The organism is Endozoicomonas sp. 4G, assembly GCF_023822025.1.
Classification (GTDB): domain Bacteria; phylum Pseudomonadota; class Gammaproteobacteria; order Pseudomonadales; family Endozoicomonadaceae; genus Endozoicomonas_A.
The window spans coordinates 1,345,344-1,403,014 of sequence record NZ_CP082909.1 but is presented as its reverse complement, the minus strand read 5'-3'; the positions used below and the strand labels follow the sequence as shown (position 1 = coordinate 1,403,014).

The window sequence follows — 57,671 nt, the reverse complement described above, 5'->3', positions numbered from 1 at the left end:
GATAGATCCGAAAAAAGAGAGACTGCTTTGACTGGGTTTCATGCGAGTGGCTTGAATAATAGAATAGCATTAAAGTATATCCCTTTTGAAATAGACGAAACCGTTTTTAATTGTATCAATGGTAATGAAAGAGATTATGAGCTAGCAAGGAAGTTGATTGACATTACTGACTGGCCAGAAAAGACTTTCACTTTTAACATTAAGACAGAAGATGGCGATCACGACTATCAACCTTCACAACTATGGCAAGAACGATTCTTAAGATGTATAAACTTGGGATTGCAGACTTGTTTCGATGACTGCCCCCCAGATAGATTAGTTCCTTTGTTAGAAAATAAGACTGTTTCTGAAATTTACAAAGGTGAGAAAATCCCAACAACTTGCACTCAATTTGTCTTCTTCATTGAATTTAATTCAAATTCATTTAATGATAACTTCCGTATCGAACTTAAAATATTAAAAGATTTAGATATAAAAGATCAATTTATTCCTATTGCAATTTTAAAAAACAACTATATCGTGCACATGTTTATTCACATTGGAGATAATGTTTGCATCGGTAAAATGGGAGGTGGCAATATTTTTTTTCACACGGTTGAAGACATATTGAGTCATTATCAGACGTCTTTTGAAACTCCTTTGAGTTTGGCGATTGCAAATATTCAACCTTTACAGTAGTTGTGTGGCACCTAACGCTTGGGTTAGCCACATCTCACTGTTAAATTGGCTGACCATTATGTTATGAACTTTATATAGGGTAGTGACTCTGAACAATATCAATAAATAAAAGAATAAGGAGTTACATCATGACGACACCGGTCAACAGTAGTTCAAATAAAACATTTCTCTCAACAAGCGATATAGCTTCAACACAAAAACCGTGCAATTCACAAACATCTGGAGCAACGTGTTATAACAGATCTGTGGAATGCGCAAAGCCATCATTATCTATAAAAATTGATGAATCCAAAAAAAGTGAGACTGATTTCACCAAGCTTCATGAGAATGGCTTGAAGGATAGAGTGGTATTAAAGTATTTCCCTTTTGAAATAGACGGCACTGTGTTTAATTGTATCGATGGTAATGAAAGAGATAATGAGCTGGCAAAAAAAATGATTAACATTTGTGATGACTGGCCAAACAGCGCCTTCTCTTTTAACATTAAAACAGAAGATGGCGATCACGACTATCAACCTTCACATTCATGGCAAGAACGACTCTTAAGATGTATAAATGTAGGATTGCAATCTTTGTTCGACGAGTGCCCCCCAGAGACAGTTCCTGTATTAGGAAAAAAAACTATGGGTGAGATCTATAAAGGTAGAAAAATCCAACCAACTTGCTTTCAATTTGTAAACTTTATGGAATGTAATTCAAGTTCATATCATGACAACTTCCAAGTTAAATTTACAACCTTAAAAGAATTAGATAAAAACCATCAATTCACACCTCTTGCGATTTTGAAAGATAACGACATCATTCATATATTTATTCACATTGGAGATAATGTTTGTATAGGTAAAATGGAAAGTAGGAATATTTATTTCCATACTACTGAAGACATATTGAGTCATTATCAGGCGATTTTTGAAACTCCTCTGAGTTTAGTGGTTGCAAAGATTCAACCTTTACAGTAGTTGTAAGGCTCAGAACCCCACACTCACTGGCAAAGCATTCAAGAAGAAATGTCAAAAGCTGACATGCCCAAGGATACAGGTGACCAGGTTACGCTTGTTAGGGGCTTTCTCAGGTGCCAAAATCCGACTAAAGTGTAATTTTATGCGAATTTGGCTAAAAAAAGCCTCTATCACTGATAAGGATCGGTCTTATGATCGTTGATTTTACAATAGAGAATTTTCGTTCCATTAAGGACGAGCAAGTATTTAGCCTGTATGCTGATAGAAAACCCAAGCATCATCCAGGCAATATTTCATACGTTGACGGTAAAATTGGCCTACTGAAAACCACAGCCATCTATGGTGCAAATGCGTCCGGAAAAACCAACCTTATTTTAGCTCTGGATGCCCTAAAAAAGTTAGTCATCGAGAGTGGAAGCTGGAAGGATGGTGAAGAAATAGAAGCCTATGAGCCTTACAGGCTTTCAAAAGATACTTTTGGCTCCCCAACCAACTTTGAAATTGAATTTTATGTTAATAAAAACAGATATCGGTATCAAATAAAGTTTGATGCATTTGATATTATTTATGAAAGTCTGGATCTGTATAAAACTACAAAGCCATCAAATATATTTACACGCAATTCCCCTACAGACTGGAAAGGTGTGAAATTTGGTGACAGCTATAAGGGAGGGAAAAGGCAGTTTGCATTTTTCTCAAACAATAGCTATCTGTCAAAAGCTGGAAATAGCCCAGACTCACCGTCTTTTTTACGTGATATCTATAATTATTTCAGAAAAAACATTCTGATAATGCTCACTGATCACTCATTCTCTATGCTGGATTGGGCGAATAAATCAGGATATAAAAAAGTTGTTAACTCATTTCTAAGTAAAGCTGACTTGGGTATTAGTAAGTTTGATTTTGTAAAGCAAGAGCTTCCTGAAAACTTATCGCTTCCAGAGCATTTTCCAGAAGAAGTAAAAGGTAAATTTATTAAAGAATTCTCCAGGCGAGAAGTTTTCTATCATAAGTCAGACTTTGGAGATCTTGTGGAATTTGACAAAGGTTTAGAATCAAAAGGTACAATTAAGCTTTTTCGTTTGGTTCCATTTTTTGCAATGGTTTTAAGTAAGGGTGCATCATTATTTATTGATGAAATTGAGTCCAGCTTGCATCCACATATTGCTGAGTTAATTATCAAGCTGTTTAATGATCCAACCGTAAATGTAAACAATGCACAGCTGGTTTTTACAACTCATGATATATCTCTGATGTCTCAAGATATTTTACGAAAAGATCAGGTTTATTTGAGTGGAAAAAACCATGGTTCTGGGACAGAATATTTATGCATTGAACAGTTTGATAATTCGCTTAAGGACTCAAGCCCATTTTCCAAATGGTATAATGAAGGCCGGTTAGGCGGTATTCCTGAGTTTAATTATAAGGAGATTTCTGACTCTCTTAAAGAGGTTATTCGTCGTGCCTAAGCCAAAAAGAGGTAAGCAGTTAAGTGTTAAGCCTGTATCCATCTAGTTCCTCAAGCCATACAGAATTCTGATCGGCTGATGAGCCAGGCGATTAAGGATGCCGAGCCAGGGAAATCTCAACCCTATTATTTAAATCCCTACGTTGATATTCATCAGATGTTTCAAGATATGCAGAATTTTATCGATGGCAAGCCAAGTGTTCGAGATTGAGAACACTCAAACCTATCATTTGATCGTTCATATATTTATTGATGAAATTTCATCCCGAAACAACGACCCCGACAAAGTCGGACTGTTACCTTTGCTAACTATTATGTTATGAACTTTAGGCATAGCATTGACTCTGAATAGCAGTTAAATAAAAAAGAGTATTTCACCATGGCGACACCGATCAACAATATTTCAAATACAGGATTGCTCTCAACAACAGATGTAGCCACAAAACAGGACACTTGCGACTCACATAAAGCTGAAGCAACGTGTTTTAACAAGTCCGTGGAAAGTGTAAAACCACCGGTATCTATAAAAATTGATAAATCCAAAAAAAGACACGTGATTAGAAACCCACCTAATCAGGTCGACCTGCAGAATAGGTCGGTATTAAAGTATTTTCCTTTTGAAATAGACGGTACCGTTTTTAATTGTATCAATGGTAATGAAAGAGACAATGAGCTGGCAGCAAAATTGATTGACATGAGTGACGACTGTCCAAAAAAATCCATCTCGTTTAGCATTAAAACACAAGACGGTGAACACGAATTTAAACCTCCACGTTTATGGCAAGAGCGACTTTTAAGATGTATTAACGAAGGATTACAGAATATATTCGATGACTGCCCCCCAGAGTTTGTTCCTGTATCTGAAAATAACACTATGGATGAGTTTCGCAAAGACAAAAAAATACCAACAACTTGCCTTCAATTTGTTAACTTTATGGAATTCAATTCACATTCATTTAATGATAGGGTCCGTCTTGATCGTGCCCCCTTAAATGAATCAGATATAAAGAATCAATTCACTCCGATGTCAATTTCAACTTCAAAAAACAACAAGCTGGTTCATGTATTTATTCACATTGGCGACAATGTTTGCATAGGTAAAATGGGACATAATGAGATTTGTTTTCATGCCCCTGAAGACGTATTGAATTTTTACCAAGCATATTCTGAAACTCCTATGATTTTAGAGGTTGTAAATAAAATTTTGACTTCACCGAAGTTGCACAGCACATAAAAACGCCGCGCTCACCGGCAAAGTAAAGCGCAGCGCACAGCCCCGATTGCTTAAGATCCTGCCTTACGAATCAGGTAGATATACTGTTTCTCCACCTGCTCATGAGACAACAGCTCATGATCCAGAAAATTACAGAACTTAGGGATATCACGCTGGGTAGAAGGATCCGTTGCTATCACCCTGACCATTTCTCCGGGCTTCATGTCTCTCACTTTGTTATGCAACATCATGACCGGCTCCGGACAAAGCAGACCTGAAGTATCCAGCTCATGATTGATTTCTATACTCTCCGACACATTCACTCCCGTTCTCGCTAACCCAGGATCCGGACTGACACAAGGATCGATAAACCATAGCCAGTCCCGCACTGCGGGCCAGCATAAAGGCACTGTAAGCCAGCCACAAGCCGTGATTGCCCATATCACGAGTGATATACCAGACCGGCAGGAACACCATAAATGTCGCTATCAACATGGTGTTTTGCATCATATCCGTACGTACAGCACCAATAAACACACCATCCAGCCAATAGCACCAGACGGCAAATAAAGGCATAGCGGCCAGCCAGGGCAGATAACTGTTTGCCGTTTCGGCGACAGCAGGAATATCCGTCAGTAGACCAATAATATTCTGCCCCATCAGCGAGAAGGCGAAGAAAAACAGAACCGCACAAATAAGCGAGCAATAGCCCGTTACTCTGACAATCTGTTTAAAACGATCTTCTTTTCGCTGCCCCAGGGCTTCACCGGTCAGGGCCTCGGCAGCATGGGCAAAGCCATCCAGCCCATTAGAAATCAGCAGCAACATATTCAGTAACAGGGCATTGGCTGCCAGGATATGGCTGCCACTCTGGGCACCCTGTGCTGTAAAGAAAGCCTGGGTTCCAAGCAAGCAGAGCGTGCGCACAAACAGATGTCGATTCAACAACAATAGACGACGCATAGAACCCAGATTCAGAATCATTGCGCGAACAAAGGTGCCAGACTTCCCTCTCAAGGTTTGCCTCACTATCCAGATCCCCAGTAAAAGACTGGTGTAGTCAGCGATCACTGTCGCCAATGCTGCGCCCTGGGTAGCCATCCCTAAACCCAGAACAAAGAACAGATCCAGAATAATATTGACCCCATTGGCCAGCACCAGAATAAACAAAGGTCCCTTGGGGCGATGCATTCCGATCAGCCAGCCAACGATCCCGTAGTTAATCAACACCGCAGGGGCTGAAAATATGCGGGTAGTAAAATAGATTCGGGCCTGTTCAGCCACTTCGGGGGCCGCATTAAATAAAGGCAGGGCAATATCCAGAAGAGGACGGTGTAAAAGAATCAGGAACAAGCCAATGACGACCGCCAGCAGAATCGACTGGGCCAGCCATTGCCGGGTTTCCTGATGGTCATCTTTTCCCAGTGCCTGGGCCACCAGACCGGTGGTTCCCATTCGAAGGAAACCAAAAGCCCAGAACACCAGTGTAAACAAGGTACTGCCAATGGCGACACCGGCCAGGTAAATATCACTGGAGAGATGTCCCAGGACCCCGGAATCAACCAGCCCCAGCAGGGGAACCGAAATGTTGGAAAGAATGGCAGGCCAGGCAAACATCCAGACCCGCCGATACAATGCTGCAGTCGACATCAACGCCAGCCCTCACAATTGCCTGACAAAACTCAGACTATTGTAAGGAACTTTAGTTCACACCAGTATACGTACAGACTGATCGAAGGATTAATTAATAAAAGCTGAGACTTTTTCTGCGGCTTCGATCAGGTGCTGCTCATGGGTAAAACCCGATTTAACTCTGGGTTTCAGATCATGATTACCGTCTTCCAGCCAATGAAGCTCAATATTACCCGACAGCTCATAGCCCTGAACGGTGGCGTAATCACCCATGGCGTCCCGGGTGCCCTGAACCACCAACATAGGTAATGGGAAATCGGCAAGGTGCCCTGTTCTGGGTTTGTCCTGTTTGCCCGGTGCGTGAAAAGGATACCCTAAACAGACAACGCCGTTCACTGAAAGATCAGACACCTCAGACACCAGCAGGCTGGCCATTCTCCCGCCCATGGACTTACCGCCAATAAACAAAGGGCCACTGTACTCGTTGCTGACCTGTTCGATCACTGCCAGCCAACGTTGCAATAATTTTGGCTGCCTGTCAGGAGGTCTTTTTTTACCGGTCTCCCTTCGCTCCTGCATATAAGGAAATTCAAAACGTACGACACTGACACCTTTAGCCATCAGTCTGTCAGCCATTTGATTCATGAAATCACTGTCCATGGCCGCACCGGCACCGTGAGCCAGTATCAATAATGGAGACCCGGTTTCAGCCCGATTCCAGATAAGATCCATGGGAAACTGTCCATCTTGGATAAAACACTTTATTGTAAAGCCATTCATCCCACCCGTCTTCATAAACCCCTTCATGCTATGCACAGAAACCTGACAGCGAAAAGACAGGTTGCCATAGTTTCGAAAACTGACGTTAGGAGTCTGCAATGAGCACACCACAATCAGGAATTACTCCAGAAGCCAATACCGATGCCTGCTTTCTGGTTTTAACGATCAGGCGGGATGCGGACAATGCGGACAGTCTTGAACGGGTTGACAGTCTTGAACGGGTAAAAAAAACCTGTGCACTGATTCCCCAACTGACCGAGGATCTCAGCAAGCAGTATCCCGATGCCAAATTGTCCTCCACAATCAGTATTGGCAGCCAGGCTTGGGACAAGTTATACAACGCCGGTAAACCCGCCCTTCTTGCGCCTTTCAAAGCCGTGACAGAAGGCGACCGGGTTGCCCCTGCCACTCCCGGTGACCTGCTGCTCCATATCCGTTCCAATCGCCGGGATATCAATTTTCTCCTGTTGCACAAAGCCATGGATCATTTTGGGCAGGCTGTTGAGATTCAGGAAGACGAAACCGGTTTCCGCTACCTGGACAACCGTGACCTGACCGGGTTTGTGGATGGCACCGAAAATCCCAAAGGCGACAATAGAGCCAGCGTCGCTCTGGTAGGCGACGAAGATCTCTCGTTTGCCGGTGGCTGCTATATCCACACCCAGAAATGGGTTCACTCATTCAAAAAGTGGGACAAGCTGGCAGTGCCTGAGCAGGAGAAAGTCATCGGTCGCACCAAGGAAGACGACATTGAATTTACTGGCGAAGAAAAAGCGCCTACGGCTCACGTAAAGCGTTCCAACGTCAAGAACAGCGAAGGCAAAAGTATGGAAATACTGCGCCATAGTATGCCCTACGGCAATGCCAGTGAAGGCGGGCTGTACTTTGTCTCCTACTGTCGTACACCGGATCATTTTGACAAGATGCTGGAGTCTATGATCAAGGCCGACAGCCAGGGTCACTACGATCACCTGATGGACTATTCCCAGGCCGTCACGGGCTGTGCATTTTTTGCACCCTCTGTAGAGTTCCTGATGACATCAGGCTCTTAACCGGGACTCTACACAACAAAGCCGGGTTATCTGGTTTTTTATCAGGTAACCTTTTCATTTTGTGACTACATTTGTTGGATGTTTGTCGTCACAAAACACGCCTTCACTCCATGAACAGATTGATAAAACGTCATTTGACGTTAATTGGAACAGCCACGCTGACACTGCTGCTTTCCGGCTGTTTCTCTGCCGATACTCATCAGGCGCTGGGAACCCTCGAGCGAGACAGAATTGCTCTGACCGCCACCGCATCGGAGCTGATCACCGACATTCTTATCACCGAGGGTAATCCGGTAAAAACCGGTCAACTGATCCTGAAACTGGATGACCGCAAGCAACAGGCAGCCGTTGCTGTGGCACTGGCCGAAACAGAACGGGCACGAGCTTATCTGAGCGAAATAGTCAACGGTGCCAGAATCGAGGACATCGCGGCAGCAAGGGCCAATGTCAGGCAAATAGAAGCCCGACTGGTGGATGCCAATAAAACTTTCCAGAGAAACAAAGTACTACTGGAACGCAAACTGATCAGCCCAGCCAAACTGGATCAGGCAAGGGCAGACCGTGACGCTCTTGAGGCCGAAACAGCCAAAGCCAGAGAAAAACTCCTGAGCCTGCTCAATGGCAACCGTCCTGAAACCATAGAACAGGCTGAGGCTGCTATGAAAAAGGCATTAGCCAGTCAGTTTCTGGAACAGAGAAAGCTGGAGGATCTATCCATTTATGCCACCAGAGACAGCTGGCTGGACAGTTTGCCCAGACACCAGGGAGAAAGAGTTTCAGCAGGCAGCACACTGGCCGTGCTGCTGGCCGATGCCGCCCCTTATGCCCGCATTTACATTCCTGAGCCCCATAAGGTGGCTGTTCATGTAGGCGACCATGTAACGGTACATGTTGATGGTGTAAAAGAAGCCATTCCTGGCAAAATCCGCTGGCTGTCCATGGATCCGGCCTTCACTCCCCACTATGCCCTGAATGAAAAAGAACGCTCCCGACTGGTTTACATGGCCGAAGTACAGCTTCCGGAAACGGCTTCCGATTTACCCTCAGGCGTGCCTGTACAAGTGGACCTGCCCCTGTGAGTCGGGAGGCTATCTCAGCCAGAGGGCTGACCCGCTGTTTTGGTGACTTCACGGCCGTGGATCGTCTCGACCTGAATATTGAAGAAAACACTATTTTTGGCTTTCTGGGACCCAATGGCAGTGGCAAGTCGACGACGCTGAGAATGTTAACCGGTTTGCTAACGCCCAGTCAGGGTGACATTCGTGTACTGGGGCTGAACATACCTGAACAGTCAGAAGCCCTGCGACGGCGCCTGGGCTACATGACTCAGAAGTTCTCTTTGTACGACGATCTGTGTGTAGAAGAAAATCTGAAATTCATGGCACAAGTTTTCAACCTGCCGGGCAAAGAGGTTAATAAACGCATTGATAGCCAACTGACGATCTACGATCTGGATCAGCGCCGCAGGCAAATGACAGGCAGTCTCAGCGGTGGCCAGCGCCAGCGGCTCGCACTGGCGGCAGCCACATTGCACAAACCGGAATTATTATTACTGGACGAACCAACTTCGGCGGTGGATCCTGAGAATCGCCGTGATTTCTGGGAAACGCTGTTTGACCTCTGTGATCAGGGAGTCACTATCCTGGTGTCCACTCACTACATGGATGAAGCGGAACGCTGCCATAACCTGGCCATTCTGGAGGGGGGCATCAAGCAGGCCGAAGGCCCTCCCAAGCAACTCATGGACGATATGCAGGCCACGGTTCTCGAAGTCGGCGGCACTCACCTTCGACAGGTCAGGGAAACCCTGACAGCCCGCCCGGAAATTTTATCCGCAGCCCAGCAGGGAACCCGCCTACGGGTTCTGATCACCAACAGGATCAGTGAACCTGAAGTCTGGTTACGAAGTCAGTGGCCGGAAGCAATGAAAGGCAGAACCATTGAAAGAGTACGTCCCAGTCTTGAAGATGTATTTGTTCAATGCACCGGCCAGCGGCGACAGTAATGGCAAAACCTTCCGGCCTCAAAGGCATAACCAACAGCCTGCAAAGAATCTTCTCTATCCTGATGAAGGAATTTCGGCAGCTGTCACGTGATCACGCCACCTTTGCCATGATCGTCATTATCCCCCTGGTTGAATTGCTGCTATTTGGCTTCGCTATCAATACCGATGTCAGAGAGATACCGGTCGGTATTGTCGATAACAGCCAAACTTACTTCAGCCGGGCGCTTGTGGATGCAGTGAGGGCGACCCAGGTGATCAGAATTGTTCGTCATGATGCGCTCCCGCAGGAGGCAGAAGAGGCACTGCAAGACGGAAAAATCAGTGCTGCCCTGGTTATTCCATCTGACTTCAACCAGCGGCTAGTGGATGGCAGAGTACCCGCACAGTGGCTGGTGGACGGTTCAGACCCCACGATCAGCGCAGCCATTATCAAGCTCCAGAGAATGCCTTTTTCAGCCGTCACAGGCATTCAGCCGAAGTCCTCGAGAGAGCTTTTCAGAGTGGCTCTTTATTACAACCCGGAGCAACGATCTGCCGTTAATACGGTTCCTGGTCTGGTGGGCGTTATTCTCACCATGACGATGATTATGTTCACTGCTGCCGCGTTGGTACGCGAACGGGAAAGGGGGAACCTGGAACTGCTGATCGCGACACCGGTCCACCCAATAGAGCTGATGATTGGCAAGATCGTTCCCTATATTTTTGCAGGTTTTATTCAGACCGGCATTATTATGTCACTGGGTCACCTGATTTTTAATGTACCCTTTGTCGGCAGTATTTTCGAGATGTTGCTGGCTACGATGCTGTTTATTGTAGCCAGTCTGACCGTGGGACTGATTATCTCCACCTGTGCACAAACGCAATTGCAGGCTTCACAAATGACCATTTTCATTCTGCTGCCTTCCATTCTGTTGTCAGGGTTTATGTTTCCTTATGAAGGCATGCCAAGAGCGGCTCAATGGTTGTCCGAACTCTTGCCTGCAACCCACTATATGCGGTTGATGAGGGGTATTGTTTTAAGAGGTGCAGAGTTACGCGATATGACGACAGATGTAGCTTACCTGAGTATTTTTACTATCGTTGGATTAGTGGTTGCAGCAAAACGATTTAAGAAAAGTCTGGATTAGATCAGATCTCACCTTACAAACCTTTTATCGCCTATGTCATGTCCGCAAGAATGTTGGTATAAGCTTTTTAATCCTTCTGGTAATATCGAAAGCACATCTTTTGAATCAACATGATTGTCCATCAAAACAACCAAAGAATGAATAAATAGGACAGGAAATAACCAAACAATGGCAGTAAGTTCGGAAGTATCCCTGGGAGCTTTAAAAGTAGTGCGATCTAACAACTCACCCCAATAATAATAAAAATACACGACTAAATGCAGCCACCTTTGGTCAGCTGACGCATGAGTAACCTCCCATTCATTGTCAGCATAAGGATCTGCACCAAAACTGAGTAATGCAACAATTTCATATATCGTTATAGCGTCGCTTAAAACATGATTGACCGCCATATTATAGGTATTTGTATGGACAATTGAGTTCGGGTCAGCGCCATGATTCAGGATATAAAGCAGCATTTCCAATGATCTGGATTGAAGGGCATCTGATACGGCTTCAGAGTCTTTTTGAAGATTATGACCACGATCGAGTAGCACTTTTACCGCTGTAAAATTTTTTTCCATAATAGCCTTACTAAATGCTCCGGCAGTAGAAAACTGCGCGAAAAAGACAAACATAAAAAAAATCAGTCTAAAAAGTGCTCTCGTAGCATAACTTCTACTCATAAGTGAGCTACCTACTCAGAAGTGTGCGGAACAACGACACCACTCCAGTCAATCCAGTCAATTTCGGACGGTTGTGTGGTAGCATCCTGTGAAGTTGTATTCTCACCGAGGGTGTGTGGAACAACGACACTAATCCGGTCAGCTTCCGACGATTGTCTGGTGGCATCCTGTGAAGTTGTATTCTCACGGAGGGTGTGTGGAACAACGACACCACTCCAGTCAAGTTCGGACGATTGTGTGGTGTCATCCTGTGAAGTTGTACTCCCAGGAAAAGTGAGTCGAGCAAGGAGACTACTCCAGTCAATTTCAGACGATTGTGGGGTGACAGCCTGTGAAGTTGTACGCCCACGAGTGGATTCAGTGGCCGTCAATGAACCACCGGGCATTATCAACAACCAATGGTTATTAGCATGAAGTAATATCATACAATGACGATTTTCATGAATCGCAGCAACCACTTCGTTTTGATTCTGAAAGGCAACATCAACACCATCTGCCCTTATCAAGCTAACATGGAAAGGGCATCCTGAAGTGGGCGTATTAGACGCCATATCAAATATCAAAATATTTTGATTAATAAACGGGGCAACCAGAAAACGAAGGTGATTATCATCAAGCCACATTCTATCCGGATTAGACCCATTCATTTCATTCGCCATTGATTGTATAAATTCACGATCATCTTCCTTAATAAGTTCTTGAGCCCTGTCAGCAAAATATTCAAATACGCTCTGTGCCGTTAAATCACCTGGGTTGTCAGTCATTTCAGATAAAAGCTCAGGTCTATTATTACAGATCCAATGCAGAATGGCGTGCCAGCCGCAGTAACCATCTGCTGGCATATTATGAACCTCAAAGCCTAGCTCTTTCAAATATTCAGCAGTATTTACCAGTGTGTCATGGCCGTTTGAGTTGTCGCCTTTGAATCTATTGAAAATCCCCGTCAAAGCAACGTATAAGCCTTTAAAGAGACTTAACGTTTCTGGCGATGCTTCAGCGAACTTTCTGCACACTTCATAGATATTTGTGCCTGTAGCACCGGTACTGGCGCTCTCTTCAACAAAAGTTTCCAGCTGGCGGCAGGTTCTGGGAAATGTCCATACACAGGCATTATTTTGACCAATCATTGCGAAAGCACAATAGTCTCCCTGATTCTGTATGTCGCTCACAGTCAATGATTGACTGGGATTCTTTTGGCATACTGTTGATGGAAAAAAAATCATAGAGCTTTTATCTGTCTCTCCCTTCCTTCGTATACCCGACTTTTCAATATCAAGGCGAACGTTGGCGTCTAGCTGAAAAGTTTGGAAATTATTATTATTTTCATTGCCAAGAGTAATAATAACTCTAATATACCTGCAATTTTCTTGTTTTGAATCTACAAATTTAAAGTTCCAACCAAACTCCTCAAGGCCTTCTAATAAATAACTTTCACAATTATTTCTCACATCTTCGTTACCAAAGCATTTAAAAAACAACACAACTTCTAAATCAGCGTTTTTATTAAAAAGCGACTCAGCAAATTTTGCTTCACTTTCTCGCTGCTCGAAACTCGATGAATAAAAAAGCTGATACCATAAGGACTTTAAAATAACATATTGATTAAAGCGTGGCCCATCATTTTCAATACAACTGACACTCAGAGGAAATTCATAATCATCAGAACCCTCAGCGAAAACGCCAAACTCACGAGAAGGAACTACAAAACAAGAAATTGGATTTTTCAAATGTTTAAAAAATACTATTGTTCTTTTATGATTTCCTTTATCGCCAGCATCAACATCTATTACAGAGTAAGTAAACTCTGAATTAAGTTCATAACATCCATCCATCAAGAATTTCAAATTAGAAGGTTTGATGACGAAAAAAATCCGTAAATCTTCGACTGCCCTTATATCTTGTAGATAAAATACTAATAACAACAAAAACAACTGCTTATACATTATAAGATTCCTTAATTGTCGTATAAGAGTCCTTTCAATATACCGTCTGACCGCTGGACTCTAGCAATAGGCTAGATTATTTTTGTCAACATTTTGAACGTTTTCGAAATAATATGGACTAACGATATAATGAATTGGATTTATAAAGGACTATCTCCCATGCATTTGTCATCAATCCACACACAAGCACAAGCCATCAGAACAGATACACCCCGCCAGGAAGATCTGAGCCCGGAAAAAAAGCGTTTGCACACAGATGACTCTCTTCACGATGAGGGAAAGAGCCTCCATCACAGAAAAACAAGAAAAATCGCAACGCTAGAAAAGCCAGAAGGCTATTTCACTGTTGGCAAACAATACAAAATATCCTTAATGAAGGATTACCTGAATGGCAACACACAACATTTCAGTGACGATGACTGGCTGTATCTGATCATAAAAATGGGTAAGAGGGCAATTAGTGAAAAAAACTTGAAAGCACTCCAACAAGAATTCAGTACCACAGATGAGGTGGAATTATTCAGTAAAATAGCAAGATTACAAGCATTGAGATACAAAATTGAAGATATCGTTCAATATTCGCGTTTCGATAGCCGTAATAGACTGTATAAAATAGCAAAAAAAGATGAATATTTATTCCCCGCTGGAAGTCTGGAAGAAATAATTGAATCAGCAAAAAACAATAACCCTTTGCAATCCTGTGCTGCACCAGAGCTTTTATACGCTACAGCCAGCCTGAACCATGGCCCACATAATCCTTTTTTCTCTGAACTGATCATTACCTGTTACAGAAACAGTCGTTTTTCGCCCCCAGACATTGAAACGGGTCACAAAATCGAACATGAAATAAAAAACCAAATTCCAAAAATGAATACAAGTCAGGAGAATCTGGAAATAGAGTCAATGCTTTTAGATAAAGCCACAACAAAAAAAGTTTGTGGCGGGAGAACAATCCAGCTCACCCTTCCTGACGGCCAAGTGCTGTACCTTAAATTTCAACGAAAAGATGAACCATGGGATCAATTCACCCGAGAACTTAAAATGCACAATGCCTTGCACGATTTGTTTTCAAAACAGGATTTTGCCAGCGAAATCCCTGTAAGCAAAGGTTTATTTTCTATTCCTGGAGATAAGATTAATAAAATATTCGAAGATGAGCTCGAAATTTCTGAAGGTCGTCTATATGGTTATTGCTTCGCAGCATCCAGTGATTATGTCAATTATGCGTGCCAACCAGATCCATCAAACCCAAAAAAACCATACTTAAGATCCGAAGAAGGATTAAAAAAAGCGGCTATTGATATAGGGAGGTATGCAAGATATGGCCTGACATTCGATAGCCTTATTAAAACTCAGCACTTGAAAATTAAAAGTATTTTAGATGAGTGGCTTGGACTACCCAAGTGGATGACTTTAGGGCATCTGGCTGCACACAATTGTGGCAATAGGGACTTTTTCCCTGGGGCAATTTGTGATTGGGTAGAAGACACTGAACGCTCAGATTTATCCTGGTCCGGATTGAGAGATCTTGGTGACAGCCAAATATTTGAAACAGCATTCCACAGTCTACCCCCTAAAAATCCTTTAGGCATTAACTTCTTTCCAAAAATTAGTAACCTGTTAGCTTTTTTTAATGCTCTTATGGATAATATCATTGCCATTGTTGTTGTTTATGCTCGTGGAAAGCGATTAAACCATGAGTTTCATTACCAAAACCCTGCCGCTGTTGAGGATGTAAAAAAATTCATTAGAGATATTCTGGAGCATTTTGTTCGAGGGTATTACTCAACCCATTCAATAACCTTGCAGCAAGCTCTCAGGTTGGATAATACAACCTTTGAACTGTGGCTAAATAGAACCTCATTAGAAATAATCTATTGGTCAGCTGTTCAGATCTATGAAATGACAGGAGATTTTTTTATTTCAAACCATGATCACGATAACCAGAACTATTTCACACATATAAAGAAGAATAAAAGGCCCGACCCTGAAATAATGAAAACTTCAAGGCCAATACTAGTAGATGCTATACGTGATAACTGTTTTGGTAGTGGCCACAATCTTGGACTTGGACATATCAATGGCTTTCCCTTTCAAGCTCTTATAAAAGGGCTGTGCCAATTATCTATAAATATGCTGGAACAAGCATCACCAACAGATCAAAATTTTGAACTTTTTCGGTAAAACATAAACTAATTGAATTATGGATTGGAATTATAAAGGATTATTGCAATGCATCTACCATCAACCTCTTCACAGCCGCAGCCCGTGATGGCAGATGCAACCTACCAGAAAGATTTAAGCTCAAAAAGAAAGCGTTTGCACACAGATGACTCTCCTCAGGGTGAGGGAAAGAGCCTCTATCACAGAAAAACAACAACGCTAGAAAAACCAGAAGGCTATTACAGGGCTGGTAAAAAACACACAATATCATTAATGAAAAATTACCTGCGTGGCAACACCCAGCATTTCAGTGACAATGACTGGCTCTATCTGATCATAAAAATGGGCAGGAGGGTAATTAATAGCGACAAACTGGCAACGCTCCAAAAGGAATTTAATACAACAAAAAAAGAGATTTTGCTTGATGGAATAGCCAAATTACAGAGATTGAGATACAAGCTTGAGAATGCAGTTCATGATTCTCACTTGGATAGGCGTTGCCATTTGTATGAAGCGGCAAAAGAAGATAAACAGCTATTCTCAACCGGAATTCTGGAAGAAGTTATTGAGTTGGCAAAAAACAATACTCCCTTGCCACCCTGTGCTGCACCAGAACGCTTATATGCGACAGCAACTTTGGATAAGCAATCACAGAATCCATTTTTCGCTGATCTTATTATCGCCTGTTACAAAAACAGCGATTTTTTACCCCCCGATCTTGAAACAGGCCACAAAATCGAAAGTGAAATAAAAAAACAGAATCCTGAAGAGAACACAAGCCAGGGCAATCTTGAAATCGAATCCATGTTGTCAGATAAAACCATAGCCAAAACAGTCTGCGGTGGAAGAACAATCCAGCTCAGCCTTCCTGACAACCAAACACTGTACCTAAAATTTCAACGCAAAGATGAATCATGGGATGAGTTCACCCGTGAACTTAAAATGCACAACACCTTGCACGACTTATTTTCAGCTCAGGATTTTGCTAGCGAAATACCTTTAAGTAAAGGCTTATTTTCTATTCCTGCGGATAAAATTAATACAACATTATTGGAAGATAAATTGGAAGATAAGCTGGAAATTTCTGAAGGAAGGCTGCGTGGTTATTGTTTCGAAGCATCAAGAGATTATGTTAATTATGCCTGCCAGTTAGACCCATCAAATCCCAAAAACCCACATTTAAAATCCGAAGAAGGATTAAAAAAAGCCGCTATGGATCTAGGAAAGTACGCAAGATATGGGCTGACATTCGACAGTCTTATTAAGTCGCAACATTCCAACATATATGATCCATGGGAAGGGCCACTAAAGTGGATGACTTTAGGGGATCTAAGCGCTATTGGTCTAGACAATCCGGAGAGTTTTCCCGGATCAATTTATAATTGGGTAGAAGACACTGAGCGTTCAGATTTATCATGGTCTGGCCTGAGAGATCTTGGTGACAGCCACATATTTGAAACTCTATTACAAAGCCTGCCCCATAGGAATGCTCTTAATACTAAATTCTTTCCAAAAGTTGGAAAGCTGTTAGCTTTTTTTAATGCTTTTATGGATAACATGGTTGCCATGGTTGTTGTTTATGCCCGTGGTAAACGCTTAACTCATGAATTTCATTACCAAAACCCTATAGCTATTGAAGAGGTAAAAAAATTCATCAGTGATATTCTGGAGCATTTTTTAAGGGGCTACTATTCTGTCAATGCAATAAGTTTGCAGCAAGCGCTTGGACTGAATCATACCGACTTTGAACAATGGATCCATAGAACTGCATTAGAAATAGTCTATTGGTCAGCTATGCAGCCTTATGAAATGACGGTTGATTTTTTAAATTCGAAGCATGACCATAATTACCAGAACTACTTCATGCATATGACGCAAAATGAAGGGCCTGATTCCGAAATAATGAAAAATTCAGAGAAAATCTCTGGTGATTTCTTTCTGTCTCATGGCAAAAACCATGATTTCGGACTGCCACATATCCAAGGCTTTCCCCTACAAGCCCTTATAAAAGGACTGTGCAAATTATCCATAAACATGCTGGAACAAGATCCATCCATAATGACTCAAATCCCACAGATACACTTAGCTGAAACACCCCTACGGCCTGACGAAATCCTAACAGAAGAATCCGAAGATAACGCTCAACCGGGTTTTACAAACTGCTCTATCCAATAACAATCATTACGGGTTCCCGCACTCCCCGCGAGTGTGCATACAGCCCAGACCCCACGGTAATCCTGACACGCCCTATACACAGCAGGCCATCACAAAAATTTTTACCTCACATCAATTATTCATACCCAAAAAGCATTAGCAGGCCTGATGATATTTCTGTATGATTGCCGCGGGTTTGGCAGTATTAGACAACATTGCCAACCGATAAGGACCGGATAATAACCAGAAGTGTGCAAGACCAGGAGTACAGCCCCAGGGTCAAGACACTCGGAGTCTGAAGGTTTCCGACTCAAGACGCTGACCGCCTACTTTATTAATAAGTGAATTAAATGCAGTCAGTACGGCCTTACCGACAAACCCGGGGGAGCTAGCCAGTAGCTGAGACTATTTGGCCTGAAATCCAGTAGAACAGTATCACCTTATCTTTTCGAAAGCCTTTGGCAGCCGAACCGGTTTTGTTTGGCCTGAAAAGCAGTGCACAGGGTTTCACAATCAGTGCAGGGTCATAATGTGTTACTGGATTTCCGGTCGAAGATGCAATGCCTCAGGTTATCTCCACGTCGTAACCATTATTAGTAGAACCCGAAGGTAACACGGAGCATGAGCACTGCAACGTTACAGTCAACCTATAACTATAAGGTTGTCAGGCAGTTTGCCATCATGGCGGTGGTGTGGGCCATCGTTGGGATGGGGATGGGACTGTTCATCGCTACCCAGATGGTATTCCCTGAACTGAATTTTGATCTACCCTGGACCAGTTTTGGCAGACTGAGACCCTTACACACAAACGCCGTTATTTTTGCATTTGGGGGTTGTGTCCTTTTCGCCACCTCTTACTACGTCGTTCAAAGAACCTGTCAGACCACGCTGGCCATGTCCAGACTGGCATCTTTCACATTCTGGGGCTGGCAGCTGGTGATTGTACTGGCCGCTATTACCCTGCCACTGGGCCTGACTTCTTCCAAAGAATACGCTGAGCTGGAATGGCCGATCGACATCCTGATTGCCATTGTCTGGGTCAGTTACGCACTGGTGTTCTTTGGCACCATTATGAAGCGTAAGACTAAACACATTTATGTGGCTAACTGGTTCTTTGGTGCCTTCATCATCACCGTTGCCGTTCTGCATATTGTCAACAGTGCCGCATTGCCTGTGACCCTGACCAAGTCTTACTCTGCCTACGCGGGTGCCATGGACGCCATGATCCAGTGGTGGTACGGCCATAATGCGGTTGGCTTCTTCCTGACCGCTGGCTTCCTGGGAATGATGTACTACTTCGTACCCAAGCAGGCTGAGCGTCCGGTTTACTCTTACCGTCTGTCCATCGTGCACTTCTGGGCACTGATTGCTATCTATATCTGGGCGGGTCCACACCATCTGCACTACACCGCCCTGCCCGACTGGGCCCAGAGCCTGGGCATGGTGATGTCCCTGATTCTGCTGGCACCTTCCTGGGGCGGCATGATTAACGGCATCATGACCCTGTCCGGCGCATGGCACAAACTGCGCACCGATCCAATCCTGCGCTTTTTGGTGGTCTCCCTGTCCTTCTATGGCATGTCGACCTTTGAAGGTCCGATGATGGCGATCAAGACCGTTAATGCTTTGTCTCACTACACCGACTGGACCATTGGTCACGTCCACTCCGGCGCACTGGGCTGGGTTGCCATGGTGTCCTTCGGTTCCCTGTACCACCTGATCCCAAAAGTCTGTGGTCGTGAAAAAATGTACAGTGTTGGCCTGATCAACGCTCACTTCTGGCTGGCTACCATCGGCACCGTTCTGTACGTTGTCGCCATGTGGGTCAACGGTATCATGCAGGGTCTGATGTGGAGAGCCGTAAACAACGACGGCACACTGACCTACAGCTTTATCGAGTCGGTCACCGCCAGTCACTTTGGCTACGTTGTCCGAGCTATCGGTGGCGCCTTCTTCTTGGCAGGTGTGCTGATCATGGCTTACAACTTATACCGCACTGTTAAACAGGGCAGCAAAAACCAGCAGGAAGGTGAAGTTCAGGCGTCACCTGCACAAACGGCCTGATCGAGGGAGTTCACCATGAAAAGACATGATTTAGTCGAAAAAAATCTTGGTTTGATGGTGGGACTGATCGTAGCCGCCATCAGCTTTGGCGGCCTGGTTGAGATCGTGCCCCTGTTTTTCCAGAAAACCACCACTGAGCCGGTGGCAGGCCTCAAGCCTTACACCGCTCTTCAGCTGGAAGGTCGTGACATTTACATTCGCGAAGGCTGTGTAGGCTGTCACTCACAAATGGTTCGTCCTCTGCGTGCTGAAGTAGAGCGTTATGGTCACTATTCAGTGGCCGGTGAGTCGGTCTACGACTATCCGTTCCTGTGGGGCTCCAAGCGAACAGGTCCGGACCTGGCCCGGGTTGGTGGCCGTTACTCTGACGAGTGGCACCGTGCCCACCTGAATAACCCAAGAGATGTTGTACCTGAGTCCATCATGCCATCTTACCCATGGCTGAACACCACTGCTCTGGACGGTAAAACGATCGCCAGTAGAATGGAAACACTCAGAACCCTGGGCGTACCTTACACCGATGATGACATCGAGGGTGCAGCAGCAGCGGTTAAAGGTCGTACTGAAATGGATGCCGTAGTTGCTTATCTGCAGTCACTAGGCACCACCATCCAGAACAAACGGTGATACTCATGGATATTAATGACCTGAGAGGACTGTCCACTGTTTTTGCCATGATCGCCTTTTTGGGGGTTTGCTTCTGGGCTTACAGTGGCCGTAACAAGCAACAGTTTAATGAAGCGGCATCACTGCCATTTGCAGACGACGCAGCTCATATAAATACACGAGACGCCAGTAACACAAAAGAGCGTGGCGTAGCCAACAATGAGCACGCAGACAAGGACAAAGGGGCCATATAATGATGAGTAGTTTCTGGAGTGGATGGGTCATCTTCCTTACTCTGGTCTGCCTGACATTTGTAGTCTATGTGCTGGTGACTTCCTGGAAGCAGCAGCGCAAAGAGACGACAACTGAAACCACCGGGCACGCCTACGATGGTATCGAAGAGCTGGATAATCCTATGCCTAAATGGTGGCTGATGCTGTTTGTCGCCACCATTATCTTTACTGCCGCTTACCTGGCCCTGTATCCGGGTATGGGTAACTGGAAGGGCTTCCTGGGCTGGACTTCTTCCGGCGAACTGGAACGTCACCAGCAAAAACACGATCGTCGTTATCAGCCGCTGTTTGCCCAGTACGCTAATACTCCGATCGAAGAGCTGGTGAACAACCCTAAAGCGGTTAAGATGGGTGAGCGTATCTTCCTGAACAACTGCGCCATGTGTCACGGCAGTGATGCCGCTGGTGCCTTTGGCTTCCCGAACCTGACCGACGATGACTGGCTGTACGGCGGCACCGCTGACGCTATCACGACCTCCATCACGGCGGGCCGCAACGGGCAGATGCCAGCCTGGGGGGCAGTGATTGGTGAGAAAGGCGTTCGTGACGTCGCCACCTTCATCCGCGCTAACGCCGGTCTGAGCGACCAGGTTGACCCGACCACAATGGCGGCAGGCAAGAAGATTTATGACACCACTTGTGCGGTCTGTCATAACGCCAATGCTAAAGGTAATCAGCTGCTGGGAGCACCAGATCTGACCGATGATACCTGGCTGTACGGCTCCGGCCAGGCTCAGGTGGAATACACCATTCGTAACGGTCGTAACGGCGTGATGCCCGCCTGGAAAGACGTTCTGGGCACGGAAAAAGTCCACCTGGTCTCTACCTACGTATACAGCCTGGACGAAGACAACAAGGACAACAAAAAAGAGCAGGATTAACCCCTCTGATTAAAACCGCAGCCATCTGGCTGCGGTTTTTTTAATCAGTAACGACCATCAGGGCAGTGAAGTGATATGCCAGAGTCAGACCAACAAAGCCAAAACAATCAAAGCCAAAGCAATCAAAGCCAAAGCAATCAAAGCCAAAGCAATCAAAGCCGAACCAATGAACCGGAATTAATTGACCTGTATCAAAAGCCGGACAAAATCTACACACGCAGTTTTCAGGGATATTTTCGTAATCTCAGGCGGATCGGGGGAGCACTGCTGTTCCTTCTGTTTTTTGGCACGGCCTGGTTAAACTGGGAGGGTCGACAGGCGGTTCTGTTCGATCTGCCTGAGCGTAAGTTTCATATTTTTTCCGCTACTTTCTGGCCGCAGGACTTTATTCTGCTGTCCTGGCTGTTGATTATCTGCGCCTTTGGGCTGTTTGCCATAACGGTGCTGGCCGGTCGGATCTGGTGTGGCTATACCTGTCCCCAGAGTGTCTTCACCTGGGTATTTATGTGGGCAGAAAACATCACAGAAGGTGACCGCAACCAACGAATACGCAGGGACAAAGGCCCGATGTCGGCAGAAAAAGTGCTGCGCAAACTGGCCAAGCACAGCATCTGGCTGGGCGTCTCTGTGGCCACCGCGGTCACCTTTGTTGGTTACTTTACTCCGATCCGGGAGCTGGTTCCGGATCTGCTGTCCCTGGCCGTCAACCCCTGGGCGCTGTTCTGGATGGGCTTTTTTACCTTAGCGACCTATGCCAATGCAGGTTATATGAGGGAGATGGTCTGCTTGCACATGTGCCCTTATGCACGTTTCCAGAGCGTTATGTTTGACCGCGATACTCTGGTGGTGGCCTACGATCATAAACGCGGTGAAAACCGGGGTTCACGCAAAAAAGGGATTGACCCCAAAAGCCAGGGACTGGGTGACTGTATTGATTGCAGCGTCTGCGTACAGGTCTGCCCCACCGGCATTGATATCAGGAACGGGCTGCAGATCGGTTGCATTGGTTGTGCGGCCTGTGTCGATGCCTGCGACAGCATCATGGATAAGATGGGCTATGAAAAAGGCCTGATCCGCTACACCACAGACAACCAGCTTTCGGGTAAGAAAACGCACTTCCTGCGCCCCAGGCTGATAGGCTACACCGCCGCTCTGCTGGCCATGATCGGACTGTTTGTCGTCACCCTGAACAGTCGCTCGGCACTGGAGCTGGAGGTTCTCAGGGACCGTAACCAGCTTTATCGCACCACCGCTGATGGCGGTATTGAAAACACCTACATCCTCAAACTAGCCAACAAGGATCAGCAGCCGCTGACCATGACGGTCAGTATCAAGGACGTGGGTAATCTGAGTAGCAAAGGTGATATGAGCTTTACGGTTAATGCCGGAGAAGTGACACAACACGTCGTTCGACTGGTACTTCCTGCGGGTTCTATCGATTCCGGCAGCCGGGATATTGAATTTATAATCAGCACCGATCAGCCGGATATTCCGCCTGTCACTGCCGAAAGTCGATTCATTGCTCCACAAATTTGAAGACAGGTAAAACGATTATGAGCCTTTCGAAGAATGAACCCTTCACCCGCTGGTACCAGGAACCCTGGGTGTGGGCAATTCTGGGAGTACTGGCTGTCACCTTCGCCTGGGGTAGTTACCGAATCTACTTTGCGTTCCAGATTCAGGACAGCGTGGTGGTCGATGACTACTACAAGACCGGCAAACTGATTAACGAAGATTTTACCCGTGACAACAACGCCAGAGACCTTGGTATTCGCGCCAAGCTGCTGATCGACGACCTCACCGGTGAAGTCCGAATCACCCTGAAAGGCAACACTAATGACTGGCCCAAACAATTAAAGCTCAGCCTGCTTTCTCCGGTATTCGCCGACCAAGACAAGGTCATCACGGTCAACCGCTCCATCTCCGCTGACGAATCCACCCAGATTTATGTAGGCCAGGTGGATGAAGCGGTTGAGGGAAAAACCTACGTTCAGCTGGAAACACTGGATGAACACGTCCCCGAAGTCGGTTACCAAACAGGCTGGCGCCTGAATCAGCCCCTGATGCTGAAAGCCGGTGTTGCCAGTGAGCTGCTGCCCCGTGGCAGTGCTCAACCCTGAAACATTTCGGACTGACTGGATGAGTAAACATTCTGAAAGCTGCCACTGTTTTCACTGCCACCTGCCGATCGAGGGGACACCCCCTTATACGGCAATGGTTGAAGATATAGAGCAGCCTATGTGCTGCCCCGGCTGCAAGATGGTGACCGAAGCGATCATTGCCGGTGGTCTGGACAACTATTATCAGCACCGCACCGACCCGGGCCAGCAGGCCAATACGCTCAGTCAGCGACTGGAAGAAGAACTCAGGCTTTATGACCGGGATGATATTCAGCAGGACTTTGTGATCCGCAATCGCAATGATGCGTCTGAACGACAGGCCAGCCTGCTGATTGAAGGCATCACTTGTGCCGCCTGCATCTGGCTGTTGGAAAATCATATTGGTCGGATCGACGGCGTGGCAAAAGTCAGTGTTAACCTGAGCACTCACGAAGCCCAGATCAGCTGGAATAATGGCCAGGTGCCACTCAGCAACATTCTGATCGCCATCCATCAGATTGGTTATAAAGCCTACCCCTGGCGGGCTGATCGCCAGGAAGCCATGCTCAAGGAAGAAAACCGGGTATTTATACGACGCCTGGCTATTGCCGGTATTGGCACCATGCAGGTCATGATGTATGCCATCGCGCTTTACTCCGGAGCCATCAGTAATGATATGGCGGCTCCTTATCGGGACCTGATCCGCTATGTCAGTGCCCTGATCGCCACCCCGGTTATATTCTACTCGGCAGCGCCTTTTTTCAAAGCGGCCCTGCGAGATGTCCGAACCCGTCATCTGAGCATGGATGTGCCGGTTTCCATTGCCATTGGCGGGGCTTATGTTGCCAGCCTCTGGGCAACCGTTAACGGCGGTGGCGAAGTCTATTTTGATTCGGTGTCCATGTTTACCTTCTTCTTGCTGGCCGGTCGATATCTGGAACTTCGCGCCAGACACTCCACCTCACGGGCGGCCCGGGCCCTGAGCAATCTGCTGCCCTCCAGCTGCCTGAAAAAAGAAGGTGATGAGTACGTTCGAGTGCCTCTTATCGACCTGAAACCCAACGACCAGGTTCGGGTATTGCCCGGTGATGCCATTCCGGCTGACGCCGTAATATTGCAGGGCAACAGCAGTATCGACGAGTCCATGCTGACCGGTGAATATCTACCCATAGCCCGCGGCAAAGGTGAGTCAGTGATGGGGGGCAGCCTTAATGTCGACAACGCCATTGAGGTTGAAATCACCCATGTGGGTGAAGAAACCCGGATGTCTGCGATTCTCAAACTGCTGAAACATGCCCAGCAGGATAAACCGGCCATTGCCCGACTGGCCGATCGTGTTGCCGGTTATTTTGTGGCTTGCGTGCTATTAACGGCATCTCTCGTTTATTGGTACTGGTCCGGTGTCGTGGCAGAAGATGCATTCTGGATCACCCTGTCGGTACTGGTGGTGACCTGCCCCTGCGCACTCTCCCTGGCAACGCCAACGGCTCTGACGGCAGCCACAGGCTGTCTGCATAAACTGGGATTCCTGGTGACCCAGGGCCATGTACTCGAGGGTCTGGGCAAAATCAGCCACGTTGTTTTTGATAAAACCGGCACCTTGACCCAGGGTCGTTTAACACTGGAAGGCATTTATCCCGTTGCGGGCTGCCATCATTCAGAAGATACACTGCTCGCCATTGCCTCAGCCATTGAAGCTCATTCGGAACACCCTATTGCCAGAGCTTTTGCAGTAGTCACTGACCTCAAGGCTAAAGAAGTTGTCAGTCACACCGGGCAAGGCATCGCCGCGAGAGTAGGTGCAAACTATTACAAACTTGGCCGTCCCGATTTCTGTTGTCAGGAGAATATCCCGGCACGCCCGGAGCAGGAAGGGCAATGGTTGCTGATGTCCGAAAACCACTTGCCACTGTGCTGGTTCAAAGTGACCGACAGTCTCAGGCCAGAAGCTGCCCGTGTCATTGGTCAGTTAAAAGACTCTGGTCTCAGGGTGACACTGCTCAGTGGCGACCAGGAACCGGTGGTAGCCGCCGTCTCACAACAACTGGCTATTGAGCAATGGCACTCCCAGGCCAGCCCGGATGACAAACTGGCGTTTATTCGCCAGTGCCAGGCTGACGGAGAGCATGTCCTGATGGTGGGGGATGGCATTAACGACGTTCCGGTTCTGGCCGGTGCCGATATCTCTTTGGCTATGGGCACGGCGTCAGATCTGGCCAAGACCAACGCCGATGCCGTTCTTCTATCCAACGACCTTGGTCGTCTGATAGAAGCCTTTGAGCTGGTCAGGAAAACCCGCAGGATCATTCGCCAGAACCTGGCCTGGGCATTCGCTTACAATATGACTGCCCTGCCCCTGGCGGCGGCGGCCATGGTGGCTCCCTGGATGGCTGCCATTGGTATGGCATGCAGCTCTCTGCTGGTAGTGGGCAATGCCCTGCGGTTAAACAGGAATAAAAAGCCTGCTGCCCGCAAAAAACCATTTTCGAGTCAGAAGAGCGCCAGCCAAAAGAGCGCCAGCCAGAACCGCAGCAGGGAAAATGCGGATAGTCTGCCAGATGCGGTAAAGGTATAGTGTTTTTATGGAAAGCCTGATCATTCTTATCCCAATAGCCGTAATACTGATTGCCCTCGCTGTCGGGATATTCCTGTGGGCGGTGGACAGTGACCAGTTTGATGACCTGGAAGGACCCGCGCACAGCATCCTGTTTGACGATGAACCAGCAAAGGCCAGTCCCCCAGCCAAAAAAACCGACTTGAAACAGCCATGACCGAAGCACCCACTCTACTCGCCGCAATCACCCTTGGCTTGCTGGGCAGTACCCACTGCATCGGTATGTGCGGGGGGATCACCTCAGCCCTTAGCCTGTCTCTCAAAGGACGCTCAAAAGCATCAACCGGCTGGTTAATGTTGGCTTATCATGCCGGTCGAATCAGCAGTTATGCTTTGGCGGGTCTGCTGCTGGGGTTGGTGGGCTGGTTTCTGGGCGATGCCAGCGAAGCTCTGCAATCTTCTCTTCGTGTCATTGCCAGCGGCATGCTGATTGCCATGGGTTTTTATATCACCGGTTGGTGGAAAGGCCTGATGAAAATGGAAAAGCTGGGGCAGCATCTCTGGAAACACATTCAACCGCTGGCCAGCAAACTGCTGCCCATTCGCAGCACGCCTGAAGCCCTTGCCCTGGGTGCCCTGTGGGGCTGGCTTCCCTGCGGACTGGTTTACAGCACATTGGTCTGGTCCGCCAGCCAGAATAACCCGACTCAATCTGCCTTGTTAATGGCGGCCTTTGGGCTGGGCACTCTGCCGTCGGTGTTTCTGACCGGCATTTTTGCAAGACAACTGGCGTCTGTTATACAGGCCAGCATGACCCGCAATATTGCCGGCATGATGATGATCCTCTTTGGTCTCTACAGTATTCCCGGCCCGCATCAGATGTGGGTCATGTCCCTGCTTTCTGTCGGGCATGGCGGCCATTAGAACGACCCGAGCTCCCACCCTGATTGACCAGACTGTAAAATCTGCCCGATCTGGTCAGCCATCTCTTTTGAGTTCACACTCCTGAGGAAGATGTGAGCGTGAGCCAGCCCCGCCACCGTTCGTTTGTGGGGTGGGTTCACATGGATTTTCCATTCCAGAGAATACCTTGACAGCAACTCACCCAGGTTTTTCTGCAACAGTCGGTTTGATTCTTCATGCAAAGACTGTTCATGCCAGTCCCTGCTGGACATAAACAGCAACAGATGCACTACGTCGTCTTCCAGCCAGTAGGGAAAACGGTTCAACACCAGTCGGCTTTCCAATGCGCAATGACCAGCACTGCACTCCAGTGCCCTTTGGTCCGATAGCTTGAAAACATTCTCCAGAACAGCCGTTTCAGGCGATTTCCTGATCAGCTTCAATTGCGACAGATAGCCAAGGTAAGCTACCAGCTGGACAGGACTTCTACGGGTATCAAAATGGCCTGACTGAATCTCTTCCCAGGTAATCACTCCGGAGTAAGTGACCATACTGAGAAGAACTTTAAGCAACAGACTGCAAACGCCGATAGCCCCCAAACCATTCTCTCTCGGTTAAGTCCAGTATCGTTTGTTGTTCAGCATAGCCTTATCAACTGCCGTCAGCGCAGAAGTGAATGCTCTACCTGATGGTTTGAGCTACCAGGGTTCCAGTCCTGGTTTACTGAATGGCAGAATTCGCTTGATCTGATCAGCAATCGTTTCTGAGTTCACACCTTTCAAAAAGATATGAGCATGAGCCAGACCCACTGATCGTTTATGGGGTGGATTCACATGGATTTGCCATTCCAGAGAATACTTTTTTTGTAACTCGCCAAGATTTTTCTGCAACAACCGCTTTGACTCATCGTGCAAGGGCTGTTCCTGCCAGTCCTTGCTGGAGATAAACATCAACACATGCACCACGCCATCTTCCAGCCAGTAGGGGAAACTGTTCAACACCAGCCGACTGTCCAGCTTGCAATGGCCATCACTGCACTCCTGTGCTTTTTGATTCGATAGCTTAAAGATATCCTCCAGCACAATGGTTTCAGGCGATACGCCATTCTGCTTCAACTGCGCCAGATAGCTAAGATAAGCGTCCAGCTGGGCAGGACTTCTTCGGGAATCAAAATGGTCTGACTGAATCTCTTCCCAGGTAATCACTCCGGAGTAAGTGACAACACTGAAAAGAACCGTAAACAGCATGAGGCTGAAAATGCCGATAGCTCTCAAAATCTGAGTAGCCTTCAAAATGCCTTCCCCTCTGTTGAGTCCAATATTATTTTATTGGCTTCCAGCATAGCTTAATCAGCTGCTGGCAGCACTGAGGTAATCACCCCGATATTGAGTCTGATTTTGTGTTCTAACGAAAAGGCGACTTGCCTTCCTCTCTTCTGCCTATCACTTCGATCAAGTCAAGCACTCATTTTTTACACAACACCGACCTTTGTTGACACGGATCAAGTATTAAATATGTTAATTAATATCAAATAGCGCCACCCATATCTGACTTGCTCACCTTGTCTGCCTTATTAGCTGTCGATGATCAAGTGTATCTCGACAAATCAGTAAGTCAGGACTCTGGAAACCCTCAAATATAAAACCATTGACCTGGAACCTTTATGGACATCGCCTTTATTTTGTTGGTCGTCGGGCTTGTGGCCTACGCCATGCTGAAAAAGCTCAACCCTCAGGCTACATTGATCACTGCCGGTCTTGCTTTACTTGCTTACTCTCAACTTCGCGGTTTAGCGCCTGTGATGCCTGAAGGGGAAAGCCAGGGCCTGCTCTTTTTTGACCTTTGGCAGAAATTTGCCGAGATCACCAACCTGCGCCTGTCCAGTGTCGGCCTGACTCTGGTATCTATTTGCGGCGTTTCTACCTATCTGACGCATATTGGTGCTTCCCAGGCCATGGTCAGGCTGACATCCCGCCCCATCATGGCAATTGGCAACCCCTATACCTTGCTGGCCATCATGCTGGTGTTTGTCTCCTTCCTGTACGTGTTCATTACCGGAGCAACTTCACTCGCACTGCTGTTGATGGGTACCCTCTATCCAGTGATGAGAAACGCCGGGATCAGTGCACCCACAGCCATCGCCACCATTGTTATTCCCACAGCCTGGGAGTTTGGTCCGGGGCAAATCAACGCAGTGATTGGTGCCGATGCCATAAATGTCGATGTTATGGAGTTTGTGGTCCAACATCAGGCTATTTTCCAGGGACTGCTGCTGGTAGCTATTCCAGTGATCAATATTTTATGGCAGCGTTACTGTGACAAAAAAGCGGGTTACAACCCTGCCGATGATCGCGGCAAATATTTGGAAAACCTCGACAAAGATTCTGACGTACAGGCTCCGGGCTATTATGCTTTGATGCCCATACTGCCTTTTGCTCTACTGTTTGGTTTCTCCAGCCTGTTTGTCTCCTCCATCAAAATGAATATTCCTATCGCGATGATGACTACCATGAGTATTTGTATCGTGATTGATGCGATTCATCATCGCTCTTTGAACAAAGCCTTTGATAATTTCAACGCCTGGCTGAAAGGAACCGGAATGATCTTTGGCAGCGTCATTACCCTGATGCTGGCAGCAGAGTTCTTCTCCAGCGGTCTGTCTAATGCCGGTGCCATTACCGGCCTTATTGAAACCGCTCAGTCTATGTCACTGGGACCAGCAGGTGTTGCTATGGTCTTTTCCTTGTTTATTCTGTTGACAGCTTTTATTACCGGTTCGGGTAACGCACCGGTTATGGCCTTTATTCCCATCGTTCCAATGATTGCTGAGAGCTTTAATGTCAATCCACTGTTAGCCTTGATACCAATCTTGTTTGCAGCCGGTATTGGCCGTACGATTTCTCCGGTTGCTGGTGTCGTGATCACGGTGGCAGGCATGGGTCAGATTACCCCACTGGAAGTTGTGAAAAGAACTTCTATTCCTATGATTTCATCCATGGTCATTGTGCTGATAACAGCCATTACTATGTACGCCTGAGGAAACGGTAATGAATCTGGTTTTAATGAGTAACGGCAAGATTGCCGGTAAAGATAAGGTGATGGAGTATGGCTTGGAAACCATCCGCAAGGTGGTGACAAAGACCGGTGCCCGCAGGTTTGTGCTGATTCCTTATGCAGTGATTCGCTCCAGTCATGATGACCGGGTAGCTATGGTGCAGGAAACTATGGCTGATCTGGACTGTGAAGTGATTGGCCTGCATCGCTGCGAGAATCCGGTCACTGCCATTGAGCAGGCCGACGGCATTATTGTCTCTGGTGGTAATACCTGGGTACTGAATAAAACCCTGCATGACCTGGGTTTAATCGGTGTGATTCGCAAGGCGGTGATCGCTCACCAGAAACCGTACATTGGCTGGAGTGCCGGTTGCAATATTGCCTGTCCGACCATTCGTACCACCAATGACATGCCGATTATCACCAGCGTTGTGATGAGCTCACTGAATCTAGTGCCCTTCCAGATTAACCCGCACTACATTGATGCCACTCTGGAAGGTCATAATGGTGAGACACGCGATCAGCGTATCGAAGAGTTTCTAGCGGTGAATCATCACGAAGTCGTCGCTGGTCTGCCAGAAGGCACGCTGATGCATGTAGATGGTCATGAGCTAACTTTCATCACGGCCAACGGCAAGCCCATGAAGCTGTTCCGTCACGGTGAAGAAGCCGTCACTTACTCTGAAAACGACAGTGTTCAGTTTCTTATGGAGCAGGGACGCTGATTAGTCGTTAAAAAAACAGGGCAGTCAGTCAAAGCGCTGCCCTGCTTTTGCTGATTTCCTCTTGGAAAACACCGTATTCGTGGTCTATTTTCATGTAGGTTAGGTAGTTTGGTTCAAAAGCAATGTCCACCGGAACAACGCTACGCGCTTCTGCCTCAAGAACATCAAAAGCAAATTCGGGGCCTGCTGGCAATACCATCATTGAACGTATCTGGTCTGCGGCAGAGTCAACCCCGAACAAAATCGCTCTCAGATATATATACCAAAACAACGGCCCTGCTAAAGAAATAACATACCAACAGCTACGGCAAACGATCTGCGACTACTCCTGGTCAATACGCCAGCTTTGTCAACCGAAAGAGGTTGCGTTACTGGCCATGCCCGACCAGCTGGAATTCTGGTTTACATTGCTGGGCTGCATACACGCAAAAGTGATCCCTGCCCCCATTCCTATAGGAAAGACAAAGGCACAAAGGCAACGGTTGCAAAAAATTGTTCAAGATAGCCGTGCTATGGTTATTTTTTGCCTTGAAAAGAACCAACCGGAAATATTAAAAGACATATGCCCTGAAGAAACATCCTGTAACCTGCCAGTCTACGACATCACCAAATCCCATGCCCGGTCACCGATTACCCCATCATCCGCCACAAAAAAAACCATTGCTATTCTTCAATACACTTCAGGCTCTACCGGATCACCGAAAGGAATCCCTATAACCCATGACAATATTATCACCAATTGCCGTTATGTCGCAGATCCTGAAAACCCTGAACACAATGGCTTCAACTGGTTACCCCATTTTCATGATTTTGGCTTACTCTGTTATGGAATTGGCCCACTTTGCAATGGCGATACCACCACGCATATACCCATCGATCTCTTCCTGAAGAAACCTGAGATCTGGCTGCAAATCATCGAAAAATACAGGGTGACTTTCGCAGGGGTGACGCAGTCAGCTGCCAACTTGCTAGTCAATTTGCTGGAAAATAGAGAACAAAAACGGGATTTATCCTGTCTTGGCCAGCTATTAATAGCAGCAGAGCCTATCACCATAGATTGTCTTACAAGATTCTCGACATTCCTTTCACGGTTTGGGGTTCCACCAGAGGCACTTTGCCCCGCCTATGGGCTGGCTGAAGCAACTGTTGGCGTCACCAGTGTTGAAAAAACAATAGTCTGGCATTCGAAACGGACGAGGAATATAACATATACTACGGATTCTTTATCCTCTTCTATTGAAGAAAACAGCAGGGATCAACATCATTTCGTGTCCTGTGGGCCACCTTTTTCCGATACCCAGGTGTGCATCGTTGACCCAACCACTGGCAAACCACTGTCAGACCAGAATACCGGCGAAATCTGGGTCAATGGGCCAACAGTCGCCTCAGGCTACTGGCACAATAAAAAGGCAACCCAAACCACCTTCAATAAAAAAATTGAAGGTAACAGTGAGTCATGGCTCAGAACTGGAGATTTAGGTTTTATCCATAAGGGTGAGCTGTTCGTCACCGGGCGATTAAAAGATCTGATCGTTATCAATGGGCAAAACATCTATCCCCAGGATATAGAAGAAACCGTTTCCAAAGCCTGTCACAACGGCAGGAATAAAAATGATTCAGCGGCCTTCAGCATCCTTCATAATGGAATCGAGTGCATTATTGTTGTTCAGCAACTTCCAAAAAAAATAGAATGCTCTGAACTGTATATTACAAACTTACTGAATCGAATAACTGATGCTCATCAGGTTCCCATTTATGACCTTGTCTTTGTCCGAAAACGATCAATTCATAAAACTTCCAGCGGCAAAATTCAACGTTCCAGCATTAAAGCAGCCTACCTTGATAAAAGCCTTGATATCATTGCCAGCTCAAAAGGCTTGCAGAACCAAATCGAAGAAAAGGAACTTCCAGCCTCCCCTGTTGAATCTAAACTCTGTGACCTCTGGCAGGAACTGCTGAACATCGAGCAGGTCGGCATACACGACAACTTCTTCCAGCTCGGCGGTGACTCCCTGCTGGCCATACGACTCTGCCAGCGTATTGGTCAGGTGTTTTCGATAGAGGTGCCCGTCGCCTTGCTGTTCCAGCACCCCACGGTCACGGCTCTGGCTCAACACATTCAATCGCTGGATGCCCTGCCGCAGATGCAGCTGCCCGCCCTGGTGCCTGAACCTGATCACCGCTTTGAGCCCTTTCCCCTCAACGCCATTCAACAGGCCTACTGGCTCGGACGGCAGTCCGGTTTTGAGCTGGGACAGGTGGCTACGCAAGGTTACATGGAGTGGGATCTGGACGACATTGGACAGCTGGATGTTCACCGCCTAGAGCAGGCATGGCAGACCCTGGTGGATCGCCACGATATGCTGCGTACCGTTATCCTGCCCTCCGGTGAGCAACAGGTACTGGCAGAAGTGCCTGACTTTGCCCTTGCCATCACCGACCTGACCGCCCTGAATGACCCGGCGGCACTGGCACAGCATCTGCTGGCTATACGACAGAACGAGTCTCACCGGGTCAGCGATCCTGAACAATGGCCCCTGTTCGACTGTCAGTTGATTCGGTTACCCAGCCAGCGTGGCCGCTTGCTGTTCCGTATGGATGCCCTGGTCGCTGACGCCAGCAGTTTCTTGCTGATCTTTGCCGAACTGGCCGATCGCTACCAACATCCGGAGGTTGTCTACCCGCCACTGCAGCTGACCTTCCGGGACTATTTGCTGGCAGTGCCGGAGGATCACCCGGCCCGTCTCCGGGACCGGGACTACTGGCTGGAACGGCTTGATACCCTGCCACCGGCACCCCAGTTACCGGTGACAGCCCTGGCGGCTGAAGAACAACCGCGCTTTGTCCGGCGCTCCGGCACACTGTCGCCTGAACACTGGCAGGCACTGCAGAACCAGGCCCGTCAGCAGGGACTGACGGCCAATGCCGTCCTGTTAACCGCCTGGTCCCTGGTGCTGGCCCGCTGGTGCCGGGAACCGGCCATGACCCTGAACCTGACCACCTTCCAGCGACTGCCGGTGCATGAGGAGGTCGACCGGGTCATTGGCGACTTCACCGCCCTGAGCCTGCTGGAAATTCACCCTGACCCCACTGTGGATTTCCTGTCGCAGGCCCAGCGTGTGCAACAACAGTTGTCGTCTGACTTATCACACCGGTTGTTCAGTGGCGTGGAGGTGCTCCGTGCCCTGCGCCAGCAAACCAGTCCCGATGTCCTGATGCCCGTGGTCTTTACCTCCACCCTGGGGCTGGACCACCAGGCACTGGACACATTGATGGACAACCCGCTGTTCGGCACGCCCGGTTATGCCATCTCCCAGACCCCGCAGGTCTGGCTGGATCACCAGGTGATGGAGCACAATGGTGCGTTGGTCTACCACTGGGATGCTGTCGAGCAGTTGTTTGACCCGGCCGTGCTGAACAGCCTGTTTGCCAGCTGGAACTCCCTACTGCAGACCCTGGCGACCGGGCCACAGTGCTGGAAAGCACCAGTATCCCCTTCCCTCCCACAACCGGATCTTGTCCTGTGGCAGGCATTAAACGACACGGATTATGCATGGGCGGATGATGACCGGGCCACCCTGCTGACGGACATTCTGCAACAGGCTGAACAACGGGGCAGGCAACCCGCCCTGGTCAGCAGTGATGAAACGCTGGATTACCAGACATTACTGGCCAGGGCCCGTTCACTGGCTGGCGTCATGATGGATCAGGGTGTTCAGCCCTGTAGCCCGGTGGCCATTTATATAGAGAAAAGTATCGGGCAGGTGACAGCGGTGCTGGCGACCCTGTTGACCGGTGCCTTCTACGTGCCCCTGAACCTGGAATGGCCCATCGCCCGTATCCGGCAGGTGTTGGCGCAACTGGATCAGCCGGTGGTGGTGACCGATGCTGAATGGGCTGGTAATCTGCATTCGCTGGCATCGGATGCCGTGGCCACGCTGCTGATTGACGACGGTGAACCGGCAAATCATCAGGTCGAATTACCCCATACCCAACCGGACGACCTGGCCTACATCATCTTCACTTCCGGTTCCACCGGCACCCCCAAAGGCGTCATGATGACCCACCGGGCGGTGCTGAATACGCTCCGGGATGTGAACCGTCGTGTGTCACTGAACGCTGAAGACCGGGTATACGGCTTGTCCGCCCTCTCTTTTGACCTGTCGGTGTGGGATATCTTTGGTACGCTCTGTGCCGGGGCCACCCTGGTATTACCGGACAGCTGCCTGGTGAAATCGCCTCAACACTGGCGTCACCAGGTGAAACAGCACCGGGTCACGGTCTGGAATACCGTCCCTGCGCTGGCGGAACTGCTGATTGAAGCGGCACCGGCGGGTGCCCTGGGCAGCCTGCGCCTGGCCCTGCTCAGTGGTGACTGGATTCCCCTGACCCTGCCGGACAGGCTGCGTGAGGCGGCACCGGGCATTCAGGTGCTCGCCCTGGGTGGCGCAACGGAAGCGGCCATCTGGTCCAACTGCTTTACCGTGACGGATACCGTAACGGAGAATAAGCAACACTGGTCATCCATTCCCTACGGCACGCCGCTGGCTAACCAGCAGTTCTACATTCTGCAGCCGGACAGTCGGCTACTGTGCCCACCGGGGGTGACCGGTGAGCTGTGCATCGGTGGTGCCGGGCTGGCACAGGGCTACCTGGGTGACCCGCAAAAGACAGCGTCCGCCTTTATTGAGCATCCAGACTATGGTCATTTATACCGGACTGGTGACCTGGGGCATCTTGATGGGGAAGGCTTCCTGGTCTTTGAAGGGCGGGAAGATACCCAGGTGAAAATCCATGGACACCGGGTGGAGCTGGGTGAGTTAGAAACGTCGCTGAAACAACTTCCCGGACTCAAGGATGCTGTTGTTATTGCCAGGGATAATCAGCTGGTTGCCTGGGTAACTCCAGATAGTCCCAATGCTGTTCTATTCAGCCCTGTACCACCACCGGGATTGCAGTTTGATAATTCAATCATTCAACACCATCTGGGCAAGCCGGATAATGAAGCGGAGAAATCGCTTCAACGCGCAATCTGTGGCCGTGAGCTTTCATCCACTGATGCCAACCATTATTTTCACCAGCACATAAAAATTCAATGCCGTATTTTCACCCTGACGCTCTGTGAGATGTTCGATAACCTGGGGCTTTTTAGCAAGCCCGGTGAAGCACTGACCGTACAACAGGTCATGGCCCATGGTTCTATTCTGCCCCGCTTTACACGTTGGTTAACACGTTGCCTGAACCATCTTGTCAGTGAGAACATCCTGACCGGCCAAAAGCCGCATCCGGAAAATGATGCCGTGTCCTATCGGTGCCTGATACCGGTAAAAACATATCTGGCTACTCATAACAAACAAAACAACCAACCGACTGGGAATGTTAATAGCCTTGATCTGATTTCTATTATTACGGGTCGAAGGCATGCAGCAGAAATCTACCTTACAGAGAATACTGACATTATGTACCAGCATTCTCACCTTTATTGCTTTCAACAAATCGAAAAACTGATCACAGCCTTGTTAACCACCTCAGGCAGCCAGCAGGATAGCCCGGTCCGATGCCTGGAAATTGGGGCAGGCATGGGGTCATTGACACGGCATATTATACCTCTCCTGCGTGAATCCAATCATGAATTTAACTATGTCTTTACGGATGTATCCAGCCTCTTTCTCAAGGAAGCACGAGCAGAGTACGGTGATACATGCATGGAATATCGTTTTTTTGATCTTAATAAAGCACCATCACTCCAAGGAATAAACCCGGCAAGCTTCGATTTCATATTCGCCTCAAACAGTTTGCACGTTGCTCACGTTATCGATCATGCCCTTGAAGATATTCGCAGCCTGCTGAGCCCCGGGGGAGTCTTGTTCTTCATTGAAGGGTGTACATATTGGCCGCAAATGGATCTATTTAAAGGCCTTCAGGTAGGCAGTGATGAATATCAGGACGATCGTGAACATGACTTATTAAGTGAAAATCAGTGGCTTGATCGACTCAACCGTCTGTTCTCTGTTGCCCAGAGCGGTGCAACCCCCACAGGCGGTCTGGCAGCCGCTTTGGATTTACGGCTTTTTGTGGCCAGGCAATCGAACCAGGTTCTGGGGCTTGACGCAGAGAAAGTTCGGGGATTACTGTCTCAACAACTCCCTGAGTGGATGCTGCCACAGCACGTGCATATGTTACAGACACTCCCCAGGTTAGCCAGTGGAAAAATAGATCGAAAACAGTTTTCCAGCGTCGAATCCTTACCAGAGAGAAAACAGTACACGGCGCCCGGCACACCTAACGAAACACGACTCTGTGACCTCTGGCAGGAACTGCTTAACATCGAGCAGATCGGCATACACGACAACTTCTTCCAGCTCGGCGGTGACTCCCTGCTGGCCATACGACTTTGCCAGCGTATTGGTCAGGTGTTTTCGATAGATGTGCCCGTCGCCCTGTTGTTCCAGCATCCGACCATTGCCCGGCTGGCTCCGGAACTGACCCGGGATATTGAGCCGATACCGGCCCGCCACCTGAGCCAGGCGCCCATGTCCTTCGCGCAACAGCGTCTCTGGTTTATCGAACAGTATGAGCAGGGGACTGCCGCCTATCACATTCCCATGGTGCTAAAACTCCATCAGCCAAAGCAGGCACAAACGCTGGTCGGGGCCTTGCAACTACTGGTTCAACGCCATAAAACCCTGAGGACTTTTTTCAGCACGGATGATGATGGTCAGCCTCTGCAACAAGTTCAGAAAGGCCCGTTACCGGTTGAGCAAAAAACACTGGCTAAAGCGGAGTTAAGCCCGGCTCTGTCCCGTTCCATTAACACACCGTTTAATCTCAGCACTCAGTATCCGCTTCGCGTCGTCTGGTTTACGGTCAGTGATAATCCGTCAGGCGCTGCGTCTGAACCCCGTCAGGAAGAAGACATTTTCCTGTTACTCTTTCATCACATTGCCGTGGACGGCTGGTCCCTGGAAATGCTTTCCAGAGAGCTGACACTATTGATGAGCGCACTGCCATCCCACCAGAATACGCCGGAAACCGTGCTTCCCGAATTGCCCATCGACTACCTGGACTTCACCCTCTGGCAGCAGGAAACCTGGCAGGACCAGCTGCTGGAAACCCAGACCCGATGGTGGCAGCAGGAACTGGCAGACCTGGAACCCCTGAACCTGCCACTGGATTATCCTCGACCACGGCAAATCGACTACCGCGGTGGCCATTGCCAATGTTCGCTGTCACCGGAACTCTCTGCGCAGTTGCGCCAACTGGCCAATCGTGAAAATACCACCCTGTACACGGTCATGCTCAGTGCCTTTGCCGTACTGCTCAGCCGTTACTGCAGTCAGGACGATGTTGCCGTTGGTAGCCCGGTCGCCAATCGCCAGCACCCGCAGCTGGAATCCCTTGCCGGTTTTTTTGCCAACACCCTGGTGGTCCGTACCCGGCTTGCCCCTGAACAGACCTGTCGTGAACTGATTCGCCAGGTGCACCAATCAGTCGCCGTCGTGCAACAGCATCAGGATATTCCCTTTGAGCAGCTGGTTGATCAGTTGCAGGTAGAACGGGACCCTTCCCGTCACCCGCTGTTCCAGGTGATGTTTGCCGTGCAGCACTTTACCCTGGCTCAAGGTCAGGGCATATCACAGCTTCCCCTGCCACCGGAGGCACAGACTACAAAGTTTGACCTGACCCTGATAGTGGATGACCAGGAAGACAGACTTCATGCCAATCTCGAATACGCCACAGCCCTGTTCCGGGAAGAGACCGTAACACGCCTGTGGCAGCACTATAAGCGGGTACTTGAGCAGTTTGTTGCCCGGCCGGAGTGTTTAACCCGGGAGGTCTCCCTGCTCAGTGTTGAGGAATACCAGCAGATCGTCGTTGACTGGAACCAGACCGACGCTCCCCTGCCCGAAGGCCAGGAAAGCCTCCTGCTGCACCAGTTGTTTGAACAGCAGGCCAAACAGTACCCGGATAACCTCTGTCTTGTATTTGAAGAGCAGCAGTTAACCAACCGGGAGGTCAACAACCGGGCCAACCAGCTGGCAATGATGATTCAGGAGACAATAAAAGCACAATGCGACGGTGTCATCCCACCGGAAACCTGTGTCATGGTCTGCTGTAAGCCCTGTCTTGAATTTAACATTGCTGCCATGGCGGTATTGAAGGCAGGGTGCGTGTATGTCCCGGTGAACCATACCGATCCGGTGGAACGTCTTCGTTTTATCTTTAATGACACACAATCCCGGATGGTATTGACGACGTCTCACCAACCCTGCTTCTGGGACAACTGCTTCTGGGACAAGCACGATGAACCGGATAGCGTTTCTGTCGTGATGCTGGACGACATATCATGGACAGAGCAAACACTGTACAACCCGCCCGCACTGATCAGCCATGATCAACTCGCTTATATTATCTTCACCTCCGGCACCACCGGACAGCCAAAAGGGGTGATGATTTCACACGGGGCCAGTGTCAACTTTATTCAGGACTGCCTGGTTCGGTATCCCACGGATCACAGCGATGTTCTTATCCAGAAGATATCCCATGGGTTTGATGTTTCCATATGGGAAATATTATTTAGTATGTCTTCAAAAGGGCATACAGTCATTGCTTCGCTTGATGCTCGCTATGACCCGGACACATTGGCGACCATGATCTGTCAACACTCTGTATCCATCATCATATTTGTTCCAACACAGCTGGAAAGATTTCTCAAAACCATTTCACAAAAAAGTTCAGATTCTCTTCAGTGTCTGAGGCTGGCTTTTGTCATTGGAGAAACATTTAATGACGACCTTGCTCACCGGTTCATTACCACCTGCCCACACCACACTCTGGTATTTAATGCCTACGGCCCAGCTGAGACTGCGGTTGTCGCCACTACTGCCCAGGTGCGATTGAGTCCCGATCAAAACAGGGATTCCCTATCCATTGGCAAGCCATTAACCAATACACGGGTCTATGTGCTGGATCAATATATGCAGCCAGTCCCCGTCGGCATTCCAGGCGAACTGTATATCGGTGGTCACGGGTTGGCCCGTGGTTATCTGAATCAACCTGAGTTGACGAAAGCAGCCTTTATAGATGTGCCTTCGCTTCCGTCAGGAATACATGGCCATGTCTATCGAACAGGTGACGAGGTCAAGTGGCTCGACAATGGCGAATTGCTCTACATAGGCCGTATCGATCAGCAGGTTAAAATCCGGGGGCACAGAATAGAGCCGGCTGAAATCGAACAGACACTGACGACCATACCCGGCATCACCAGGGCCTTTGTGCAACCACGCAGCCGAAGCAATGATTCGCAGGATCAGTATGACTACCTCGTCTGCTGGTATACCTGCGAACAGCCACAGGTTGAAGCTTCGCTACAGACTCAATTGCGTCAGAAACTGCCAGAATACATGATCCCAAAGGCTTTTATTGCCGTTGAGTCATTCCCCATGACCCGCACTGGCAAACTGGATCGCAAGGCTCTGCCTGAACCAGAGATCAGCAGCCATGTGCAGTATGCCCCACCCACTACCCCCGACGAAACACGACTCTGTGACCTCTGGCAGGAACTGCTGAACATCGAGCAGATCGGCATACACGACAACTTCTTCCAGCTCGGCGGTGACTCCCTGCTGGCCATACGACTCTGCCAGCGTATTGCCCAGGCGCTGTCGGTGGACGTACCAGTCGCCCTGTTGTTCCAGCATCCGACCATTGCCCGGCTGGCTCCGGAACTGACCCTGGATATTAAGCCGATACCGGCCCGCCACCTGAGCCAGGCGCCCATGTCCTTCGCGCAACAGCGTCTCTGGTTTATCGAACAGTATGAGCAGGGGACTGCCGCCTATCACATTCCCATGGTGCTGAAACTCCATCAGCCAAAGCAGGCACAAACGCTGGTCGGGGCCTTGCAACTACTGGTTCAACGCCATAAAACCCTGAGGACTTTTTTCAGCACGGATGATGATGGTCAGCCTCTGCAACAAGTTCAGAAAGGCCCATTGCCGGTTGAGCAAAAAACACTGGCTAAAGCTGAGTTAAACCCGGCTCTGTCCCGTTCCATTAACACACCGTTTAATCTCAGCACTCAGTATCCGCTTCGCGTCGTCTGGTTTACGGTCAGTGATAATCCGTCGGGCGCTGCGTCTGAAACCCGTCAGGAAGAAGACATTTTCCTGTTACTCTTTCATCACATTGCCGTGGACGGCTGGTCCCTGGAAATGCTTTCCAGAGAGCTGACACTATTGATGGGCGTGATGGGCGCACTGCCATCCCACCAGAATACGCCGGAAACCGTGCTTCCCGAATTGCCCATCGATTACCTGGACTTCACCCTCTGGCAACAGGAAACCTGGCAGGACCAGCTGCTGGAAACCCAGACCCGATGGTGGCAGCAGGAACTGGCAGACCTGGAACCCCTGAACCTGCCACTGGATTATCCTCGACCACGGCAAATCGACTACCGCGGTGGCCATTGCCAATGTTCGCTGTCATCGGAACTCTCTGCGCAGTTGCGCCAACTGGCCAATCGTGAAAATACCACCCTGTACACGGTCATGCTCAGTGCCTTTGCCGTACTGCTCAGCCGTTACTGCAGTCAGGACGATGTTGCCGTTGGTAGCCCGGTCGCCAATCGCCAGCACCCGCAGCTGGAATCCCTTGCCGGTTTTTTTGCCAACACCCTGGTGGTCCGTACCCGACTTGCCCCTGAACAGACCTGCTGTGAACTGATTCGCCAGATGCACCAATCAGTCGCCGTCGTGCAACAGCATCAGGATATTCCCTTTGAGCAGCTGGTTGATCAGTTGCAGGTAGAACGGGACCCTTCCCGTCACCCGCTGTTCCAGGTGATGTTTGCCGTGCAGCACTTTACCCTGGCTCAAGGTCAGGGCATATCACAGCTGCCCCTGCCACCGGAGGCACAGACTACAAAGTTTGACCTGACCCTGATAGTGGATGACCAGGAAGACAGACTTCATGCCAATCTCGAATACGCAACAGCCCTGTTCCGGGAAGAGACCGTAACACGCCTGTGGCAGCACTATAAGCGCGTACTTGAGCAGTTTGTTGCCCGGCCAGAGTGTTTAACCCGGGAGATCTCCCTGCTCAGTGTTGAGGAATACCAGCAGATCGTCGTTGACTGGAACCAGACCGACGCTCCCCTGCCCGAAGGCCAGGAAAGCCTCCTGCTGCACCAGTTGTTTGAACAGCAGGCCAAACAGTACCCGGATAACCTCTGTCTTGTATTTGAAGAGCAGCAGTTAACCAACCGGGAGGTCAACAACCGGGCCAACCAGCTGGCAATGATGATTCAGGAGACAATAAAAGCACAATCAATAAAAGCACAATGCGACGGTGTCATCCCACCGGAAACCTGTGTCATGGTCTGCTGTAAGCCCTGTCTTGAATTTAACATTGCTGCCATGGCGGTATTGAAGGCAGGGTGCGTGTATGTTCCGGTGAACCACACCGACCCAATTGAACGTCTTCGTTTTATCCTCAATGACACAGGATCCCGGGTGGTGTTGACAACGTCTCACCAACCATCATTCTGGGACAGTCCTGATCATCAGGAAAACGTTTCTGCAGTAATGCTGGATAAAATATTATGGGCTGATCTGACACGGCACAATCCGGACTCACTGGTTACCAAAGATCACCTCGCCTATATAATCTACACCTCCGGCACCACTGGTCAGCCTAAAGGTGTCATGATTTCACATGCTGCCAGTGTCCACTTTATTCAGGACTGCCTGGTTCGGTATCCCACGGATCACAGCGATGTTCTTATCCAGAAGATATCCCATGGGTTTGATGTTTCCATATGGGAAATATTTTTTAGTATGTCTTCAAAAGGGCATACAGTCATTGCTTCGCTTGATGCTCGCTATGATCCAGACACATTGGCGACCATGATCTGTCAACACTCTGTATCCATCATCATGTTTGTTCCAACACAGCTGGAAAGATTTCTCAAAACCATTTCACAAAAAAGTTCAGATTCCCTTCAGTGCCTGAGGCTGGTTTTGGTCGGTGCAGAAACATTTAATGACGACCTTGCTCACCGGTTCATTACCGCCTGCCCACACCACACCTTAGTATTTAATACCTACGGCCCAACTGAGACTACGGTTATCGCCACTACTGCCCAGGTGCGATTGAGTCCTGCTCAAAACAGGGATTCCCTATCCATTGGCAAGCCATTAACCAATACACGGGTCTATGTGCTGGATCAATACCTGCTGCCAGTCCCCGTCGGCATTCCAGGCGAACTGTATATCGGTGGTCACGGGTTGGCCCGTGGTTATCTGAATCAACCTGAGTTGACGAAAGCAGCCTTTGTAGATGTGCCTTCGCTTCCAATACATGGCCATGTCTATCGAACAGGTGACAAGGTCAAGTGGCTCGACAATGGCGAATTGCTCTACATAGGCCGTATCGATCGGCAGGTTAAAATCCGAGGGCACAGAATAGAGCCGGCTGAAATCGAACAGACACTGACGACCATACCCGGCATCACCAGGGCCTTTGTGCAACCACGCAGCCGAAGCAATGATTCTCAGGATCAGTATGACTACCTCGTCTGCTGGTATACCTGCGAACAGCCACAGGTTGAAGCTTCGCTACAGGCTCAATTGCGTCAGAAACTGCCAGAATACATGATCCCAAAGGCTTTTATTGCCGTTGAGTCATTCCCCATGACCCGCACTGGCAAACTGGATCGCAAGGCTCTGCCTGAACCAGAGATCAGCAGCCATGTGCAGTATGCTCCACCCACTACCCCCGACGAAACACGACTCTGTGACCTCTGGCAGGAACTGCTGAACATTGAGCAGATCGGCATACACGACAACTTCTTCCAGCTCGGCGGTGACTCCCTGCTGGCCATACGACTCTGCCAGCGTATTGCCCAGGCGCTGTCGGTGGACGTACCAGTCGCCCTGTTGTTCCAGCATCCGACCATTGCCCGGCTGGCTTCGGAACTGACCCGGGATATTAAGCCGATACCGGCCCGCCACCTGAGCCAGGCGCCCATGTCCTTCGCGCAACAGCGCCTCTGGTTTATCGAACAGTATGAGCAGGGGACTGCCGCCTATCACATTCCCATGGTGCTGAAACTCCATCAGCCAAAGCAGGCACAAACGCTGGTCGGGGCCTTGCAACAACTTGTCCAGCGCCATAAAGCACTTCGTACCTGCTTCACGACCACTGAGGATGGTGAAATGATTCAACAGGTACACGAACAGACATTGAGCGTTGATCACCGGCAAATCAATAACAACGAACTTAGCTCTATTATTCACAAGGAAATCAATACGCCTTTTGATCTGACCTCCCAATACCCTCTGCGGCTGCTATGGTTGTCTGCGGATAGTAAGACACCTGACAAGACAGACCATTTTTTGTTATTACTCTTTCATCATATTGCAGTTGATGCCTGGTCCCTCGAGATCCTCTCTAAAGAACTGAACCAGTTGTTAGCCACCGGTCCCCATACTGAAAATAGTACTGAGGCATCTCTCCCCGAACCTGATATTGATTCTCTGGATTTTTCGGTTTGGGAACAGGAAAATCTGCCCCTCTCATTAATTAAGGAGCAACAACGTTGGTGGCGGCATGAACTTGACGGTCTAAAACCCCTTCATCTGCCAACCGATTACCCCCGACCACCACAATTTGATTATCGTGGACACGTTAACTCTTTTGTATTGTCAGAAGAGCTGTCGGATCAATTGCGGAGTCTGGCAAAGCAAGAAGCGGTTACCATCTTCAGTATTATGCTTAGTGCCTTTAGCCTATTGTTATGCCGGTACAGTGATACAGATGATATTGCAATTGGTACTCAGGTAGCTACAAGAAACCATCCACAACTTAAAACACTGGTTGGATTTTTAGTACACACTGCAGTCATAAGAACAAACATCGCACCGGACAAAGGATTAAGTCAGCTAATATCTGACTGCCATAAGAAAGTTGCATATGTTAATCAGCTTAAAGAACTGCCTTTTCAACATATAGTAGAAGCTCTCAATAATCCCCGAAGCTCTGAGAAAAACCCTTTGTTTCAGGTTATGTTTAATGTACAACATTTTGATTACACTGAAATTCACGGCACTGAAAACATCCACTATCAAAGAGACACAACCTGGTTTGACCTGAAGTTGGTTATTGATGACAAACCATCCTGTATGATTGCTCAATTAGACTACGCAACCTCTTGTTTCAAAGAAGAAACCATCAATTATCTCTGGACAAACTATATCCATATTTTAAATAGGATGGTGAATAACTCAGACGGTAAACTATCGGATATTCAGCTGTCTGCCAGAAAAAGCCTGCAATGTCCTGAAACTGACGATCATACATCTTTATCTGAATCTGATCGAAAATCATTATACGTCTACGAACCTTCTACATCCAAAGCAAGTACTGCGCTCACTCCCATTCAAACAAAAGAGATTAAGGAAATCTGGCAAAGCATATTATCTTTATCTAAAGATTCCATTAATGATCATGACAGTTTTTTTGAACTAGGGGGAAGCTCCCTTCAGGCGGTCTTTATGAGCAAGCAAATTGAGAAAAAATCAGGCAAGAGACTTTACCTTCCATCATTCTTCAACAACCCCACAATTAAAGGCATCAAATATCTTATAGATTCTCACGACTGATTGTTTTATGTGCTTTAAAGCTCAATTCAGCAAGTTATAAAATCTGCCAATCTTGCCTGATAATGTATGGCTGGCAAAAAAAAGAAAACAAATCAAACATATACAATAGTTAATATATTACCTCTATAAAGACAACTGTATCCACATGCTTGAAAACCATGTCCATATGATGGTGATAAATTTTCAATAACCCGCAGATACGCAAGCCCACCTAAAGTACAATTCAGAACCTCTGCAGCATCAAAATAAAAGAGCTTACCGACCAGCGGATATAATGCTTTGAAAAGACTCTCTTTAAGAGAAAAAACCATGGAGGTATTTATTCTCTGTAGCCAACGCGAAAACTCTTTTACAACAAATCGTTTTCTTTCATCAGGCAATAATACCAAATCCACCAGCGCATCTATCTGGTCATAAGGTACAATTTGCTCCAAATCAAGCCCGATACCCTTCAATCGACCATAAGTACTCATCACGACAGAAGCAACATTATGATCACTGTGGCTGAGAGAACCCACTACGCCTTCCGGCCAGATGGGTGCACCTGATATACTACTACCGGGTGTTAACCAGCAACCTAGTAACCGATTTATTGCATCAGCAGCGCACATTCTTCCCGCTAAATACTCAGCCCTACGGCTTTTGACAGAAGAAAAATACGATTCCGGCAGCGATTGGGTCAAGCTAGCTATTGTAGCTTCGCAAACAATACTTTGATCAAACCGCCCTGAGGTAAAACACATATTCTGCTTCATTAAATGGGGCCATGGAATTTGCCGATCTACATCCTTCAAACCATGAAGATTACTGTTCTCTGATAATGCATCAATCATGTGTCATTGTTTAAGCCTGAATTCGTATCATAAGTGCATAACCTCTGTAACCAGAGCGCTGCAACAGAACCTTTGAAATGAATCAAGACTCAGGGGTACTCTGTAAAGCGACCAAACCGTACAGAGGAGCCTAGGAGCCTGACCGAGAATAGCGCCCGTAGCGAGGACGGCAGAAAATTGAGGATAAAAATTCGGTTTTGTGAGGAGAATAGCTAGCTATTTGACGAACAAAAGCGGATTTTTAGACCAATTTGCTGTCGCCGCAGTAGGGCAGCTATTCTCGGTCAGGCTCCTAGGATGGCCTATACGCACCTGAGTCTTGAAGAGGGACATTATATCACAGTTCAACACAAGCCGATGTTGTTCCTTTTAGTCAGCGCAGAGTGCATTAAGTAAATTGACTCGTTCTCACCTACCTGACTAAAAGCCCTAAAACCCTGAATCGCTCCCATGCGCCAGCTTGGGAGCGTGACGCGCTACCGGTATGCATTCCCTGAAAAATGGACTTTACATCAACCATTGCCACCAGATAAAAAATCCGGCGAAGCCAAACAGGAACACCATTCCCAGCTGGGCCCAGAAAGTCAGCGCCTTTCCGGGACGATGCTGCTCAGGAACCTGTTCAGACTGGATCAGGCGATAGTTTAACCAGGCAAAAACAGGAGTGGTCAGAAAAGCGACAATCATGCCGAATTTAACCATAGACAGCATAGTCCCGGGGAACATCAGAACGACGATCAATGCCAGAGCAGTGACCACTAAAATCAGTAGCGGCTTTTCAGTCTCATCGGTGTCACGCTGCTGGAGGTTCAGCCAGGCACTGAAAATTGTACGACTGTAACCGTCAATACAGGTCAGCGCAGAGCTGTAAATGCAGCATATAGCAGCAATAACAACCAGCCAGCTACTCCAGGGGCCAATGGTCGAGGAATACATAGACACCAGCTGCTGGGTGAAAGCGGCACTGCTCGCCGCCGGCTCAACACCACTGCCGTGTAGTACCGTGGCTCCCATAGCCAGGAAGAACAAAGCCAGAACAGCGGTAACCACATAACCAAGGTTCATATCAAACAGGGCATCTTTCACACTCAGGTACCCACGCTCTTTTTTCTTGCTCATGCTCCATACAGAATTCATGGCCGATACTTCGATCGGGGCCGGCATCCATCCCATCAAGGCCACCAGAAACCCGACCGAGGCCATGGTCCAGGGGCTTGGGCTGACAAAATCAGTCGGCGCAACAGGTCCCTGACCAAAAGCGACCAGGGCAGCCAGGACAGTCACTACAGAAAGCAACACAACAATCAGCTTGGTCACTCTGTCAACCAGTGTGTAATGACCCAGCAGAATAATCAGCAGACTGACACCTGCTATTACTGAGACCAACACCTGACTGGACACTCCGGGTGCCACCCAGGTCAGAAGTGCTGCCGTCAAGCCCATCAATGCGGCTATGTTCACGACCCCGACAAAACTGTTCAGCGCCAGAAACAGAGCTAGCCAGCCTTTACCCAGACGACCATAGCCCGCCATCAAAGACTCACCGGTAGCAGCCGTATAACGGGCACCAAACTGGAAAAAGGGATATTTCAAAAGGTTAATAAGAATCACCAGGCCCACCAGCTGCCAGCCGAAGTGAGCACCTGCTTGGGTCGATGCGACAATATGGGAACCACCGATGGCCGCAGCAGCCACCATAATGCCAGGACCCAGTGCTGACCATTTGTTATTTTTGCCAGCAACGGCGGAACCGGTTGAGGTTTTTTCATACGAAAGGTTATTTGAAGACATACTTTTTTACTTTTTGAAAAAGGGCGATCTGAAAAACAGTCTGCCGCTGAATGCAGCCGTTATTTTATAGTGGCCGGTTACTGAGTTCGCAAATGCGAAAACCAGAATCTCCAGTGGTATGAATACTATCGAACCCCAAAGACGATTTACAGTTTCAGCTTTTTTATAGAGAGAATCGCTGATTTTCTGAAGCTACCCGGATCTTTAGAATCGGAAAATCTGTGCCGTTACCCGTTAAACTTCACCAAAAAACTCATCTGAAATGACGCCACCAGCTTATTGACGCACATCAACTACATTTATGCGTTTAGTCTTTAAACTGTTAATTAAAGAATCGGGTCATCCGACTGTTTATTCGATCCAGCCACATGACCTGTAACCAGTTCGAGAGTTAGCATGATTACAGCCCCCGTATGGGATACAGGTCTGATCAAAAAGTACGACCTCAGTGGCCCGAGATATACGTCCTACCCTACTGCTGTTCAGTTTCAGGAGGGGTTTAATCTCACGCACTATGAATCCAGCGCCTGGAGAAGCAGTGCCATCAATAAACCCTTGTCCCTTTACGTGCACATCCCTTTTTGCAGCCACGTCTGCTACTACTGTGCCTGCAACAAGATAGTCACCAAACACCGCTCCAGAGCCGAAGAGTACCTCGACTACCTGTTTCGTGAAATCGACCTGCAAGCCAGCCTGTTTGGGCAGGAGCAGAGGGTAGAGCAACTTCATTTTGGTGGCGGCACTCCGACGTTTCTGAGCCCGGACCAGATTTCTGCGGTGATGGACAAGCTAAGATCAGCCTTTAACTTCGGCGCCAAAAGTCATTGCGATTTTTCCATTGAGCTGGATCCCCGTGAGGTGGATTGGGTCATGATGTCCCGTCTCCGTGATGAGGGCTTTAACCGCATCAGCATCGGTGTGCAGGATCTGGATGAGAAGGTTCAGAAAGCCATCAACCGGGTACAACCTGAAGAACAGGTACAGTCTGTTCTGGATGCGGCCCGGACGATGACCTTCAAGTCAGTGCATATGGACTTGATCTACGGCCTGCCCCATCAGACCGTCGAAGGTTTTATGAATACCGTCAACCGCGTGATCGAGATGTCGCCGGATCGACTGTCATTATTTAACTACGCTCACCTGCCACACCGTTTCAAACCACAAAGAAGAATTAACGAAGCTGACCTGCCTTCCTCTGAGGAAAAACTTGATATTCTGCATCGGGCCACTGAAAAGCTGGTAGAGCGAGGCTACGTCTACATTGGCATGGATCACTTTGCCCTGCCCGATGACGAGCTGGCTATTGCCCAGGAAACTGGCACCCTGCACCGGAACTTCCAGGGCTATACCACACACAGCCACTGTGACCTGGTAGCCATGGGTGTTTCTTCCATCAGCAAGGTGGGCAGTGTTTATGCGCAAAACCATGTCGATATGGAGGCTTATCAACACTCAATCGATGAAGGCCGCCTTCCGATTTACCGTGGTTTAACCATGACCCATGATGATGAGATCCGCCAGAGTGTCATTAACGAGCTGATCTGTCATTTCAAACTGGACTTTGCTGAAGTTGAAGAGCGTTACAACCTCCAGTTCAGAGACTATTTCTCTGATGCACTGGCAGCACTCAGACCCATGGCCGACGATGGCTTGCTTGCTTTGACTGAGCAGGGAATTAACATTGAGCCCAGAGGCAAGATGCTGATCAGAAATATCTGTATGCAGTTTGATGGTTATTTCAAACAACAGATACAACAACAGCAAAACCTCTATTCAAAGGTTATTTGACACTTGTCGTTTCATTGAGCCCGCAGGTATGCGGGCTTAAAAAGCCCGGCTATAACTCAGCTGAAGGCCGTTACTGCTGCTGCGACAGGATCGAATCGCCATATAATTGATACTCATAGCGGATTGCTCGGACATTCGGGCATGGTAACCCAGACTCAGATACAGCCCCGTGTCGTTGATCTCCTGAGCCACGTGTTCTAATGACCCTTGTTGCTGAGCGCCATTGACGGTGTATCTGGAATTCCCACTTAACACAGTCTGCTGCTGGTAGCCCACAGAAAGCTTCAGGGCTGAGGGTTTACCGCCAACTTCATTCAATAAAACAAAGTCACTCCCTAATCGTAGAAGCCATTGATCGAAAGCTTGCCCACCCACAGCCAGCGTTTCACCAGGCAGCCCTTTCTCTCTGAAGCGGTCCGACTCTGAGTGATGATAGAGAAACTCAACCATGGGCGTGACGGTAAGAGCATCGAGCCAGTGACTCATGTCAATGTCATACCCCAGGGCACTGTAAGCATTCCACTCGGTACCTGATCGATAAGCTCGAAGTCGGCGACCATCGACATAACGCCTGCTGTCGTATTGTTGGGTAGCAACAGTCAGGGCACCGTCAAATTGCCATGGCCCCTTCTGCCAGGACAGGAACGGACCCAAGTGTACAGACTCTACCGAGCCCGAGCCCAATTTCTGCTGAAAAACAGCTGACGTAGTCCGGGTACCCAACATCATGCCGACAATGGTATTTTCCGTGGCTTGCCTGAACACTCCAGCATTCAACCCGTAGCTGTTGGCATTCATTCCCTCTAAATCAGGCAATGATGAATAGTGGGACTTGGAACCATAAACCTGAACAAAACTGTGCCACTGGCTGCCCTGATCACTGTGCAACGTCTCAGTGAATGTTTGGTAACCCTCATTCAGAGTTCGTTGATCCAGAGCTGCATGATTAACAGGAAAAGCCTGACCATTACGATAGAAATCCAGAATCTGACGAAGATCACTCAACTGGCTGAACAGGGCCTGGGTAGAAGCCATTTCCAGATGACGTGTCGCATTTAATGTCGCTTGGGCGCTGGGAGTCGGATGATAGAGTACTTTTCCAGCTTCAGGTAAAGGCTGATCGATCATTGACTGTAGCGCACGACTGGCAGCCCCTTTTTCCACCTTAATGACTACCCGTTTTTCCTGAGCACTTTTTACTGAGTCATTCTGTTTTTCAGGCTTTTCAGGCTTTTCAGACTTTTCAGACTTTTCAGGCTTTTCTGGCTTTTTAGAGCTGAGGGGGATATCACTGGATTCGGAATCAGGTTTCTCATGAACCCTGGCTTCGCCACCCCCCTCACCGTCTCCGTCACCGCCATAACCTTCAAGAAGCTTGAGAGTCAGTTCATAAGGTTTGTCCTCACCGGGGTTAAAGAAAGAGATCGGCTCAACCAGTACCGGAGCAGATTTCTCCTCACCGCCGCTGTCCGGGCTGAACAGCCATTGACCAAACTTATAGGAGAGCCCTCCAAGCCCCGCCCCCAGCAGGGTCGTTCCTCCGGTCACGATTAAAGCCGGATCAATAGCCAGCACGGGCCCAGGCAACACAGCGGCTGCCAACAGCATGACCAAAACTAAAGATAATTTAAGCGGTTTTCCGACCATAATCCTTGCCCCCCGAAGTACTGATTTAATTGCTTCAGGGGACTATGGCCGATTATTGATGGGATTTGACTAACAACGTTGTTATTTAAACGGCTGTGTGTTACCCACTTGCTAACGAAACCTTTGCGCTACTTGTTCAACATCTTCCTGCCCGAGCCAGTCATGCAGCTCTTGCTGCTTTTGTTCCAGTATGGCTCGCTGATTCTCTGCCCCGGTTTCTGCATCATTGGATTCAGAGAGATCGAGCTCTTCAAGCTGCCGGTCAATTTCCTCCAGCTCAGCCATGGCACCGAGCACTTCCTGATAGAGTTCTTTCTGATAGAGTTCTTTCTGATAGAGTTCTTCCTGAGAGTCCACTTCGACTTCACGAAGTTCACGTTTCTGCTGCCTGAGCATGTCATTCTTAACAAGATCTTCAATACTGCTTGTTTCACCCAAGCCGTATTCCAGTGGCATAACGCCTGCGGCTGTATCCGACTCATCTGACAACCCAAGCAACGCGGTATAATCCCATTCCAAGTTTGGACGCCCTCTGGTCTGAAGTCTGCCCGAAGCTTCTGACAGAGTATCTTCAGAGTCCACCTCAGCTATTGGCTGCATTTTTTTCATCCGGTAGAATTCTCTCGATTCTGCCGGCCACCCCAGATAATCGTTGAGTATGGTTTCCAGCTCTACCTGATCTTCTTCCAGTGCTTTTGTTTTTAATCCACGATAGTACAACTCAGCGACCAAGTAAGTCCGAAGGGCCATCAATTCTTTAAAGTAAACCCTGGAGCGAAACTGTTCCTCCTGCAAGGCCTGCTGCCAAGGCTCGGGGGCTTTTACGCCAGCCAGCTCTGCCTCCCAGTCTCTGTCGTCATCGTCATAATCCTCAATACGATAAATATAATCCAGAGGATCGCTCAGCAGCATTTCCAGCCCCGTTCCTGGATGGGCTTCATTTTCATTAGTGGCAATGTACTTTTTAACGACTTCCAGAATCGCCTGTGCATACTCTTTATCATTAATGTCAGGCGACTGCGTTTCTGAACCCTGTCGTGCAAGCTGCTTCAACGCCTTGATCTGACTTAAATAGTCTTCTGACTTTTGTTCCTCCAGCGACAGGTCACTGCGCACTTGATCCAAATCGCTGACTTCAGAATCAACGTCACTCAGAACAGCTGGATGACTCTGCAACGTCATAATACTCAGTGACAGTTCTTTAGATTCCTCCATTAATGCTTGCAACGAGGTTTCAGCATCCAGCAGCTCTTTGGCAAACTTATCGGCCTCTTCAGGACTTCCGGCTTTTTGCAACTCATTGAGTGCTTTCAGTGCTTCGACCAGCTTGACTTGAGTTTCCAGAGTCCTGGTCTGACTCTCTGTCCCCCTAACTTTCAGCTGATAGTTCATTTCATGGAGCTCTTCGGCCTCACGTTTGAGGGCAGTTATTTCCTTTCCTGTAACGATAGCCATCCGTTCCTGTTCAGACTTGAGCCATGACAGGGTCTGAGTAATCCTCTCAGCGTCACTTTGAAAGGATTCACGGGTTGTTTGCAGATACTCCCCAAGAGCCGTCAGCTCCTCATCCATCTCTTTGAGCTGCGGCAATGTCTGAACGTCGGTTTCCACAACCGCACCAGTGCCACTCAGTTGTGTCTGTAACCGTTTAACCTCGCTTTGTGTTCTGGCAAGCTCAGCCATTGCTCGTTGATGTGCTTCTTTATCCGTGCCTACCGTTTTATCCGTGCCTGCCGGTTTTAAACTGAGCACTTCCAGTTCGCCGGTCAGGGAATCCAGACTGAATTGCAGTTTAGCTATGGACCGCTCAACTTCTTCCAGCTTCAGCTTTCTTGCCTCTGACTCTATCTTGCTTGATTCCAGCTGAATGGATACGGCATTGGCTTCCTGCTTTTGGATGTTTAACTGCTCTGAGACCTGATCAAACGCCTCTTCAACTTGCCTGAGCCTGTCACTCATCTCATCAACCGAAGCGTTCCTGCTTATCAGCTCTTGCTGTAAGCTTTTAGCAAGCATCTGGCTTTGTTCAGCTACAGATTTGGCCTGATTGATTTGCTGTTGCCAGACCTTTCTTTTCTGGCCCCGTTTGTTATTAAACTGTGCAGCTTCTGTCCTCAGCTTCTGATTCATACTGCTGAGGCTCTGTAACTGCTGCTCCAGATCATGTTTTTGCCGTTCGACCGTTCTTAGTTGCTCTTTGGTATTCACTGAATCAGAGCTCAGTTGATTCACATGAGTCATAGCACTGACCGCAGTCCCCTGCAGGGCTTGACTGCGAATGGCCTCTTGCTCGGCATTGAGGTCAAGCACCCTCTGCTTTGAGCTTTCCAAAACGCTTTTGGTCTTCTGCAGAAGGTCACGAACTTTCTGGATTTCTGTATTTCTACGCAGTATCTCTTCTTTCACCCAATCCAGTTCGGTTCGCAACTGCTGGTTCGAAAACTTACCCTGAATGACCTGCTCCTGAAGACGGTTATAACTTTCCTGCAACAGTTCATGCTCATTCTTTTTCTCTTCAAGCTGCCCCTTCGTCATGGCGAGCGCAGCCCGGTCTGTCTTTTTCTCATCCTGAAGACGCTGGATCTCCACCTCCAGCAACGCTTTTTCTTTGGCAACCGTTGCTTCCCGCTGCTTCAAGCCATTGAGTTCTGCTGCCAGCACTTTTCTGGAAGAAGACTCATTGTGTAAATGCCCCCTGGTTTCTTCAAGCAGCTTCCCCTGAGCCTTCAATGCTTTTTCAACACCCTTAAGATGCTGAGACGACCGATGGGCTTCTACCCAACGCGCCCTGACCTCCTCTTCTTGCTGGGTGAGCAGATCAACCTGTTCCCGATACGACTGATTCTCGGAAGCGACCTTTTCCGAGCTATTGATTAACTGGACTTTTTCTTTTTGCAGTTGCTCCAGTTCTGACCGCAGTCGATCTATCTGGATTTGCTGAGTCTCCAGATCCTTCTGCATTTGAGTTTCCAGCGTTTTTTGTAACGTCTGGTGGCTTTCAAGCTGCGAACGTGCAGCATTTAGCTCATCAATAACAGCCAGATATTCTTTATGGTTTTTATCTTTATTTTGAATGGCAACACCCAGCTGATCCTCCAGAAACTGAACCCTTTCTATGGCACTTTCCAAATCAACTTTGTGGGTGTCCGCTTTGTCTGTTACTTCTGCTTCCAGAGATTGAACGGTCTGCTGGGTTTGAAACAGCTGTCGTTGAATCAGCTGCTGTGCCGATTCTGCCTCCATCAGCAACTGCTGGGCCGCCTTGAGTCTTCTTTGCAAAGGTTTAACCGTGTCTCGTTCAACGGCTTTATTTTGCAGAATCAGTGCCTGAATCTCATTAGCCTGAAGGTTCTTCTGGCGATGCAGCGTTTCAAGCTCAATATCTTTTTCTTTAATCTTTTCTGTCAGTGTCCGGGCTTCACTTTCAAGTGCTTCAACGTGTTCCTGGGCGAGTCGAAGCGCTTCTTCGCTTTCAGTATCTTGCTTGTCCCTGCGTAGCTCATTCAGTTGTTCAACTTCTTGATCCACTTTTGCTATCTCAAGATCAACAGTCCTGTGTCGTTCAGTGAGTGTTCTTAACTCATCGTCCAACTGTTTTTGCCGTTGCTCAGCATCCCTGAGTCGTTCGATTCGAGACTGCATCTCCTCAAAGTGTTCTTGCCCTGAAGCCAGGTCCGATGTTCCCGGAACCAGCTGACTGGTGAGCTCTGCTTTTCGTTGCCTCTCACGCTCCAGCTCTGCTTCTGCCTGGTGGAGTCTTCTATCAAGAGCCTCTGCACGCTCAGATTCTCTGAGCTCCAGCTGTTCCCGAATGATTCTCTGGGGTTGTGCATGGGTAACGACAAAATCAGTCAGCTGCCTGGAACGCCTTTCCAGCTCGCCGGCATGGGTCCGAAGATAAAACAGGTAACCTACTCCCGAACACACAGCCACTCCGGCAGCCATTGGAATAGAAACAGAAGCAGCCCCCGCGGCAAAAGCCCCAGCGACCAGAACCCCGGTTCCCTTGGCTATGGTGACAGCGATTCTCCGGCTATTCCAAATCGTACTTTTTTGAAGCCGGGTGCGATGCACCTCTTCAAGCTCAGCGCACTCAACCTCTTCGAGTTTTAATGCCCGGAGTTTATCCAGCCCCAGCTCGGCCTTTCTGGCCATCAGGATGCTTTTTTCCTGCGACGTAAGATCATTAAACGACAGACCCTCTGCTTCGACGAGTTCTTCAAAAGTTCGGGGTTCCGGCTCCTGCATGGTGGGTGTAAACAGCATTCCCGTCACTGAGTTGAGCAGATTCATAGCGTCAATTCCCTGATTTACGAAATTGTGTTCAGAACAGTTATCGACACCTTTTCTTTAAACCCAATGCGACAGAGTAAGTATTTCCCGAAAAAGCCTTAGATATGAAGAAATTACGCCTCAGTCTCGGAAAGCACAGACTTACACTTTGATAACATTTTCAATAGAATGGCCAACGATTTCGCCAATACGACTTTGAGGCCACTCAATGACGTCAAAGCCCAATGTACGACAACCTAGCCATGTGGCCTGTAGAGACTGTAGCCTTAGCTCTCTCTGTCTGCCGCTGGCATTGAGTCTACAAGACATTGACCAGCTTGATCGCATCATCAAGCGAGGCCGCCCTCTCAAGAAGGGGGAGTATCTTTTTCTGGAAGGAGACCCGTTCACCAGTGTCTTCGCTGTTCGCTCCGGAGCCATAAAAACCTATACCGCCACCAATGAAGGTGAAGAACAGATTACCTCTTTTTATCTTCCCAGCGAGATATTGGGTTTGAGTGGTATGGATACTGATGTCTTCCCGGTTTCTGCACAGGCTATGGAAACCACCATGATCTGTGAGATCCCTTTTGAGCAGCTGGAAGTACTATCCGACCAATTCCCGGAATTGCGTCGTCATATGATGCGCCTGATGAGCAAGAAGATTCGGGAAGATCAGCAAATGATGATGCTACTGTCCAAGAAAAATGCTGATGAGAGGATTGCCACCTTCCTGATCAACCTGGCCAGCCGTTTCCGTCGCCGGGGCTTCTCATCTCAGTCATTCCGGCTGTCCATGTCCCGCAACGAAATGGGGAACTACCTGGGACTGGCTGTAGAAACCGTTAGCCGGGTATTTACCCGATTCCAGAAAAACGGTTTGATTCTGGCCGTGGGCAAAGAAATTGAGATACGCGACCCGGTTCAGTTATGCCAGCTGGCGGGCGGGAAGTCTGTCGATATAGAACAGATTATCTCTACCCCGTAAGCACACGAACCCTTTTCATAATCTGAAGTTTCAGCGGTAAAAATTTTACTGTACTTCAGATTTTTTTGGGTGCTACGATAATCCCTGTAATGAAAAATAATGCTCTAAGGCAAGGGAAATCCTGATGGGTATTTGTGCAAAGGAACTGCGCCACTACGTTGTTCGTCCTACCCTGAAGCATTTAAGAATGTGGAGCCCCACTGCAGAAAACCTGCTGTTGGGAACCGCAGCCCGGGAATCCGGGCTTGGCTTCCATCTTAAGCAGGAACACCATCAGGCGCTGGGTATCTATCAAATTTCACCAAGAATGCATCGCAATATCTGGGATCATTATCTGGCGAAGAAATCCGACCTTTCCAGCTTGGTCCGGGGGCTGGCCAGCCAAAGAGAATTCCTGGCCCACCCACACCTGGAGTTAGCAACCAACCTCTCTTACGCTACCGCCATTGCCTGGATGATTTATTATCGAACCGATAAGCCAATCCACAAGCTGCCTCAGGATGATGTCCACGCCCTGGGCAAGCTCTGGCACAATTACTACCACCGTCACCACCCTGGCCCCATCGAGAGTTTTGTGGACAGTTACAAGGTTTTAATCACGGATTCTATTGAGACGGAAGCATCATTACCAGAAAGCCTGAAGACGGCCTGATTGCTTCAGCTGGCCTGAT

General features: G+C 48.3%; 38 protein-coding genes (2 of these 38 cut by a window edge). 25 read left to right on the top strand and 13 right to left on the bottom strand.

Going from position 1 to position 57,671, the window contains the following annotated elements; translation table 11 throughout:
• The 4 genes from K7B67_RS05170 to K7B67_RS05155 form a co-directional block, all read left to right on the top strand.
• On the top strand, window positions 1-678 hold the 3' portion of the coding sequence (locus tag K7B67_RS05170; protein WP_252179301.1) for a hypothetical protein. Its footprint begins 153 nt before the window's first position; only the last 678 of its 831 coding nucleotides appear in the window; the start codon falls outside the window, past its left edge; its stop codon occupies window positions 676-678.
• A 128-nt stretch (window positions 679-806) separates the two neighbouring features.
• Window positions 807-1,637, top strand: coding sequence for a hypothetical protein (locus K7B67_RS05165; protein WP_252179300.1), 831 nt, complete (start codon window positions 807-809; stop codon window positions 1,635-1,637).
• A 191-nt stretch (window positions 1,638-1,828) separates the two neighbouring features.
• Window positions 1,829-3,106, top strand: coding sequence for an ATP-binding protein (locus tag K7B67_RS05160; protein ID WP_252179299.1), 1,278 nt, complete (start codon window positions 1,829-1,831; stop codon window positions 3,104-3,106).
• A gap of 378 nt (window positions 3,107-3,484) precedes the next feature.
• The gene (locus K7B67_RS05155; protein WP_252179298.1) at window positions 3,485-4,339 is read left to right on the top strand and encodes a hypothetical protein; all 855 of its coding nucleotides are present in this window, start codon (window positions 3,485-3,487) and stop codon (window positions 4,337-4,339) included.
• 50 nt (window positions 4,340-4,389) lie between these two features.
• Here K7B67_RS05155 and tusA read toward each other — a convergent pair whose 3' ends face one another.
• From tusA to K7B67_RS05140, 3 genes are all read right to left on the bottom strand, one after another.
• Complete coding sequence (gene tusA / locus K7B67_RS05150; protein WP_252179297.1) at window positions 4,390-4,635, bottom strand: sulfurtransferase TusA; 246 nt, start codon at window positions 4,633-4,635, stop codon at window positions 4,390-4,392.
• The gene (locus tag K7B67_RS05145; RefSeq protein WP_252179296.1) at window positions 4,607-5,968 is read right to left on the bottom strand and encodes an MATE family efflux transporter; all 1,362 of its coding nucleotides are present in this window, start codon (window positions 5,966-5,968) and stop codon (window positions 4,607-4,609) included. The genes tusA and K7B67_RS05145 overlap by 29 nt, the downstream gene beginning before the upstream one ends.
• A 90-nt stretch (window positions 5,969-6,058) precedes the next feature.
• Window positions 6,059-6,682: an alpha/beta family hydrolase gene (locus K7B67_RS05140; RefSeq protein WP_252179295.1), complete on the bottom strand. Its 624-nt coding sequence runs from the start codon at window positions 6,680-6,682 to the stop codon at window positions 6,059-6,061.
• Between the two features lie 146 nt (window positions 6,683-6,828).
• Between K7B67_RS05140 and K7B67_RS05135 the strand changes: the two genes are divergently transcribed.
• The 4 genes from K7B67_RS05135 to K7B67_RS05120 all read left to right on the top strand — a co-directional run bounded on the left by K7B67_RS05135 (window position 6,829) and on the right by K7B67_RS05120 (window position 10,914).
• On the top strand, window positions 6,829-7,782 hold the full coding sequence (locus K7B67_RS05135; RefSeq protein ID WP_252179294.1) for a Dyp-type peroxidase: 954 nt from the start codon (window positions 6,829-6,831) through the stop codon (window positions 7,780-7,782).
• Window positions 7,783-7,892: 110 nt separating this feature from the next.
• On the top strand, window positions 7,893-8,861 hold the full coding sequence (locus K7B67_RS05130; protein ID WP_252179293.1) for an HlyD family efflux transporter periplasmic adaptor subunit: 969 nt from the start codon (window positions 7,893-7,895) through the stop codon (window positions 8,859-8,861).
• Window positions 8,858-9,787, top strand: coding sequence for an ABC transporter ATP-binding protein (locus tag K7B67_RS05125; protein ID WP_252179292.1), 930 nt, complete (start codon window positions 8,858-8,860; stop codon window positions 9,785-9,787). Before K7B67_RS05130 ends, K7B67_RS05125 begins: the two co-directional genes overlap by 4 nt.
• Complete coding sequence (locus tag K7B67_RS05120; RefSeq protein ID WP_252179291.1) at window positions 9,787-10,914, top strand: ABC transporter permease; 1,128 nt, start codon at window positions 9,787-9,789, stop codon at window positions 10,912-10,914. Before K7B67_RS05125 ends, K7B67_RS05120 begins: the two co-directional genes overlap by 1 nt.
• Before the next feature lie 8 nt (window positions 10,915-10,922).
• Here K7B67_RS05120 and K7B67_RS05115 read toward each other — a convergent pair whose 3' ends face one another.
• Together K7B67_RS05115 and K7B67_RS05110 are read right to left on the bottom strand one after the other, a co-directional pair.
• Window positions 10,923-11,579 carry a hypothetical protein gene (locus K7B67_RS05115; RefSeq protein ID WP_252179290.1) on the bottom strand — a complete coding sequence of 219 codons (657 nt, stop codon included), beginning with the start codon at window positions 11,577-11,579 and terminating at the stop codon, window positions 10,923-10,925.
• Between the two features lie 11 nt (window positions 11,580-11,590).
• Entirely contained in the window at window positions 11,591-13,522 is a 1,932-nt protein-coding gene (locus K7B67_RS05110; RefSeq protein WP_252179289.1) for an OTU domain-containing protein, read from the bottom strand.
• A gap of 159 nt (window positions 13,523-13,681) precedes the next feature.
• Between K7B67_RS05110 and K7B67_RS05105 the strand changes: the two genes are divergently transcribed.
• From K7B67_RS05105 to K7B67_RS05055, 11 genes are all read left to right on the top strand, one after another.
• Window positions 13,682-15,706 (top strand): hypothetical protein, encoded by a 2,025-nt coding sequence (locus K7B67_RS05105; protein ID WP_252179288.1) that lies wholly within the window; start codon window positions 13,682-13,684, stop codon window positions 15,704-15,706.
• Between the two features lie 48 nt (window positions 15,707-15,754).
• The gene (locus K7B67_RS05100; protein ID WP_252179287.1) at window positions 15,755-17,860 is read left to right on the top strand and encodes a hypothetical protein; all 2,106 of its coding nucleotides are present in this window, start codon (window positions 15,755-15,757) and stop codon (window positions 17,858-17,860) included.
• Window positions 17,861-18,460: 600 nt separating this feature from the next.
• Window positions 18,461-19,903 (top strand): cytochrome-c oxidase, cbb3-type subunit I, encoded by a 1,443-nt coding sequence (ccoN, locus tag K7B67_RS05095; protein WP_252179286.1) that lies wholly within the window; start codon window positions 18,461-18,463, stop codon window positions 19,901-19,903.
• Between the two features lie 15 nt (window positions 19,904-19,918).
• On the top strand, window positions 19,919-20,530 hold the full coding sequence (gene ccoO, locus K7B67_RS05090; protein WP_252179285.1) for a cytochrome-c oxidase, cbb3-type subunit II: 612 nt from the start codon (window positions 19,919-19,921) through the stop codon (window positions 20,528-20,530).
• Between the two features lie 5 nt (window positions 20,531-20,535).
• Window positions 20,536-20,763, top strand: coding sequence for a cbb3-type cytochrome c oxidase subunit 3 (locus tag K7B67_RS05085; RefSeq protein ID WP_252179284.1), 228 nt, complete (start codon window positions 20,536-20,538; stop codon window positions 20,761-20,763).
• The gene (gene ccoP / locus K7B67_RS05080) at window positions 20,763-21,683 is read left to right on the top strand and encodes a cytochrome-c oxidase, cbb3-type subunit III (protein ID WP_346658255.1); all 921 of its coding nucleotides are present in this window, start codon (window positions 20,763-20,765) and stop codon (window positions 21,681-21,683) included. Before K7B67_RS05085 ends, ccoP begins: the two co-directional genes overlap by 1 nt.
• A gap of 75 nt (window positions 21,684-21,758) precedes the next feature.
• The gene (gene ccoG / locus K7B67_RS05075) at window positions 21,759-23,219 is read left to right on the top strand and encodes a cytochrome c oxidase accessory protein CcoG (RefSeq protein ID WP_252179283.1); all 1,461 of its coding nucleotides are present in this window, start codon (window positions 21,759-21,761) and stop codon (window positions 23,217-23,219) included.
• Window positions 23,220-23,236: 17 nt separating this feature from the next.
• The gene (locus K7B67_RS05070; RefSeq protein ID WP_252179282.1) at window positions 23,237-23,803 is read left to right on the top strand and encodes a FixH family protein; all 567 of its coding nucleotides are present in this window, start codon (window positions 23,237-23,239) and stop codon (window positions 23,801-23,803) included.
• A gap of 19 nt (window positions 23,804-23,822) precedes the next feature.
• The gene (locus K7B67_RS05065) at window positions 23,823-26,357 is read left to right on the top strand and encodes a heavy metal translocating P-type ATPase (RefSeq protein ID WP_252179281.1); all 2,535 of its coding nucleotides are present in this window, start codon (window positions 23,823-23,825) and stop codon (window positions 26,355-26,357) included.
• Between the two features lie 7 nt (window positions 26,358-26,364).
• Window positions 26,365-26,553 (top strand): cbb3-type cytochrome oxidase assembly protein CcoS, encoded by a 189-nt coding sequence (gene ccoS / locus K7B67_RS05060; protein ID WP_252179280.1) that lies wholly within the window; start codon window positions 26,365-26,367, stop codon window positions 26,551-26,553.
• On the top strand, window positions 26,550-27,260 hold the full coding sequence (locus K7B67_RS05055) for a sulfite exporter TauE/SafE family protein (protein WP_252179279.1): 711 nt from the start codon (window positions 26,550-26,552) through the stop codon (window positions 27,258-27,260). Before ccoS ends, K7B67_RS05055 begins: the two co-directional genes overlap by 4 nt.
• On the opposite strand, the gene K7B67_RS05050 is transcribed toward K7B67_RS05055, so the two are convergent.
• The gene (locus K7B67_RS05050) at window positions 27,257-27,838 is read right to left on the bottom strand and encodes a DUF3605 domain-containing protein (RefSeq protein ID WP_252179278.1); all 582 of its coding nucleotides are present in this window, start codon (window positions 27,836-27,838) and stop codon (window positions 27,257-27,259) included. The two genes, K7B67_RS05055 and K7B67_RS05050, sit on opposite strands and share 4 nt — an antisense overlap.
• Before the next feature lie 99 nt (window positions 27,839-27,937).
• Window positions 27,938-28,531, bottom strand: a complete 594-nt coding sequence (locus K7B67_RS05045) for a DUF3605 domain-containing protein (protein ID WP_252179277.1) — start codon at window positions 28,529-28,531, stop codon at window positions 27,938-27,940.
• A gap of 371 nt (window positions 28,532-28,902) precedes the next feature.
• Between K7B67_RS05045 and dcuC the strand changes: the two genes are divergently transcribed.
• Both dcuC and pepE read left to right on the top strand, forming a co-directional pair.
• Window positions 28,903-30,276: a C4-dicarboxylate transporter DcuC gene (gene dcuC, locus K7B67_RS05040; RefSeq protein WP_252179276.1), complete on the top strand. Its 1,374-nt coding sequence runs from the start codon at window positions 28,903-28,905 to the stop codon at window positions 30,274-30,276.
• A 10-nt stretch (window positions 30,277-30,286) separates the two neighbouring features.
• A complete protein-coding gene (gene pepE / locus K7B67_RS05035; RefSeq protein ID WP_252179275.1) occupies window positions 30,287-31,018 on the top strand; it encodes a dipeptidase PepE in 732 nt (243 codons plus the stop codon).
• A gap of 28 nt (window positions 31,019-31,046) precedes the next feature.
• On the opposite strand, the gene K7B67_RS05030 is transcribed toward pepE, so the two are convergent.
• Window positions 31,047-31,220: a hypothetical protein gene (locus K7B67_RS05030; RefSeq protein ID WP_252180648.1), complete on the bottom strand. Its 174-nt coding sequence runs from the start codon at window positions 31,218-31,220 to the stop codon at window positions 31,047-31,049.
• On the opposite strand from K7B67_RS05030, the gene K7B67_RS05025 reads away from it, so the two are divergent.
• The gene (locus K7B67_RS05025; RefSeq protein WP_252179274.1) at window positions 31,141-45,681 is read left to right on the top strand and encodes a non-ribosomal peptide synthetase; all 14,541 of its coding nucleotides are present in this window, start codon (window positions 31,141-31,143) and stop codon (window positions 45,679-45,681) included. The two genes, K7B67_RS05030 and K7B67_RS05025, sit on opposite strands and share 80 nt — an antisense overlap.
• Before the next feature lie 92 nt (window positions 45,682-45,773).
• Here the strand turns inward: K7B67_RS05025 and K7B67_RS05020 are convergent, their stop codons facing one another.
• Together K7B67_RS05020 and K7B67_RS05015 are read right to left on the bottom strand one after the other, a co-directional pair.
• Window positions 45,774-46,514: a 4'-phosphopantetheinyl transferase superfamily protein gene (locus tag K7B67_RS05020; RefSeq protein ID WP_252179273.1), complete on the bottom strand. Its 741-nt coding sequence runs from the start codon at window positions 46,512-46,514 to the stop codon at window positions 45,774-45,776.
• A gap of 507 nt (window positions 46,515-47,021) precedes the next feature.
• Entirely contained in the window at window positions 47,022-48,305 is a 1,284-nt protein-coding gene (locus K7B67_RS05015) for a divalent metal cation transporter (protein ID WP_252179272.1), read from the bottom strand.
• Between the two features lie 396 nt (window positions 48,306-48,701).
• Here K7B67_RS05015 and hemN point away from each other — a divergent pair, with 396 nt between their 5' ends.
• The gene (gene hemN / locus K7B67_RS05010) at window positions 48,702-50,093 is read left to right on the top strand and encodes an oxygen-independent coproporphyrinogen III oxidase (protein ID WP_252179271.1); all 1,392 of its coding nucleotides are present in this window, start codon (window positions 48,702-48,704) and stop codon (window positions 50,091-50,093) included.
• Between the two features lie 36 nt (window positions 50,094-50,129).
• On the opposite strand, the gene K7B67_RS05005 is transcribed toward hemN, so the two are convergent.
• Entirely contained in the window at window positions 50,130-51,740 is a 1,611-nt protein-coding gene (locus K7B67_RS05005; protein WP_252179270.1) for an autotransporter outer membrane beta-barrel domain-containing protein, read from the bottom strand.
• Window positions 51,741-51,851: 111 nt separating this feature from the next.
• The gene (locus K7B67_RS05000; RefSeq protein ID WP_252179269.1) at window positions 51,852-56,033 is read right to left on the bottom strand and encodes a hypothetical protein; all 4,182 of its coding nucleotides are present in this window, start codon (window positions 56,031-56,033) and stop codon (window positions 51,852-51,854) included.
• Window positions 56,034-56,241: 208 nt separating this feature from the next.
• Between K7B67_RS05000 and fnr the strand changes: the two genes are divergently transcribed.
• Window positions 56,242-57,000 (top strand): fumarate/nitrate reduction transcriptional regulator Fnr, encoded by a 759-nt coding sequence (gene fnr, locus K7B67_RS04995; RefSeq protein ID WP_252179268.1) that lies wholly within the window; start codon window positions 56,242-56,244, stop codon window positions 56,998-57,000.
• A 124-nt stretch (window positions 57,001-57,124) separates the two neighbouring features.
• Complete coding sequence (locus K7B67_RS04990; RefSeq protein WP_252179267.1) at window positions 57,125-57,652, top strand: hypothetical protein; 528 nt, start codon at window positions 57,125-57,127, stop codon at window positions 57,650-57,652.
• Window positions 57,653-57,657: 5 nt separating this feature from the next.
• On the opposite strand, the gene K7B67_RS04985 is transcribed toward K7B67_RS04990, so the two are convergent.
• On the bottom strand, window positions 57,658-57,671 hold the 3' portion of the coding sequence (locus K7B67_RS04985) for a TraR/DksA family transcriptional regulator (RefSeq protein WP_252179266.1). The gene runs 322 nt beyond the window's last position; only the last 14 of its 336 coding nucleotides appear in the window; its start codon lies off the right edge, out of view; its stop codon occupies window positions 57,658-57,660.

Bases quoted from the DNA above. Each gene is read 5' to 3' on its own strand.
- K7B67_RS05165 (WP_252179300.1), top strand. From the start codon at position 807: ATGACGACACCGGTCAACAGTAGTTCAAATAAAACATTTCTCTCAACA.
- K7B67_RS05160 (WP_252179299.1), top strand. From the start codon at position 1,829: ATGATCGTTGATTTTACAATAGAGAATTTTCGTTCCATTAAGGACGAG.
- K7B67_RS05155 (WP_252179298.1), top strand. From the start codon at position 3,485: ATGGCGACACCGATCAACAATATTTCAAATACAGGATTGCTCTCAACA.
- K7B67_RS05145 (WP_252179296.1), bottom strand. From the start codon at position 5,968: ATGTCGACTGCAGCATTGTATCGGCGGGTCTGGATGTTTGCCTGGCCT.
- K7B67_RS05140 (WP_252179295.1), bottom strand. From the start codon at position 6,682: ATGGATCTTATCTGGAATCGGGCTGAAACCGGGTCTCCATTATTGATA.
- K7B67_RS05135 (WP_252179294.1), top strand. From the start codon at position 6,829: ATGAGCACACCACAATCAGGAATTACTCCAGAAGCCAATACCGATGCC.
- K7B67_RS05130 (WP_252179293.1), top strand. From the start codon at position 7,893: ATGAACAGATTGATAAAACGTCATTTGACGTTAATTGGAACAGCCACG.
- K7B67_RS05120 (WP_252179291.1), top strand. From the start codon at position 9,787: ATGGCAAAACCTTCCGGCCTCAAAGGCATAACCAACAGCCTGCAAAGA.
- K7B67_RS05115 (WP_252179290.1), bottom strand. From the start codon at position 11,579: ATGAGTAGAAGTTATGCTACGAGAGCACTTTTTAGACTGATTTTTTTT.
- K7B67_RS05110 (WP_252179289.1), bottom strand. From the start codon at position 13,522: ATGTATAAGCAGTTGTTTTTGTTGTTATTAGTATTTTATCTACAAGAT.
- K7B67_RS05105 (WP_252179288.1), top strand. From the start codon at position 13,682: ATGCATTTGTCATCAATCCACACACAAGCACAAGCCATCAGAACAGAT.
- K7B67_RS05100 (WP_252179287.1), top strand. From the start codon at position 15,755: ATGCATCTACCATCAACCTCTTCACAGCCGCAGCCCGTGATGGCAGAT.
- ccoN (WP_252179286.1), top strand. From the start codon at position 18,461: ATGAGCACTGCAACGTTACAGTCAACCTATAACTATAAGGTTGTCAGG.
- ccoO (WP_252179285.1), top strand. From the start codon at position 19,919: ATGAAAAGACATGATTTAGTCGAAAAAAATCTTGGTTTGATGGTGGGA.
- K7B67_RS05085 (WP_252179284.1), top strand. From the start codon at position 20,536: ATGGATATTAATGACCTGAGAGGACTGTCCACTGTTTTTGCCATGATC.
- ccoP (WP_346658255.1), top strand. From the start codon at position 20,763: ATGATGAGTAGTTTCTGGAGTGGATGGGTCATCTTCCTTACTCTGGTC.
- ccoG (WP_252179283.1), top strand. From the start codon at position 21,759: ATGCCAGAGTCAGACCAACAAAGCCAAAACAATCAAAGCCAAAGCAAT.
- K7B67_RS05070 (WP_252179282.1), top strand. From the start codon at position 23,237: ATGAGCCTTTCGAAGAATGAACCCTTCACCCGCTGGTACCAGGAACCC.
- K7B67_RS05065 (WP_252179281.1), top strand. From the start codon at position 23,823: ATGAGTAAACATTCTGAAAGCTGCCACTGTTTTCACTGCCACCTGCCG.
- ccoS (WP_252179280.1), top strand. From the start codon at position 26,365: ATGGAAAGCCTGATCATTCTTATCCCAATAGCCGTAATACTGATTGCC.
- K7B67_RS05055 (WP_252179279.1), top strand. From the start codon at position 26,550: ATGACCGAAGCACCCACTCTACTCGCCGCAATCACCCTTGGCTTGCTG.
- dcuC (WP_252179276.1), top strand. From the start codon at position 28,903: ATGGACATCGCCTTTATTTTGTTGGTCGTCGGGCTTGTGGCCTACGCC.
- pepE (WP_252179275.1), top strand. From the start codon at position 30,287: ATGAATCTGGTTTTAATGAGTAACGGCAAGATTGCCGGTAAAGATAAG.
- K7B67_RS05025 (WP_252179274.1), top strand. From the start codon at position 31,141: ATGTCCACCGGAACAACGCTACGCGCTTCTGCCTCAAGAACATCAAAA.
- K7B67_RS05030 (WP_252180648.1), bottom strand. From the start codon at position 31,220: ATGATGGTATTGCCAGCAGGCCCCGAATTTGCTTTTGATGTTCTTGAG.
- K7B67_RS05020 (WP_252179273.1), bottom strand. From the start codon at position 46,514: ATGATTGATGCATTATCAGAGAACAGTAATCTTCATGGTTTGAAGGAT.
- K7B67_RS05015 (WP_252179272.1), bottom strand. From the start codon at position 48,305: ATGTCTTCAAATAACCTTTCGTATGAAAAAACCTCAACCGGTTCCGCC.
- hemN (WP_252179271.1), top strand. From the start codon at position 48,702: ATGATTACAGCCCCCGTATGGGATACAGGTCTGATCAAAAAGTACGAC.
- K7B67_RS05005 (WP_252179270.1), bottom strand. From the start codon at position 51,740: ATGGTCGGAAAACCGCTTAAATTATCTTTAGTTTTGGTCATGCTGTTG.
- K7B67_RS05000 (WP_252179269.1), bottom strand. From the start codon at position 56,033: ATGAATCTGCTCAACTCAGTGACGGGAATGCTGTTTACACCCACCATG.
- fnr (WP_252179268.1), top strand. From the start codon at position 56,242: ATGACGTCAAAGCCCAATGTACGACAACCTAGCCATGTGGCCTGTAGA.
- K7B67_RS04990 (WP_252179267.1), top strand. From the start codon at position 57,125: ATGGGTATTTGTGCAAAGGAACTGCGCCACTACGTTGTTCGTCCTACC.